54 protein-coding genes, 1 tRNA gene and 1 pseudogene are annotated in these 52698 nt (G+C 36.2%); 21 read left to right on the forward strand and 35 right to left on the reverse strand.

Annotated features, from left to right (window positions below):
* Positions 1–1172 (forward strand): hypothetical protein (locus BZK16_RS14325; protein WP_158076859.1); only part of this gene is annotated, 1172 nt, incomplete at its 5' end.
* Between the two features lie 57 nt (positions 1173–1229).
* Here BZK16_RS14325 and BZK16_RS12055 read toward each other — a convergent pair.
* The 7 genes from BZK16_RS12055 to BZK16_RS12085 form a co-directional block, all read right to left on the reverse strand.
* Positions 1230–2084 (reverse strand): hypothetical protein, encoded by an 855-nt coding sequence (locus BZK16_RS12055; protein ID WP_077929149.1) that lies wholly within the window; start codon positions 2082–2084, stop codon positions 1230–1232.
* Between the two features lie 99 nt (positions 2085–2183).
* Positions 2184–3065 carry a hypothetical protein gene (locus BZK16_RS12060; protein ID WP_077929150.1) on the reverse strand — a complete coding sequence of 294 codons (882 nt, stop codon included), beginning with the start codon at positions 3063–3065 and terminating at the stop codon, positions 2184–2186.
* Positions 3066–3205: 140 nt separating this feature from the next.
* Complete coding sequence (locus tag BZK16_RS12065) at positions 3206–4021, reverse strand: AraC family transcriptional regulator (protein ID WP_077929151.1); 816 nt, start codon at positions 4019–4021, stop codon at positions 3206–3208.
* Positions 4022–4044: 23 nt separating this feature from the next.
* A complete protein-coding gene (locus BZK16_RS12070) occupies positions 4045–4578 on the reverse strand; it encodes a YbhB/YbcL family Raf kinase inhibitor-like protein (protein ID WP_077929152.1) in 534 nt (177 codons plus the stop codon).
* Between the two features lie 184 nt (positions 4579–4762).
* Positions 4763–5608 carry a MetQ/NlpA family ABC transporter substrate-binding protein gene (locus BZK16_RS12075; protein WP_077929153.1) on the reverse strand — a complete coding sequence of 282 codons (846 nt, stop codon included), beginning with the start codon at positions 5606–5608 and terminating at the stop codon, positions 4763–4765.
* Positions 5609–5644: 36 nt separating this feature from the next.
* Positions 5645–6328: a methionine ABC transporter permease gene (locus tag BZK16_RS12080; protein WP_077929154.1), complete on the reverse strand. Its 684-nt coding sequence runs from the start codon at positions 6326–6328 to the stop codon at positions 5645–5647.
* 1 nt (position 6329) lies between these two features.
* Entirely contained in the window at positions 6330–7067 is a 738-nt protein-coding gene (locus BZK16_RS12085) for a methionine ABC transporter ATP-binding protein (RefSeq protein ID WP_077929155.1), read from the reverse strand.
* Between the two features lie 312 nt (positions 7068–7379).
* Between BZK16_RS12085 and BZK16_RS12090 the strand changes: the two genes are divergently transcribed.
* Entirely contained in the window at positions 7380–8453 is a 1074-nt protein-coding gene (locus BZK16_RS12090) for an alpha/beta hydrolase (RefSeq protein ID WP_077929156.1), read from the forward strand.
* 38 nt (positions 8454–8491) lie between these two features.
* On the opposite strand, the gene BZK16_RS12095 is transcribed toward BZK16_RS12090, so the two are convergent.
* Positions 8492–9142, reverse strand: a complete 651-nt coding sequence (locus BZK16_RS12095; RefSeq protein WP_077929157.1) for a helix-turn-helix transcriptional regulator — start codon at positions 9140–9142, stop codon at positions 8492–8494.
* A 55-nt stretch (positions 9143–9197) separates the two neighbouring features.
* Between BZK16_RS12095 and BZK16_RS12100 the strand changes: the two genes are divergently transcribed.
* On the forward strand, positions 9198–10643 hold the full coding sequence (locus BZK16_RS12100; protein WP_077929158.1) for an MFS transporter: 1446 nt from the start codon (positions 9198–9200) through the stop codon (positions 10641–10643).
* Positions 10644–10680: 37 nt separating this feature from the next.
* Here BZK16_RS12100 and BZK16_RS12105 read toward each other — a convergent pair.
* From BZK16_RS12105 to BZK16_RS12115, 3 genes are all read right to left on the reverse strand, one after another.
* A tRNA-Met gene (locus BZK16_RS12105) sits at positions 10681–10757 on the reverse strand.
* Positions 10758–10835: 78 nt separating this feature from the next.
* Complete coding sequence (locus BZK16_RS12110) at positions 10836–12026, reverse strand: MFS transporter (RefSeq protein WP_233145293.1); 1191 nt, start codon at positions 12024–12026, stop codon at positions 10836–10838.
* 79 nt (positions 12027–12105) lie between these two features.
* Positions 12106–13488, reverse strand: coding sequence for a hypothetical protein (locus tag BZK16_RS12115; protein WP_143691179.1), 1383 nt, complete (start codon positions 13486–13488; stop codon positions 12106–12108).
* A 169-nt stretch (positions 13489–13657) separates the two neighbouring features.
* Here BZK16_RS12115 and hisG point away from each other — a divergent pair, with 169 nt between their 5' ends.
* The 8 genes from hisG (at position 13658) to hisIE (ending at position 20154) form a co-directional block, all read left to right on the forward strand.
* Positions 13658–14548 carry an ATP phosphoribosyltransferase gene (gene hisG, locus BZK16_RS12120; protein ID WP_077929160.1) on the forward strand — a complete coding sequence of 297 codons (891 nt, stop codon included), beginning with the start codon at positions 13658–13660 and terminating at the stop codon, positions 14546–14548.
* Positions 14549–14550: 2 nt separating this feature from the next.
* Positions 14551–15843 (forward strand): histidinol dehydrogenase, encoded by a 1293-nt coding sequence (gene hisD / locus BZK16_RS12125; protein WP_077929161.1) that lies wholly within the window; start codon positions 14551–14553, stop codon positions 15841–15843.
* Between the two features lie 9 nt (positions 15844–15852).
* Complete coding sequence (locus BZK16_RS12130) at positions 15853–16638, forward strand: aminotransferase class I/II-fold pyridoxal phosphate-dependent enzyme (protein ID WP_456300699.1); 786 nt, start codon at positions 15853–15855, stop codon at positions 16636–16638.
* Positions 16599–16928: a hypothetical protein gene (locus BZK16_RS14660; RefSeq protein ID WP_233145295.1), complete on the forward strand. Its 330-nt coding sequence runs from the start codon at positions 16599–16601 to the stop codon at positions 16926–16928. Before BZK16_RS12130 ends, BZK16_RS14660 begins: the two co-directional genes overlap by 40 nt.
* A 29-nt stretch (positions 16929–16957) precedes the next feature.
* Positions 16958–18043, forward strand: a complete 1086-nt coding sequence (gene hisB, locus BZK16_RS12135) for a bifunctional histidinol-phosphatase/imidazoleglycerol-phosphate dehydratase HisB (protein WP_077929162.1) — start codon at positions 16958–16960, stop codon at positions 18041–18043.
* Entirely contained in the window at positions 18043–18774 is a 732-nt protein-coding gene (gene hisA, locus BZK16_RS12140) for a 1-(5-phosphoribosyl)-5-[(5-phosphoribosylamino)methylideneamino]imidazole-4-carboxamide isomerase (protein WP_198932462.1), read from the forward strand. Before hisB ends, hisA begins: the two co-directional genes overlap by 1 nt.
* Entirely contained in the window at positions 18759–19532 is a 774-nt protein-coding gene (gene hisF / locus BZK16_RS12145) for an imidazole glycerol phosphate synthase subunit HisF (protein WP_077929164.1), read from the forward strand. Before hisA ends, hisF begins: the two co-directional genes overlap by 16 nt.
* Positions 19525–20154 (forward strand): bifunctional phosphoribosyl-AMP cyclohydrolase/phosphoribosyl-ATP diphosphatase HisIE, encoded by a 630-nt coding sequence (gene hisIE / locus BZK16_RS12150; protein WP_077929165.1) that lies wholly within the window; start codon positions 19525–19527, stop codon positions 20152–20154. Before hisF ends, hisIE begins: the two co-directional genes overlap by 8 nt.
* Before the next feature lie 205 nt (positions 20155–20359).
* On the opposite strand, the gene ychF is transcribed toward hisIE, so the two are convergent.
* The 5 genes from ychF to BZK16_RS12175 all read right to left on the reverse strand — a co-directional run bounded on the left by ychF (position 20360) and on the right by BZK16_RS12175 (position 25713).
* Entirely contained in the window at positions 20360–21451 is a 1092-nt protein-coding gene (gene ychF, locus BZK16_RS12155) for a redox-regulated ATPase YchF (protein WP_077929166.1), read from the reverse strand.
* A gap of 17 nt (positions 21452–21468) precedes the next feature.
* Positions 21469–22038, reverse strand: coding sequence for an aminoacyl-tRNA hydrolase (gene pth, locus BZK16_RS12160; RefSeq protein ID WP_077929167.1), 570 nt, complete (start codon positions 22036–22038; stop codon positions 21469–21471).
* Between the two features lie 6 nt (positions 22039–22044).
* The gene (locus BZK16_RS12165) at positions 22045–22653 is read right to left on the reverse strand and encodes a 50S ribosomal protein L25/general stress protein Ctc (protein ID WP_077929168.1); all 609 of its coding nucleotides are present in this window, start codon (positions 22651–22653) and stop codon (positions 22045–22047) included.
* 80 nt (positions 22654–22733) lie between these two features.
* Positions 22734–24977 carry a DNA topoisomerase IV subunit A gene (gene parC, locus BZK16_RS12170; protein ID WP_077929169.1) on the reverse strand — a complete coding sequence of 748 codons (2244 nt, stop codon included), beginning with the start codon at positions 24975–24977 and terminating at the stop codon, positions 22734–22736.
* 70 nt (positions 24978–25047) lie between these two features.
* Positions 25048–25713, reverse strand: coding sequence for a protein-L-isoaspartate O-methyltransferase family protein (locus tag BZK16_RS12175; RefSeq protein ID WP_233145297.1), 666 nt, complete (start codon positions 25711–25713; stop codon positions 25048–25050).
* A 130-nt stretch (positions 25714–25843) separates the two neighbouring features.
* Between BZK16_RS12175 and glyA the strand changes: the two genes are divergently transcribed.
* Positions 25844–27094 (forward strand): serine hydroxymethyltransferase, encoded by a 1251-nt coding sequence (gene glyA, locus BZK16_RS12180; RefSeq protein ID WP_077929170.1) that lies wholly within the window; start codon positions 25844–25846, stop codon positions 27092–27094.
* Positions 27095–27188: 94 nt separating this feature from the next.
* On the opposite strand, the gene BZK16_RS12185 is transcribed toward glyA, so the two are convergent.
* The gene (locus BZK16_RS12185) at positions 27189–28031 is read right to left on the reverse strand and encodes a hypothetical protein (RefSeq protein ID WP_077929171.1); all 843 of its coding nucleotides are present in this window, start codon (positions 28029–28031) and stop codon (positions 27189–27191) included.
* Positions 28032–28210: 179 nt separating this feature from the next.
* On the opposite strand from BZK16_RS12185, the gene BZK16_RS12190 reads away from it, so the two are divergent.
* Positions 28211–28465: a hypothetical protein gene (locus tag BZK16_RS12190; protein ID WP_077929172.1), complete on the forward strand. Its 255-nt coding sequence runs from the start codon at positions 28211–28213 to the stop codon at positions 28463–28465.
* Positions 28466–28571: 106 nt separating this feature from the next.
* Entirely contained in the window at positions 28572–29519 is a 948-nt protein-coding gene (locus BZK16_RS12195) for an AEC family transporter (RefSeq protein ID WP_077929173.1), read from the forward strand.
* A 49-nt stretch (positions 29520–29568) separates the two neighbouring features.
* On the opposite strand, the gene BZK16_RS12200 is transcribed toward BZK16_RS12195, so the two are convergent.
* The 5 genes from BZK16_RS12200 to BZK16_RS12215 all read right to left on the reverse strand — a co-directional run bounded on the left by BZK16_RS12200 (position 29569) and on the right by BZK16_RS12215 (position 33088).
* Entirely contained in the window at positions 29569–29949 is a 381-nt protein-coding gene (locus BZK16_RS12200; RefSeq protein ID WP_077929174.1) for a RidA family protein, read from the reverse strand.
* A gap of 69 nt (positions 29950–30018) precedes the next feature.
* Positions 30019–30927, reverse strand: a complete 909-nt coding sequence (menA, locus tag BZK16_RS12205) for a 1,4-dihydroxy-2-naphthoate octaprenyltransferase (protein WP_077929175.1) — start codon at positions 30925–30927, stop codon at positions 30019–30021.
* Between the two features lie 186 nt (positions 30928–31113).
* A complete protein-coding gene (locus BZK16_RS12210; protein WP_077929176.1) occupies positions 31114–31656 on the reverse strand; it encodes a protoglobin domain-containing protein in 543 nt (180 codons plus the stop codon).
* Between the two features lie 562 nt (positions 31657–32218).
* Positions 32219–32386, reverse strand: coding sequence for a hypothetical protein (locus BZK16_RS14330; protein WP_158076860.1), 168 nt, complete (start codon positions 32384–32386; stop codon positions 32219–32221).
* A gap of 165 nt (positions 32387–32551) precedes the next feature.
* Positions 32552–33088: a protoglobin domain-containing protein gene (locus tag BZK16_RS12215; protein ID WP_077929177.1), complete on the reverse strand. Its 537-nt coding sequence runs from the start codon at positions 33086–33088 to the stop codon at positions 32552–32554.
* 611 nt (positions 33089–33699) lie between these two features.
* Here BZK16_RS12215 and BZK16_RS12220 point away from each other — a divergent pair.
* From BZK16_RS12220 to BZK16_RS12235, 4 genes are all read left to right on the forward strand, one after another.
* Positions 33700–34815 carry a DEAD/DEAH box helicase gene (locus tag BZK16_RS12220; RefSeq protein ID WP_456300700.1) on the forward strand — a complete coding sequence of 372 codons (1116 nt, stop codon included), beginning with the start codon at positions 33700–33702 and terminating at the stop codon, positions 34813–34815.
* Complete coding sequence (locus BZK16_RS12225) at positions 34809–35639, forward strand: C-terminal helicase domain-containing protein (protein WP_077929178.1); 831 nt, start codon at positions 34809–34811, stop codon at positions 35637–35639. The genes BZK16_RS12220 and BZK16_RS12225 overlap by 7 nt, the downstream gene beginning before the upstream one ends.
* A 99-nt stretch (positions 35640–35738) precedes the next feature.
* Complete coding sequence (locus tag BZK16_RS12230) at positions 35739–36098, forward strand: MliC family protein (RefSeq protein WP_077929179.1); 360 nt, start codon at positions 35739–35741, stop codon at positions 36096–36098.
* A 26-nt stretch (positions 36099–36124) separates the two neighbouring features.
* On the forward strand, positions 36125–36475 hold the full coding sequence (locus BZK16_RS12235; RefSeq protein ID WP_077929180.1) for an MliC family protein: 351 nt from the start codon (positions 36125–36127) through the stop codon (positions 36473–36475).
* Positions 36476–36540: 65 nt separating this feature from the next.
* Here BZK16_RS12235 and mutM read toward each other — a convergent pair whose 3' ends face one another.
* The gene (gene mutM, locus BZK16_RS12240; protein ID WP_077929181.1) at positions 36541–37353 is read right to left on the reverse strand and encodes a bifunctional DNA-formamidopyrimidine glycosylase/DNA-(apurinic or apyrimidinic site) lyase; all 813 of its coding nucleotides are present in this window, start codon (positions 37351–37353) and stop codon (positions 36541–36543) included.
* Between the two features lie 64 nt (positions 37354–37417).
* Between mutM and BZK16_RS12245 the strand changes: the two genes are divergently transcribed.
* Entirely contained in the window at positions 37418–37801 is a 384-nt protein-coding gene (locus tag BZK16_RS12245) for a DUF2069 domain-containing protein (RefSeq protein WP_077929182.1), read from the forward strand.
* Positions 37802–37875: 74 nt separating this feature from the next.
* Here the strand turns inward: BZK16_RS12245 and BZK16_RS12250 are convergent, their stop codons facing one another.
* From BZK16_RS12250 to BZK16_RS12305, 12 genes and pseudogenes are all read right to left on the reverse strand, one after another.
* A complete protein-coding gene (locus BZK16_RS12250; protein WP_077929183.1) occupies positions 37876–38565 on the reverse strand; it encodes a 5'-methylthioadenosine/adenosylhomocysteine nucleosidase in 690 nt (229 codons plus the stop codon).
* Between the two features lie 181 nt (positions 38566–38746).
* Positions 38747–39292: pseudogene (locus BZK16_RS12255) on the reverse strand (amino acid--tRNA ligase-related protein); the annotation flags it as partial.
* Positions 39286–40416, reverse strand: a complete 1131-nt coding sequence (gene lysS, locus BZK16_RS12260; RefSeq protein ID WP_233145300.1) for a lysine--tRNA ligase — start codon at positions 40414–40416, stop codon at positions 39286–39288. The gene lysS and the pseudogene BZK16_RS12255, both read right to left, overlap by 7 nt.
* 33 nt (positions 40417–40449) lie before the next feature.
* A complete protein-coding gene (gene guaB / locus BZK16_RS12265) occupies positions 40450–41907 on the reverse strand; it encodes an IMP dehydrogenase (RefSeq protein WP_077929184.1) in 1458 nt (485 codons plus the stop codon).
* A gap of 75 nt (positions 41908–41982) precedes the next feature.
* Positions 41983–43689 carry a single-stranded-DNA-specific exonuclease RecJ gene (recJ, locus tag BZK16_RS12270; protein ID WP_077929185.1) on the reverse strand — a complete coding sequence of 569 codons (1707 nt, stop codon included), beginning with the start codon at positions 43687–43689 and terminating at the stop codon, positions 41983–41985.
* Positions 43689–44681, reverse strand: a complete 993-nt coding sequence (locus tag BZK16_RS12275) for a hypothetical protein (protein WP_077929186.1) — start codon at positions 44679–44681, stop codon at positions 43689–43691. Before BZK16_RS12275 ends, recJ begins: the two co-directional genes overlap by 1 nt.
* Positions 44682–44731: 50 nt before the next feature.
* Positions 44732–44950 (reverse strand): sulfurtransferase TusA family protein, encoded by a 219-nt coding sequence (locus BZK16_RS12280; RefSeq protein WP_077929187.1) that lies wholly within the window; start codon positions 44948–44950, stop codon positions 44732–44734.
* A 2-nt stretch (positions 44951–44952) separates the two neighbouring features.
* Positions 44953–45408, reverse strand: coding sequence for a ribosomal protein S18-alanine N-acetyltransferase (rimI, locus tag BZK16_RS12285; protein ID WP_077929188.1), 456 nt, complete (start codon positions 45406–45408; stop codon positions 44953–44955).
* A gap of 7 nt (positions 45409–45415) precedes the next feature.
* A complete protein-coding gene (locus tag BZK16_RS12290) occupies positions 45416–46156 on the reverse strand; it encodes a uracil-DNA glycosylase (protein WP_158076861.1) in 741 nt (246 codons plus the stop codon).
* Positions 46146–46988, reverse strand: coding sequence for a CDP-diacylglycerol--serine O-phosphatidyltransferase (pssA, locus tag BZK16_RS12295; protein ID WP_077929190.1), 843 nt, complete (start codon positions 46986–46988; stop codon positions 46146–46148). The genes BZK16_RS12290 and pssA overlap by 11 nt, the downstream gene beginning before the upstream one ends.
* A 531-nt stretch (positions 46989–47519) precedes the next feature.
* Positions 47520–50444, reverse strand: a complete 2925-nt coding sequence (gene recC / locus BZK16_RS12300) for an exodeoxyribonuclease V subunit gamma (RefSeq protein ID WP_077929191.1) — start codon at positions 50442–50444, stop codon at positions 47520–47522.
* The gene (locus tag BZK16_RS12305) at positions 50444–51346 is read right to left on the reverse strand and encodes an exodeoxyribonuclease V subunit gamma (RefSeq protein ID WP_077929192.1); all 903 of its coding nucleotides are present in this window, start codon (positions 51344–51346) and stop codon (positions 50444–50446) included. Before BZK16_RS12305 ends, recC begins: the two co-directional genes overlap by 1 nt.
* Before the next feature lies 1 nt (position 51347).
* Between BZK16_RS12305 and BZK16_RS12310 the strand changes: the two genes are divergently transcribed.
* Entirely contained in the window at positions 51348–51821 is a 474-nt protein-coding gene (locus BZK16_RS12310; protein ID WP_077929193.1) for a low molecular weight protein-tyrosine-phosphatase, read from the forward strand.
* A complete protein-coding gene (locus BZK16_RS12315; protein WP_077929194.1) occupies positions 51818–52480 on the forward strand; it encodes a hypothetical protein in 663 nt (220 codons plus the stop codon). Before BZK16_RS12310 ends, BZK16_RS12315 begins: the two co-directional genes overlap by 4 nt.
* The last annotated feature ends 218 nt before the right edge of the window (positions 52481–52698 follow it).

A 52698-nucleotide genomic window follows, 5' to 3' on the forward strand; every position in this document is an offset into this window, starting at 1 on the left:
TAGATAACAATAAAATAGAAATTAAGTCTGATTTTAACAAAAATCTTTTTAGTATAACTGGTAATAGTCTATACAATTATTCATCATCAAATAATATTCTATTAACTGACAAAGATGGACAAGATTTGATGTCAGCAAAATATTCGTTTGATCAACTAGCTTCGAATAATTGGAGCTTAAATAATACGAATATAAATTATGGCTTTAATCAGAATACAAATGAAAAATGGGAGTTCACTTCAAGTACTGTTACTTCAAATATATCAAATATGACATCTCTGTCAGGGGCTCTAAATATTAATAATTTAACCAGTGATTACAGCGCTATGCTTGAATATAAACAGCAATACTCTGATTATTTCAAGTTAGGTGAGTATTCTGAATCTAATATGTTTAGTTCTTCGTACAACTTTTCATTAGCAAATAACGATGGTAACATTATAACTAATAATGAATGGCTAAGGAGCAGAGGCAATGAAGTATTTACGGCAGAACTTAATTCAAATATAAAATTTGGTGACATAAATTCAGCAAATTTGGATTGGAATGCTTCCTATGTAAACTCAGACGACCTCACAGAAATCAAACTAAACACTAGCGGTACAATAGGGACAAAATCACAAAATAGAGTGAGTGTTGAAAGTACTACAACGTTTAAAAATATATTTGGCAATAATACAAATGGAGAAGTTGGAATAAATTACCAATATTCTAGCGACAAAAAAGATACAGCCAACATTAATGCCAAGCTATCTTCTAACTATTCCCCAAATGAATTTACTGATTTAAAGTTTAGCGCTAATGGTGAGTTACAATTATACCAACCCTCACAAAGTAATATTCACATAAATAGTGAGGCAATATTTAAAAATGTATTTGGTAATAAACATATAACAGCCAACCTAGGTGGTGAGTATACGATAACAAATAAACAAAGCAATTATAATCTTTTTGGCAATTTATCTTATCAAAGAGGTAATTTGAATTCTGATATAGGTGTCACAGTTAATAATAATTCTCAGTCTATTAAATGGGAATTAGGTTATATCGAAGGAAACAAAAATAGCAATGTAAATTTCAATATTTTCACTGAATATGCTAACCCTAGAAACCAATTTAATAATCAAGATAAAGGATTTAGATTTGGAGCGGGTCTAAAAATAGATTTTTAAATTAACTTTTCCCCTAGAACTATCTAGGGGATTAATTTGAATTACAGATTTATATCATTACTTTTCTATGTGTTTAATATAGATATAATTTCCTCTATTATTAAGATCAATAGCAATATAGCCATTATTAGTTATCCCAGAAACAGGAAAAGGAGGAGAAGGTGCATCGGGGCTCAGTCTTCCTATCTCCACCCCTTTCTCATCAGGATATAAAAAAATAGGAACCATTTCATTACTTGCATTGAAATACGTCATTCCTTCCTGAACTTTTAATAACTCAATATTTTTCTTTGCCAACTCAAGAATTGTTGGTTGAGTGGTATTAGGTATTGATTTGGGAATACTATTAACTAATTTTTCAATATTATCAGGCATGATAGAAACAAACAGCTTGTTGTTATCTCCATATACTATAGTTGGTAAATAATCTTGAGATTGAGGAGAAAACGCCCCAGCAATACGTAAATAAATAAAACCAGTAAAGGTCATTCTTGACACCAAATCAATATATTCTTGATCCTTAACTTTAGGAACTTTATCTTCCACAATCGCTCGATTTAGTAATTCTGGAATTCGTGTTTCATATAGCCCTGCAATACTATAATCACTATGAATAGGTATCCAGCGTATATTAACTTTATCTAAATATGCGCGGGTTTTATCATATAGCTCTTTGCTCTTAGCCAACGTTGGAAAATAAAAAACATACATATATTTTCCCTCCTCTTGACTACCTTCTTCAATCCAAGGCATGCTCTCAAGAATACGAAGAGCATTTGCTGCTTCAGATTCTGTTAATATTCCTGTCTTTCCAATGGCTTCATCATCAATATTTGTAGGCCATATTACATCAGCTTGAGTTATTCCTAAGCAAAATGTTATGAGTAGAATAGACTTTATAAAGTTTCTCATAATCTTCCTTTGATTATTAATTCGATATTTTAATTTATTAGAGAATCAAGTGATGTTATAAAATTATTACTATTAGTTGAATAGTTGAATATTAGTTCATTACTTATTTGGTTGGAGTGCTACTTCTTCATCTTTGATATATTTTACATATATATAATTACCACGCCCACTTAAATCTAATGCAATATAACCATTATCTGTAATACCTGAGATAAGATTAGAGGGATCATCTACGCTGAAAGCACCTAAACCTATACCATCTTGGCTAGGATAAAGGAAATATGGTACAAAATCATCACTTTGATTGACATATCTTGCATTTTTCTCAACATTATATAATTTGAATTTTTTCTTTGCTAATTCAGCGATAGAAGGCTTAGCTATTCTCTGTGAAGTTACAGGAATATTACCAATAACATCTTCTACATTATTCGGTGCTATATCTATTGACAATTTATTAGCATCACCATAAATCACTGTTGGAAAATAAGATTTTGCTTCTGGAGAGAAAAAAGTTCCTGCTCGTAAATAAACAAAGCCAGTAAATGTCATACTAGATAATAAGTTTACATATTCTTGATCTTTAATGTCAGGAATAATATTGCTTTGAAATGCATTTGCTAATGCTACTGGAGTGCGTGTTTCATATAACCCATCCACACTATTCTCTCCATGTATTATTGGTATCCAACGAATATTCACTTGATCTAGGTAAGGTCGTGTTTTGCTGTAAAGCTCTTGACTTGCTGTAGATGTAGGAGTGTAAAGTACGTACATGTACTTTCCTTCACCTTTCTGAATACCTTCCTCAATCCATGGCATACTTTCTAATACACCCAATATATTTTTAGAATGGTTTTCAGTTAATACACCGATTTTCCCTATCATTTTATCATCTGTCTTTTCAGGCCAAATGACTTCAGCATGCGCCACACCTAAATACATTAAAAGTAATAACATAGATTTATTCAAATACTTCATTATTTTCCTTTCTTATCATCTTTAAAGCTAAGTAATATCAGTATTGTAAATGAAATAATTATAAAACACACTGTAAATAGGCAAGCTATTTGTACCCCTATTGTTCTATCTTAAATAATTTAAGTTCTTTAATGAAAATATTATTTATAGTTATTCTTCATTTCACTTGGTAAAAATCCAAAGCGTTGCCTAAAATAATAAGCAAATCGGGAACCTGATTCATAGCCTGCTTCTTGTGCGATATCTTCAATATTCCAATGGGTTGTTTGCAATAAAGTTAAGCCATAACTTGTGCGTACATTTTGTATGAGTTGGCTCACACTCGTATTTTCATTAGCAAGATGCCTACGCATTGTGCTTTCGCCTAAATGAAAATACTGTGCGATCTCTTTGGCTTGCCATTTTTGGTTCGGTGCTTGAGAGATTAATTGTGTGATTTTTTGAGATAACGTTAAGTTTTCAGCACTCGAAAATACAATGTCCATTTGCTCTAGCCAAATCAAGATCTCCACAAATTTATGATTCACTAGATCAGGATGATCAATGGTGGTGAGTTGATGAGATATCTGTAGAAAACTCTCTTTAAACGATTCAGGAATATTCTTTAAGATTTGAACATCCTCTAAATATGCTGAATGAAGGCTTTCTCGCATCTTTTCATAATATTTTAATGGCTTTGATTCCCACGTAAAATAACATGCCAAATAGCTATCATCTTCAGGATTTAAATTAATAATATCCAATGTTGTACCCGCAGGAATCACCAATATTTCACCTGCATGAATCGTAGATTTTTGATGATCAATTTCGATGATTTTAGTGCCTTGCAACACTAAAATCACCATAGGATTTAGACAGAAAATTTGGGTTAGAGGTTGTTCATAGCGTTGAAAAATTGTCGCACAAGTGCCGATATCTTCAAATATTAATAATTGCTTTGAACTCTCCAAACTCACTGCATTCTCCTTAATTATTTTATTTATCGGCCAAAAGTATACGTCATCGTTGCTTTGCCAATCGTGTGATGATTTGCCATAAAGCCAATAAACGCAGGCGATGCAGCTTCTGATTCTGGAATATTATCAATATCTAACGCATATAACGTAAATTGATAATGATGTGTTCTTCCTTCTGGTGGACAAGCGCCACCAAAAGTATTGATACCATAATCATTGCGAATGCTCCAAGAACCTTTTGGCATCAACTCTACAGAACTACCAGCATTTTCAATAATACCTGTTGTTGCAGGTGGAATATTCGCAACCACCCAATGCCACCAGCCCGATCCTGATGGTGCATCTGGATCATACATAGTCAAAATAAAGCTTTTAGTATCTTTGGGCGCGTTTTTCCATTCCAATGCAGGTGAAATATTTCCCCCCTGACAACCAAACTGATTAAACATGTGCTTATTTGTCAATCCATTGGCTTCAAGATCTGGGCTTGAAAGCGTAAAATCCTGCGCATTTGCACAACCCAACATAGCAGATAAAACCAATACTAATTTTCTCATAAAATTACTGATCCTTAGTGAATAATAAGGCATCTAGTTTCACTGAAATATGGGTGATTCACCATGCAGAATCAATCTAGTTTAATACAAATTCGCTCACTTGAATTAATTTACACAATAAAAAAGGAATCACAATAGTGATTCCTTTTAATATTGCTAAATATTGGTTAATAAATTACTTCGCTTATTCACCCCAAATTGCTGGTAATTTAAAGCCTGGAAATTTTTGATCAACGTATGCTTTGAATTCATCTGAATTATAAGCATCTGTCATATCTTTTAACCATACAGCATCTTTATCTTTTGGCTTCACAGCACTCCAGTTTACATAAGCAAAGCTTGGCTCTTGGAACAATGCTTCTGTTGGTTTGATACCAGCATCAATTGCGTAGTTTCCATTGATCACAGCGAAATCTACATCAGCACGAGCACGCGGTAATTGCGCTGCTTCTAATTCAATGATCTCGATGTTTTTAGGATTTTCAACGATATCTTTTTTCAAAGCCAATAAAGGATTTACGCCTTCTTTCAATTTAATCCAACCCAATTCATCCAACATCACTAATGCACGCGCATTGTTACTTGGGTCATTTGCAACAGCAACTGTACTACCATCTTTCACATCATCCAAGTTAGTTAATTTACCTGTGTAAATGCCCAATGGTGCTGTTGGCACTTGGAAAACTTCGATCAAATCCAATTTATGTTGATCTTTGAATAGATCAAAATAAGGCTTATGTTGGAATACGTTGATGTCTAAGTCGCCATCCGCCAATGCAATGTTCGGGCGTACATAATCAGTGAATTCCACCAATTTAACTGTATAGCCTTTTTTCTCCAATTGTGGACGCACGGAATCACGCACCATATCTGCAAACATGCCAGGCGTTGTGCCAATTGTAATCTCTTTCTTTTCTACAGGTTTATCTGATGCTGTTGTTGCCGCATCGTTGCCTTGACCACAACCTGCCAATACTAAGCTCAATGCCAATGCGCTTACTGTTAATGCTTTTGACCATAATTTTTTCATGCTAAAACTCCTCAACTATCCCAACAATTTATAAAACTAACGTTTATCTAATTTTCTAGCAATGCTATTGCCAATGGATTGCATCAAGATCACTAGAATGGATAAAACTGCCACAATGAAAACAATGAATTCAGTTTGGAAACGGTAATAACCATAACGAATGGCTAAATCACCCAAACCACCGCCACCAATCATCCCAGCTGCTGCGCTGTACGATAAAACACTGATGGCTAAAACTGTAATACTTGAAACCATGCTCGAACGGCACTCTGATAACAACACTTTAAAAATAATCGTGAATGGCTTTGCGCCCACAGATTCAGCAGCTTCAATCATGCCACGCGGCACTTCACGCAAGTTTTGTTCAACTAAACGAGAAAAGTAAAATACCGCTGAAACTGTTAATACAAATGATGCTGCAACTGGCCCAATAGATTTACCAATGATCACTTTCGTTAATGGAATCAAAGCAATCATTAAAATCACAAACGGAAATGCACGCATAAAGTTCACGCTCGCATTCAATACATGATGGACAGCAGGATTAGCAAATAATTGATTCTTCCCTGTTAAAAATAGGTAAATTCCTAAAACTGTACCGAGCAAAACACCTAAAACTGTTGAAATGCCAACCATCACAAATGTTTGCCAAAACGCTAATAAAATCTCATCTTGAATTGCTAAAATATTTTGTACTGCTTCATTGAATCTTTCTAACATCTTAATCTTCTCTCACCAACTCTTGACCAATCGCTGATTGCGCATGGATTTTGTTATCCTGCACTTCCACAATTTCCACAATTTCTCCATGATTTAACAATGCAGCACGATGGCATAAATTGCGAATCACGCTCATTTCATGCGTCACAATCACAATCGTGACATTGAAGCGCTCGTTGATCTCTTTTAGGCAACTTAATACACTGCGAGTTGTTGAAGGATCTAATGCGCTTGTTGGCTCATCTGCGAGGATCACAGAAGGATTCGATGCTAAAGCACGCGCAATCCCAACACGTTGCTTTTGTCCGCCTGATAATTGTGAGGGATAATGATTAATGCGATCGCTTAAATGCACGATTTCCAAGCATTCAGCCACGCGTTTTTCAATATCTTGTTTGCTCCAACCTGCGATTTCCAATGGAAATGCAATATTTTGCGCAACTGTACGATTGGATAATAAATTGAACTGTTGAAACACCATGCCAATTTTTTGGCGCGCTAAGCGCAAATCATCTTTAGATAGCTTTGTGAGATCTTGATCACCCACTTGAACAGAGCCTTGATCAGGTCTTTCTAATAAATTAATTAAACGCAATAATGTTGATTTTCCAGCACCTGAATAACCCATTAAGCCAAAAATCTCGCCCTTTTCAATACGCAATGTTGTTGGGCGAACAGCACCGAACCAAGTGTTATCTTGATTTTGATATTGCTTGGCAATGTTATCCAAGAAAATCATACAAACAAACTCCTAACCAAAAATTAAGCCCGATGTGATCAACACAACGGGCTTAACAGGAATAAGTTTGATGCATGATTAACTTCAAAATATGAATAACGATGACATCCACTGTTTAGCTGTTTTTCGCCCGCAATCTGTGTCAAATCGGCGCTATTAAAAAATAGTTTTTTAATTAAACTCCTTTTAGCTCTATTGGTCAATCATTTTTTCAAATTAATTTCTATTTAAACGTAAATTACACATTGCCGTTATAAATAATAATGATTATCATTATCGTTTTATTATTTACCCAATGACAGGATATTTTTCATGTTTAAGAAAGCTTCTTTATGGTTGGCACTTGGTTTAGTTGCAGCACAAATCTCTACTCATGCTTTAGCAAATCAAGCAATTTCTATTGGTGAAATACAAACCATAAATTCATCTATTCTGAATGAAAATAGAGAAATTCAAATCTATTTACCGCCATCTTATGAAAAATATCCTAATCAAGATTATCCTGTGATCTACCTTTTGGACGGAGAAAATAACTTCCATTACTTCACAGGATTCGTGCAAAAATTATCTAAAGTGCCTTATCCTTCTATGCCCGAAATGATTGTGGTTGGCATTGTGAATACTGAACGCTCACGTGATTTAACACCAACGGCACAGCGATTTGATTCTGAAGCTAACGATAATAAGCGCATCGAAGGCACAACTGGCGGCAATATGGCTTTCTTCCAATTTTTAGAAACAGAAGTGATGCCAGATATTGAGAAAAAATATCGTACCAACGGTTTAAATATTTTTGTGGGTCACTCTTTTGGCGGAATCACAGCATTGAATCATATGCTCAATGGTACAAAAGAGATGCAAGCTTACATCGTGCATGATCCTAGCATTTGGTGGGATGATGAAGTGATGTTAAAACGTTTCCAAGAGGTTAAAGGCAAAGATTTTAATCATAAAAAACTCTTTATGACACAAGTGGGTGACAGCGAAAGTAAAGGACATTTAACAGGCCATTACAACGGCATTCAAAAATTGGATATGTATCTCAAAGAAAAGCCATTCAAAAATTTAAGCTATCAATACGCACAATATGCAGGTGAGGATCACGGTTCTGTGCCATTGAAAGGCAATTTAGATGGCTTACGTTATGTATTTGATGGCATTCAAGTGAATATGAAAGCCATCCCTGAAAATCCAAATTTAGTGAAAGAGCAATATGCAAAATTGAGCCAAAATCTTGGCTTTGAAATTCAACCAAGCGAACCTTATTTGGAAACAGTTTTGAATTACTTAAAGCACTCTGATGACAAAAAAGTTTCTGAACAATTCCAAAATTACATTATCTCTATTTATCCAAAAGGTAATGTTGCTAGCTCAATAAACAAGTAATCTTAGTCATAAAAAAGCCCTGACTTTCAGGGCTTTTTTTAAAACTTAATTCTATAAACACAGCGTTGCCCTGCTTCTAATAAATATTGCTCACGCTGAATAGAAACATCCTTGCCTAAAATAGATTGGAATAATTGCAATTCCGAACGACAAAACTTTTGGCAGACTTTGGCAGCAGAGCAAATTGGGCAATGCTCTTCAATTAAAAGATAATCATCGCCATCTTTTTCTAAATGCGCCATATAGCCTTCGTTAAAACGCATTTCTGTGAGTTTTTTCAATCGCCCCACAACAGTATCAGCTCGGCAATAATTTTCGTATTGCTGTAATACCTTATGTTCGCGTTCATTAATAAGCTTGCTTAATCCTTCTTCTCCAAAAACTTCTTTGACAGAATCAATGAGTTGAATAGTTAATTGTGCATGGCTATCAGGAAAATAGCGATTGCCTTCTTGTGTAATGATCCATTGCTGTTTTGGTCTTCCTACTTGAATTTCGTCATTCTTTTCACCATCAATCAATCCCATTTTGAATAATTTTTGCACGTGTTGGCGAGCTGCTTCTCCACTCATAGATAAGTGTTCAGCAATTGATGTTGTACCAATTGGTGCATTTTTCTTGATACAAAAAAGCACCTTATGCAATGCACTCGATAAACCATTATCCAAGTTTTTACTTGTATTATTCATACTTCCCAATGTATTATCCAATCGAATACTTGGATAATAAACAGGAATCCTAAAAATGTCTAGTGAACAACCTTTACAAACAGCAGAAACCAGTGCTTCTTGGGCTGATCTTTTTAGCAATGGTAACGCCCTCAGAACCCTCACTTTAGTCGGCGGTGTGGCACTTTATGCCATCAATATGTACATCGTTACAACCATTCTTCCTAACATCGTCAATGACATTGGCGGTTTAGAATTTTTCTCGTGGAATACAACGTTATTCATCGTGACTTCCATCATTGGCTCCACAATGACCAATAAATTAGTCATAAATTTAGGGCCAAAACGTGCTTATTTATTAGCATTGTTACTATTTGCCGTTGGCTCAATTGGTTGTGCCATCGCATTCAACATGCCATTTTTATTATTAGGCCGTGCATTCCAAGGTTTAGGTGGCGGTATTATGTTTGCACTCGGCTATACGCTGATTCGCATTGTATTTGAGCAACATTTGTGGACAAGAGCTACTGCATTGGTATCTGCAATGTGGGGATTATCCACACTATTTGGCCCAACTATTGGTGGATTCTTTGCACAAGGTGGACATTGGCGCTGGGCTTTTTGGTCGTTATTGCCATTCATCGCTATATTAGCAGTTATTGTAAATAGCCAAATCACGCAGAAAATCACAGAGCAAGACAGTGAGCAACCAAAAATTCCTTTCTATTCACTAAGTTTACTCATTCTATCTGTCATTTTTATCTCATTATCTAGCTTAAAAGAAGAAATTGTATGGACGAGCATTTGCTTAATTCTAGGCTTAATTACATTAGTTTGGATGATTAAAGTAGATAAAAATTCTAGCAATAAACTATTACCAACTGGCGCTTATAACCTGAGCACAACATTATGTAGAACATATTTAGTAATGGTGTTATTGATGATAGCAATGACAACAGAGATATTTGTGCCCTATTTTCTACAAATCATTCATGGGATGAAACCATTAAGTGCTGGCTATATGACAGCAATTATGGCAGCAGGCTGGACAATTTCAGCCCTACCAAGTGCCGCTAAACTTGGGCAAACTCGCAGAATGCTCATGATGACTGGCCCATTTGTTGTAACATGCTCGCTAATCGTTTTAGCCTTTACAATGTCTAATAATATTTATACAGAGGTTTTACTGTTCATTATTTATGGTTTTGCATTATTTGGCATTGGTTTTGGTATTGGTTTAATTTGGCCACATTTATTAAATTTAGTATTTATGTCAGCGCCAAAGGGAGAAGAAACATTAACGTCCGCATCCATCACAACAGTGCAATTATATGCAACTGCATTAGCGGCAGCTTTTGCAGGATTAGTTGCTAACCAAGCAGGATTAGTGAGAATCGGCGGTGTGATTGGTGCGCAAGTGGCATCGAATTGGCTATTTGCTCTATTTTCAATTGCACCAGTATTGGCAATATTTTTGGTGATCAAGATTTTGAAATTGCCGATGTTTCAGGTTAATCACTAACAAAAAAGCCTTTGCTTTCGCAAAGGCTTTTTTAATATGGTGGACATAGGTGGAATCGAACCACCGACCCCAGCATTATGAGTGCTGTGCTCTAACCAGCTGAGCTACATGTCCGTACTATGTTGAGGGATGCGATTATAAAGACATTTCATAGCATCGTCAATACTCATTTTGCACCAAAAATTAGCATTACTATATAGATTCTGATTCTTTGGTTGGCAACAACCATGTTAACAGACCTAAAATTGGTAAAAATGATGTACATACAAACACAGTTTGCAAACTTGTTTGATCAGCAAGCCAGCCCAAGAAAACAGCACCAATCCCACTCATACCAAACATTAAGCCAAAGAAGATTCCCGCAATCATTCCCACATTCCCCGGCACTAATTCTTGGGCAAATACCACAATCGCTGAAAATGCTGATGCCAATATTAAACCGATAAAAACTGATGCGATGATTACGCCAATGAAAGGTAAATGTGGCAAAGCTAACGTGAATGGTAATGCGCCAATCATGGAGAACCAAATCACTTTTCTTCTCCCAATTTTATCGCCAATTGGTCCACCAATGAATGTACCAATTGCAATGGATGCCATAAATATAAAGACTAAAATTACCGCGTTTGAGCGCTCTACATGGAACTTTTCAATCAAATAAAAACTAAAGTAATTCGTGAAATTCGACATATAAAAATATTTAGCGAAAATCAAAACTGCTAAGATTAATAATGCCCATAATGTGCGAGTTTTACCGTAAGGAAAAGTTACTTCTTTAGTTTGCCCTTTCGGCTTTGCTTTTTGATGCTGGCTTCCCCAGCGCCCTAAATAAGCCAATAACCCAACAGCTAAAATACCAACACCTGCAAACCAAAATACATTCTTTTGATTAGCATATTTCACAATAATAATCCCTGCAATCAATGGTCCTAATGATGAACCCAAATTTCCACCCACTTGGAATATGGATTGGGCTAAACCATATCTTCCGCCTGATGCAATTCGTGTTAAACGCACAGCTTCAGGATGGAAAATTGAAGAGCCAACACCCATCATCGCAGCCGCAATTAATAAATGAGTATAATTGGTTGCAAAGCCCAATAATACAACGCCACTCGATGTAGCTAACATTCCAAAAGGTAATAAATAAGGCTTAGGCTTTCGATCCGTAAAAAAGCCAATCCCTGGCTGTAAAATGGATGCTGTCATTTGATACACCAAGCTGATTAAGCCAATTTGGGCAAATTCTAGCGCAAAATTCACTTGTAATAATGGATAAATCGCCATCAACATCGACTGAATTAAATCATTACTTAAATGCGCCATTCCAATCATTAATAATATTGGGAAAGCAGTTTTTATCGGGCTTTGTGGCTGTATCACGACAATATCCTAAAATATTTTTGGATATTCATTTAAGCAGATATTATATTAATTGCATACGATAAATTTTCTCAATCTGCTATGGCAGTTTCACTTGTAGAATTTTAGGTTCAGCATCATCATTCATTGTTCTACGAATTGGTGCAGGCAAATGTTTATATTGCACACCAGATAATGAAATTGAGCGCTCATCAGGATTCCATATAAATGGCTTTTGAGTAATGGGATCAATCGCTAAATCGCCCTGAGATTTTAGAAACTCAGCAATATCTTTCTCTTGGATTTGATTTTTCATCATCAAATATTTCAGATAAACCATATTGTGATAATTTCGCTGAGTATCATTTCGCTCTAAATAGCCTGATTGCCACATTGGATGTCGACAATCCATCACCAACAAATTATTGGTAACATCGTGACATAATTTATTCACCAATTTTTGCGTTGCTGAATCATAAGGATTGGATTGATACAACGCTTCCATCTGGCTCTTTTTCAAATAATAATCATTGAGTTCTGCAATAGATAAATCTCCTATTGCCAATATCGGTTCAAATAAAACAAAAGCTAATCCTGATTCATGCTTCAAAGCCAATAATGTTGCTTGATGAATGTGCTTTGTATAATCTTGCCCCAAGATCATCAATGCCAAAAATTCAGGATGATGCAATAGTTGCTCAGAATATTTGCTATTCAATAATGCATCCAAATATTGATCCATAATCTGTTGCATTGCACCTGCAATCATCACATCAATTAAATTACTTTTCTGTTCCAAATAAACCATTTGATTGATTCGTCTTTGCAATAAAGATAAGACTTCAATGCCTTGATCAGCTTTCCCTCCTGAAATCAAAATCACTGAATTAGCCAATTGCATCTTCAGAATATTCAAAAGATAATTATATGCAGGCAACGGCATCACTATATATCCTTCACGAGGAAAAAATAGCGTATGTGCAACAGGATAATGGCTGAAAATATCATCATAACGCTGAATCAATGCATCATTATTTTTTAATAATTGCTGAATATTAGATTGATTTTGGATGGTTTTTTCTATGCAATTTGCATCGTTATATTCAAAACATAATGGATTCGTTCTGACGAAGTTTGCTGAATCTTCCCATTGCAATAAGCCTTGTAAATAATCTAGTTTCTTTAATTCTAAAGCTATCTGACTAATCTCTTCACTCGATAACATATCTGCTTCAGGTAATGCTTCAAAAATCGCTGCATAATCTTTGGCAAAAGCTGTTTTAGTTACATTGTAATAATCATCTTTTGCATAAGTCGCACCTAGCAAAGCTATAAAGCGATTATTTTCTAGTAAATTAGCATCCAATGGCTTTGGCGTGATCAATTCTTTAACTTCAGGCAAAAGCTCAACTTGCTCTTCCGCCACCGAAAAAGACGTTAACCCAAAAATAATTAATGATGCACAAATAAGAGATTTTTTCATAGTTTATTTATTATTAAACAATTAATTAGCGATATTATAAAACTTCGATTATAGCTTATCCCAATAAAATATTTGCAATTCCTCACACAAAAGAGCTTGCATAATAATTTTTCAAGCGTACTATCATGATAGTACAGTATTAAGATGATTCGAAAATCAAAGGAAGATTATGCAACCCCGTTTAAAAATTGCGATCCAAAAATCTGGTCGCCTGAGTCAAGAATCAGAAGCATTATTCAAACAATGTGGCTTAAAAATGATCATACAAAAAGATAAGCTCATTGTTCATGTGGAAAATATGCCAATTGATATTCTTCGCGTTCGTGATGATGATATTCCTGGCTTAGTATTTGATGGCGTTGTGGATTTAGGCATCATTGGGCAAAACGTTTTAGAAGAAGAAAGCTTAAGTCGCCAAGGAAAAATGGATAATGAATACATCACATTGAAAGAATTACCTTTTGGTGGTTGCCGTTTATCTCTCGCGATTCCTAAAGAAATGCCGTATGAATCAGTGCAATCTTTAAAAGATACACGCATCGCAACATCATATCCTTATCTTTTAAAACGCTTTTTAGATAGTAAAAATGTGCCATTCAAAACATCTATGCTGAACGGTTCAGTGGAGGTTGCACCGCGCGCAGGTTTATCTGATGCAATTTGTGATCTCGTTTCTACAGGTGCAACATTGGAAGCTAATGGCTTACGTGAAGTGGATGTGATTTATCGTTCTAAAGCAGTGATCATTCAATCCACAAATGCAATGGATGATACCAAGCAAGCATTGATTAATAAATTAATGACTCGCATTCAAGGTGTAACACAAGCGACTGAATCTAAATACATTATGCTCCATGCACCTAAAGATCGTTTAGATGAGATCTGTAGCTTATTGCCAGGTGCGGAAATGCCAACTATTTTACCACTCGGTAACGACCAAACACGTGTAGCAATGCATATGGTGAGCACAGAGTCTTTATTCTGGGAAACCATGGAAGCCCTAAAAGCCAAAGGCGCCAGTTCAATTTTAGTTTTACCTATTGAAAAAATGATGGAGTAACAATGCGTACCGTAGTTTGGAAAGATTTATCCGCCGAAGAGCAATCACAAGTTTTACAGCGCCCTGTTCAAATGAGCGCACAGAGTTTAGAAGATAATGTTCGTGCCATTGGCAATGCGATTCAACAAGAAGGCGATGCAGCCTTGATCCACTTCACTGAGAAATTTGATAAAACACTGCTAACAGATCTTGTTTTACCACAATCAGCATTTGCAAAAGCTGAACAAAATTTATCAGATGAGTTTAAAAAAGCCATTCAAAATGCTTATAACAACATCGCTAAATTCCACGAAGCACAGAAACCTGAGCCGATTTCGATTGAAACACAAAAAGGTGTTTTATGTGAAGTATTGACACGCCCGATTGAAAAAGTTGGTTTATACATTCCAGGTGGCACAGCGCCATTATTTTCCACTGTACTAATGCTCGCTATTCCTGCAAAAATCGCAGGTTGCAAACGCATTGTATTGGCTTCTCCACCAACAATTGCGGATGAAATCATCTATGCAGCAAAATTGTGTGGTATTGATACGATTTATACAATTGGTGGTGCACAAGCTGTATTTGCATTAGGTTTAGGCACAGAAAAAGTTGAAAAAGTGGATAAAATTTTTGGCCCTGGTAATAGCTATGTGACAGAAGCAAAGCGCCAAGTAAGCCAAATGATGAACGGTGCAGCGATTGATATGCCTGCTGGCCCTTCTGAAGTTTTAGTAATTGCTGATGAAAATGCAAATCCTGACTTTGTGGCTTCTGATTTATTATCTCAAGCTGAACATGGTACAGATTCACAAGTAATCTTAGTGACAACATCACAAGCAATGGCTGATAAAGTGAATAACTCTTTAGATTATTGGCTCAACCAATTATCCCGCAAAGATACAGCAATTGAATCCTTAAAGCACAGCACAACCATTATTGTGCACTCATTGGCTGATGCCGTAAAAGTCAGCAATCTATATGCACCTGAACACTTAATCATCCAAACAGATGATGCGCGTAGTTTGCTCAATGATATTCAGCACGCAGGTTCAGTATTTTTAGGCAAATATTCTGCTGAATCTATGGGTGATTATGCATCTGGCACAAACCACGTATTGCCAACTTATGGCTATGCAAAAACAGTTTCAAGTTTAGGTTTAGCTGATTTCAGTAAACGTATGACAGTTCAAGAAATTTCTAAAGATGGTTTAAAAGATTTGGGTCCTGTGGTATCTCTATTAGCAGAAAAAGAATTATTAGATGCCCACAAATTAGCAGTAGATATTAGGCTCAAAACCATCCAAGGAGAATAAAAGATGTCGATGACAGATAAAGAAAAGCGCTCTATTCAAAACTTAGTGCCATATACAGTGGCGCCAAGAGATCAGGATAACCAAGCAATCTATTTGGATGCCAATGAAAATCCTTATCCTCGTGAATATCGCTTATCCAATAAATACTTTAACCGTTATCCTGAGCCACAACCCAAAGCACTGTTAGAAAGCTATGCAAAATATGTAGGTGTTCAACCTGAGAATCTATTAGTTTCTTTAGGTGGCGATGAAGGCATTAAACTCATCATCGAAGCATTCTGTAATGATGAAGATGCGATTTTATTTTCACCACCAACATTTGGCATGTACGCAATTGATTCTTATGTTGTGGGCTCTAAAGTTTTAGAAGCACCATTAACAGCGGATTTCCAAGTGGATGTACCAAAGTTTTTATCAGCGGCACAAAATGCTAAAGTGGTATTCATCTGCTCTCCAAATAACCCAACAGGTAATTTGATGAAAGTGACTGACATTGAAGCTGTATTGAATGGCGTGAGTAAACAAACCATTGTTGTGTTGGATGAAGCTTATATTGAATTTTCTGATCGTGAAAGCTTTGCTACACGCTTAGCTGAATTCCCAAATCTAGCCATCATTCGTACATTATCAAAGGCTTTTGGTGTTGCAGGAATTCGCTGTGGCTTTACAATTGCCAATGCGGATTTAATTCAATCATTACAAAAAGTGATTGACCCTTATCCAATGCCAATTCCTGTTGTGGAAANACTTATCCAATGCCAATGCCTGTTGTGGAAATTGCTGAACAAACATTGAGTCAAGAAGGCATTGAATACATGCGTACAGCGGTTAAACAAATTAACCAAAACAAAGCTGCATTCATCACTGCACTTTCATCTTTACCATTGGTGAAAAAAATTCATCCAAGTGATGCAAACTTCATCTTAGTTGAAATGACAGATGCAGAAAAAGTTCATGAATATCTCAAATCTGAACATATTTATGTGAAAAAGCAATCTGGACAATTGAGTCACTGCATGCGCATCAGTATCGGTACAGAACAAGAAATGCGTCGCGTCATTCAAGCACTCAGCAATTATCGTTAATCATTTTATTAATATTATCGGATCGTATCATGCAAAATATTTTATTCATCGATAGAGATGGCACGCTCATTGATGAGCCAAAAACAGATTTTCAAATTGATTCATTAGAGAAATTAATTTTTGAACCTAAAGTGATTCCTGCATTATTAGCTTTACAAGCCACGGGTTATCGTTTTGTGATGGTGAGCAACCAAGATGGTTTGGGCACAGAATCTTATCCTCATAAAGATTTTGATATCCCTCATAATAAAATGATGGAGCACTTTGCATTGCAAGGTATTACTTTTGATGATGTATTGATTTGCCCGCATTTTGAAAGCCAAAACTGCGAATGCCGCAAGCCTAAATTAGGTTTAGTGCAGGAATATATCGATACACAGCGCTTTAACCCTGAAAATAGCTATGTGATTGGCGATCGTGAAACAGATGTCACTTTAGCAAAAAATATGGGTATTCCATCACTTCAATACCATCCTGAAAAATTGAATTGGCCATTAATTGTCGAAAAATTAGTGCCAGTGAAACAAGCCATAAAATATGAACCACGCACAGGATATATCGAGCGTATTACTAAAGAAACAGATATCAAAGTTTCAGTATTTTTGGATGAAACAGGCTCTAATACAATCAACACTGGCCTGCCATTTTTTGATCACATGCTGGATCAAATTGCGACACATGGTGGTTTTAAAATGATTGTGGAAGTGAAAGGTGACATTGAAATTGATGATCATCACACAGTGGAAGATACTGCAATTGCACTCGGTGAAGCGCTTCGTGCAGCATTGGGTGATAAACGTGGCATTGCGCGTTTTGGTTTTGTTTTACCCATGGACGAATGCAAAGCTTCTTGTACTTTAGATCTCTCTGGCCGTCCTCATTTAGAGTTCGATGCAAAATTTAAACGCGATATGATTGGAACTTTTAGCACAGAAATGGTAGAACATTTCTTCAAGTCTTTAGTTTATTCTTTACGTTGTACGTTGCATTTAAAAGTGAAGGGACAAAATACCCATCACAAAATTGAATCTCTGTTTAAGGTGTTTGGCAGAACACTTCGCCAAGCGGTTAAAGTTGAAGGTACTGAGTTACCGAGTTCTAAAGGGCTACTATGATAATAATTCCTGCGTTAGATTTAATGAATGGTCAAATTGTAAGATTGCAACAAGGTGATTACGATAAACAAACCAAATTCACCGCTTCTCCCATTGAACAATTTGAAGAATATGTAGCACAAGGTGCAAAATATCTTCATCTCGTGGATTTAGATGGCGCAAAAGATCCCGCACAGCGCCAATTATTCACCATTAAACATATCGTAGAAGGCGTAAAAGCTCCCATCCAAGTAGGCGGTGGCATTCGCACAAAAGAAGATGTCCAAAAATTATTAGACATTGGCGTTGAGCGAGTTGTTGTTGGCTCTACAGCCGTTCAAAACCCTGAAGAAGTTAAATCTTGGTTCGATGAATTTGGTGCAGATAGTTTTGTTCTAGCTTTAGATATTCGCATTGAAAATGACAAAAAACTTATCGCCATCAGCGGTTGGCTAGAAACCACAGATCAAACTTTAGAAAGCGTCATTGAAAGCTTCCAAGAAGTTGGTTTGGAACATGTTCTATGTACAGATATCTCTAAAGATGGCATGCTTCAAGGTTCCAATGTCAAATTATATAAAGAGCTTGTGAAAACATATCCTGACATCAATTTCCAAGCTTCAGGCGGTATTGGTGGTTTAGAAGATTTGGAAGAATTGAACAAATCAGATGTTTACGGCGTAATTGTTGGCCGAGCTTTATTAGAAAATAAATTCACCACGAAGGAGGCAATCACATGCTTGCAAAAATAGTCGCATGCTTAGATGTAAAAGATGGCGTTGTTGTGAAAGGCACACAATTCAAAAACCATGAAATCATGGGTGATATTGTTGAATTGGCCAAGCGTTACAATGAAGAAGGTGCCGATGAAATCGTGATTTACGATATTGCAGCATCCACAAGAGATGCATTAGTGGATAAATCTTGGATCCGTAGCGTTGCAGATGTGATAGATGTCCCTCTTTGTGTGGCTGGTGGTATTAAATCCATTGAAGATGCTGAAGTTGTGTTTGCCAATGGCGCACAGAAAATCTCAATCAATTCTCCTGCATTGGCTAATCCTGATTTAATCAATCAATTGTCAGAAAAGTTTGGTAAAGAGAAAATCGTTGTGGGTATTGATTCATATTTTGATGAAGCTAAAAATGATTACTTTGTCTATGCATTGACAGGTGATCCTGATAAAACTAAAGCGACAGAATGGCGCACAGAAGATTGGATTAAAGAAGTGGAAAAACGTGGTGCAAGTGAAGTTGTACTTAACATGATGAATCAAGATGGTGTTCGTCAAGGTTATGATTTGGTGCAACTCAAAAAAATGGCGAGCATTACCACTTTGCCAATCGTAGCATCTGGTGGTGCTGGCACAGCTGAGCACTTTTTAGATGCTTATACAATTGGCGATGCCAAAGGCACATTGGGTGCATCCGCATTCCATAAAAAACTCGTACACATTGGTGAACTCAAAGCATTTTTAAAAAATAATCAAATTGAGGTGCTTAATGCCTAGCGGTGAAGTATCAAAATTAATTGATCACGTTGATTGGGATAAAATTGCTGGGCAATTACCTGTCATTATCCAAAACTATATTACTGCTGAAGTTTTGATGTTTGGTGTGATGACTAAAGAAGCTTTACAAAAAACATTGGATGACAATATTGTCACTTTCTATTCGCGCACAAAACAGCGCTTATGGACGAAAGGTGAAACTTCTGGTGATTATTTGAAAGCTGTAGATTATGCTTTGGATTGTGATTTAGATACATTGCTCATCACAGTGATTCCTAAAGGCAATACTTGCCATTTAGGCACCAAAAGCTGTTTTAGCCGTATCTCTTCTGATTTACCTTGGGTTTTTTTGAGCCATTTAGAAGAGATGTTAGATGAGCGCAAAACGGCCGACCCTGAAACTTCTTATACTGCATCATTATATGCTGTGGGTAAAAAGCGTATTGCTCAAAAAGTGGGGGAAGAAGGCGTTGAAGTTGCCTTAGCTGCGATGTCAGAAGATAAAGAAGAAATTTTAAATGAAGCGGCTGACTTGATCTACCACACAACTGTGTTATTGCATGACCAAGATTTATCTTGGGCTGAGGTTTTAGAAGTTCTCAAAAAACGCCACCAAGGATAATCCCCCCTTAATCACTCATTTCAATTTCCTCACCGCAGGTGAGGAAATTATTTAGTTTAAAACTATAAATGTTGTGTAATTAATTAGAAAACCAATAAAAAATCCCGCTGAATTTAAAACTCAGTGGGATTTTTATTTAATACTAAAAAGCTATCAATTTGATCTTTCCCCTCAGGATAGGTCAGTTATACTTTTCAAATAATGACTATACGTTGAATCTAAAGTGCATAACATCACCATCTTGCACGATATATTCTTTACCTTCTAAACGCATTTTACCTTTTTCTTTCGCGCCAGCTTCGCCTTTCAATGCAACGTAATCATCATATGCTATGACTTCTGCACGAATGAAGCCTTTTTCGAAATCTGTGTGAATCACACCAGCAGCTTGTGGTGCTGTTGAACCTTTTTTGATTGTCCAAGCACGTACTTCTTTAACACCCGCAGTGAAGTATGTCTCTAAGTTCAATAAAGAGTAACCTGCACGAATCACACGATTCAAACCTGGTTCTTCAAAGCCCATTTCAGATAAGAAATCTGCTTTATCTTCATCGTCTAACTCAGCAATTTCTGATTCAATCGCTGCACAAATTGGCACAACAAATGAGCCTTCTGCTGCTGCGTATTCTTCAACACGTGCTAACAATGGGTTATTTTCAAAGCCATCTTCATTCACATTCGCAATGTACATGACAGGTTTAATCGTCAAAAACTGTAGATCACGAACCAATAATTTTTCTTCATCTTCCAATTTCACTGAGCGAACGCTTTTGCCTTCATCCAATACTGGAATAATTTTTTTCAACACAGCCACTTGTGCTTGTGCTTCTTTGTTACCACTTTTAGCAACTTTTTCTACACGATGTAGAAATTTTTCAGCAGATGCTAAGTCAGCCAATGCCAATTCAGTATTGATCACTTCAATATCATCAATCGGATCAATTTTACCTGATACGTGGATAATGTCATCATTTTCAAAGCAACGTACAACATGTGCAATCGCATCTGTTTCACGGATGTTAGCCAAAAACTGATTACCTAAACCTTCACCTTGTGATGCGCCTTTAACTAAGCCTGCGATGTCCACAAAGTCTACAAATGTTTGCTGTACTCTTTCAGGCTTAACAATATCAACCAATGGTTGAATGCGTTGATCTGGTACATTGACACGGCCAACATTTGGTTCAATTGTACAGAATGGATAGTTTGCAGCATCAATGCCTGCATTCGTCAATGCATTGAAAAGTGTTGATTTACCAACATTAGGAAGCCCTACAATACCACATTGAATTGCCATAAATTATTCCTTTAAAGTTACTTCTTGCGATGTAATTCATTCATGACTGGTTCAAAATCACCAGCAACCATTGAAGAAAGATATCGTCTTGCATCCCAAATGGAATCATCCATTAATTTTTGATCCGCACCCGATGCTTTCTTGAGCACATAATTGGCAACCAATTTGGCATCACCAGGATGACCAATGCCAATTCTTAAGCGATTAAAGTTATTGGAGCCTAAACAAGATGCAATGCTTTTTAAGCCATTATGTCCGCCATGTCCACCACCTTGCTTGAGCTTTACAGCACCTGGTGGCATATCTAATTCATCATGAACCACTAAAATTTCTTCTGGGAGAATTTTATAAAAGTGTGCCAAGGCTAAAACAGACTCACCACTTTTGTTCATGTATGTTTCTGGCTTCAATAAATAAACTTTACGACCATCTTGAATCAATTCCCCGACTTGGCCTTTAAACTTACTTTGATATGCCAATGGAGAACTTGCGATCTCATCAATAAACCAAAAACCCGCATTGTGGCGGGTTTCGATATATTCGGGACCAGGATTACCCAGCCCGACAATTAATTTTAGCGCTGTCATTGACTATTACGCTTCTTCTGTAGCCTCTGCAGCAGCTTCAGTAGTTTCTTCAGCTACGCGTGGAGCTACGATACCAGCTACTTGATCTTCAGCGTGAGTTAAGATTTCAACGCCTTTTGGTGCTTTGATGTCAGCTACAGTGATGTGCGCGCCAACTTCTAAAGCAGCGATGTCAACTTCGATTGCATGTGGCAAATCTTTTGGTAAACATTCAACTTCAATCGCTGTTAAAGCGTGAGTTAAGATACCGCCAGCTTTTACGCCTACTGCAGTTTCAGCATTCAACAACACAACTGGAACAGCTGATTTCAATTTTTCACCAGCTTTAACACGTAAGAAGTCCAAGTGAGTGATCAATGGTTTGAATGGGTGACGTTGTACATCACGCAAAATTGCACTTTCAGCTTTACCATCAATTTCAACAGTTACGATGCTTGAGTAAACATCTTCGTGACGGAATTGTGTTAAAACTTCATTGTGGTTCAAAGTGATGCTTACTGCATCTTTATCTGCGCCATATACTACTGCTGGGATAACACCTTCACGACGTAGGCGGCGGCTCGCTCCTTTCCCTAAATCTGTACGAAGAGTTCCCTTAAATACGAATTCACTCATTTGTTACTCCAAAAATTTTCTAGTTATAAAAAGTTTTCAACCGCGACCAGTCAAAAACACAAGCGCCACATTATAGCAATTTAATTGCTCACTGCAATCTCTAATTTCGTGATTTTTGTGCCTTTTTTCACTTCTTTCCCGCGTTTACCGCGTTCATCCATGAATTGCTGCCAATCATGCGGCTTCAAAGTAACCTTTGAACGACCAAAATAGAGATTAATCACATCTTCAGCGCCGATCATATATAAACCCACCAACGCATCTTCTTGATTTTTAAATGCAGCGCCAGGAATACCAATGATCTGATTACCTTTACCTTTTGCTAATTCAGGCAATGCAGATAGCTCAATCACCAATAATCGCCCTTTTTCTGTATAAGCAACCAAGTAAGGCTTATGCTCTAAATCCACTTTTTGTGGCTCGAACATTTTTGCATCACCCAAATTTACAATGGCCTTACCAGCCTTTTGACGGCTCAATAGCTCGCTATAAGGCACGATGAAACCATAACCATTATTAGCGGCCACTAAATACTTACTATCATCTTGATCACAAATTAAATAGTTCACATGTGTAGATGCTGACAACGTGAATCGGCTACTCAATGCTTCGCCCATTGTTCTTGCAGATGGCAATGTATGTGCAGCTAAACTATAGGCACGACCATCATTATCAAAGAATACAGTTTGCTGATTGTTTCGCCCTAGCACAGAGCAGAGATATTCATCACCTGTACGATAATTCAATTGTGTTGGATCAATCTCGTGGCCTTTTGCTGCACGCACCCAACCCATTTTAGATAATACAACTGTGATGCCTTCATTGGAAACCAATTCAATTTCATCAATAGCTTCAGCTTGTGCACGCTCAACAACTTTAGTTCTTCTCACATCGCCATGTGTTTTTTGATCTTCTTTGATCTCTTTTTTAATCAAAGCTCTTAATTTTGCTGGTTCATTCAACAACTGAAGCAATTCATCGCGTTTTTTCTGTAATTCATCTTTTTCAGCTTGGAGCTTGATCTCTTCAAGCTTTCCTAAATGACGCAATTTTGTTTCCAAAATAGCATTGGCTTGGATCTCTGAAAGCTTAAATGCACTCATCAACACGTCTTTTGGCTCATCTTCAAAGCGAATGATGCGAATCACTTCATCGAGATTCAAATAAGCAATCATTAATGCTTCTAGAATATGCAAGCGTGCTTCTACTTTGCTCAATTGATGCGTTAAACGACGCGTCACAGTTTCTGTTCTGAACTGAATCCATTCTGTGAGAATTTGATGTAAATTCTTAACTTGTGGACGATTATCCAAACCAATCATGTTCAAATTCACACGCACAGATTTTTCCAAATCTGTTGTTGCAAATAAGTGATCCATCACACGATCATGTTCCACACGATTGGATTTTGGAATCAACACAATGCGCACAGGATTTTCATAATCCGATTCATCACGAATATCATCAATCATCGGCAACTTCTTCGATTGAATCTGATTAGCAATATCAATCTGAATCTTTTCACCTGAAATTTGGTAAGGCAACTCTGTGATCACAATATTGCCATTTTCAATGAAATATTTTGCACGTAAACGAATCGAGCCAGTGCCTTGTGTATAAAGCTTCACCAACTCTTCTTTCGTATTAACGATTTCACCGCCTGTAGGGAAATCTGGTGCAGGCACATATTGCATCAATGCTTCTAATGTTAAATTAGGTTGATCAATCAATGCACATGTTGCATTCGCAATTTCCGTTAAGTTATGTGGCGGAATATCCGTCGCCATGCCCACAGCAATCCCTGTACCGCCATTCAATAGAATATTCGGTAATCTTGCAGGCAATCGCACAGGTTCATCTAATGAACCATCAAAGTTTGGCTGCCAATCTACAGTTGCTTCATTGGTTTCTTTCAATAAAACATCAGCATATTTAGATAACTTAGATTCTGTATAACGCATCGCCGCGAACGATTTTGGATTATCCAATGAACCAAAGTTCCCTTGTCCATCCACTAAAGGATAACGATAAGAGAAAGGCTGAGCCATCAAAACCAATGCTTCATAACATGCACTATCACCATGCGGATGGTATTTACCGATCACGTCACCCACAGTTCTTGCGGATTTCTTATGCTTAGAAATGGATGATAAACCCAATTCGCTCATCGCATAAATAATGCGACGTTGAACAGGTTTCAAGCCATCACCAACATGTGGCAATGCACGATCCATAATCACATACATGGAATAGTTTAGATAAGCTTCTTCAGCAAACTCCGCCATTGGGCGAACTTCAAAATTCTGTTGCATAAATTGCGTCATAGTTCGTTATTTATAAAAAATAGAATCCCATTCTGCTACAAAACAGAATGGGATTCTTGTTATCGTTCATTTAAAATACAAATTGTGGTTTGTCTTCAAAGCCGTGCAAACGTTCTAATTCGATTTCAAAGCGTGATTCTTGACGAATTTCATTCAATTGATTCTTAATCACTGTGCCACTTGTCACAGTTTGATCTTGCATACCAATGAATGCGAATAAACGACCACCCGCAGTTAAAGCATCCACCAATTTTTGAGGAGCTTCTAAAACTGAACCAGTCATAATGATTGCGTCATAACTATTTTTTTCTACTGCAAAATCTTTTACATCCGCAGTAATAAATGTCACATCACTGATATTTAATTTGTCGATATTCTTTTGCGCCATTGCAGTGTAATCAGGATTGATATCAATCGCCGTCACTTTTGCACCCAAATGAGCGGCTAGAGCTGCTAAAAACCCACTGCCTGAACCAATGAGTAAAACATTATCTGTTGGCTCCAATTCGATTTCTTGTAGAATTCTGCCTTCCATTGCTGGCGTTAACATTAAATCTTTGCCTTGCAATGGTAATCTTACTTCTGAAAAAGCCAATGTTTTGTGTTCTTCCGCTACAAAATCATCACGATTGATAACATCAAATGCGTTTAGTACTCTTTGATTCAATACATTCCATGGACGAATTTGCTGCTCTATCATATTAAAACGCATATGATCTTTATTATTCATCGTCATAATCACGCCTTCCTCTTTATGGGTAAAATAATCTAATTTCTTTAAATATCAGTAGAGTTGTTGAATGAAATCTCTTTACACTCTACAATAACTGTCGCCTTTGCTTGGGTTATTCTATAGGAAAATCATCATGTTTGAAAATCTCGCGTTACACTCATTTGATCCTGAACTCTTTGAAGCTGTAAAAAAAGAGGCGGAACGTCAAGAAGATCACGTTGAATTGATCGCTTCTGAAAACTATTGTTCTCCATTAGTGATGGAATTACAAGGTTCTGTCTTAACTAACAAATATGCTGAAGGCTATCCAAATAAACGCTACTACGGTGGCTGTGAATTTGTTGACATCGCAGAAAGCTTAGCAATCGAACGCGCTAAAAAATTATTTGGTGCTGATTATGCAAACGTACAACCTCATTCAGGTTCACAAGCGAACGGTGCTGTTTATTTAGCATTGGTTGAACCAGGTGATACAGTTTTAGGCATGAGCTTGGATCACGGTGGTCACTTGACTCATGGTGCTAAAGTAAACTTCTCTGGCCGTACATATAATGCTGTTCAATACGGCGTGAATGAAGATGGTTTGATCGATTATGATGAAGTTGAAAAATTAGCATTAGAACACAAGCCAAAAATGATCGTAGCAGGTTTCTCTGCTTACTCTCAATTGTTGGATTTCAAACGTTTCCGTGAAATCGCTGACAAAGTAGGCGCATATTTATTCGTAGATATGGCTCACGTTGCAGGTTTAGTAGCTGCTGGTTTATATCCTAACCCAATGGAATATGCTGACGTTGTAACAACAACAACGCACAAAACATTGCGTGGCCCTCGTGGTGGTATTATTTTAGCTAGATCAAATCCTGATTTAGAGAAAAAATTGAACTCAGCAATCTTCCCTGGCATTCAAGGTGGTCCTTTAATGCACGTGATCGCAGCTAAAGCTGTGGCGCTTTTGGAAGCAATGCAACCTGAGTTTGTTGAATACCAAACACAAGTTTTAAAGAATGCTAAAGCAATGGTTAAAGTATTCCAATCACGTGGTTTTGATATCGTTTCTAACGGTACAGAAGATCACTTGTTCTTGGTAAGCTTAGTTAAACATGGCATTACTGGTAAAGCTGCGGATGCTGCATTAGGCAAAGCAAACATCACAGTAAACAAAAACACTGTACCAAATGATCCACAATCTCCATTCGTAACTTCAGGTATCCGCGTTGGTACACCTGCAATCACAACTCGTGGTTTCAAAGAAGGCGAATCTGAATTATTGGCTAACTGGATGTGTGACATCATGGAAAACTTGGATGATGAAGCATTAGCTGCACGCGTTGCTGACAATGTAACTGCATTGTGCCGCAAGTTCCCTGTTTACAAAAAATAATTCATTATTTTGTAATCACTGAATAACAAAAGCCCTGATTTTCAGGGCTTTTTAATCACTCAGCATCTTGGATTATTAAGACAACTAGGCCGAATCATCTTCCTAGGTGTTTTTCCCGATCAATTGTTCCATAACTCCAAATCTCATCAACAATCAGTTCACCCTCTTTATTCCACTCTTTTCGCCAACCTTTCCAAAAACGCCCCACATTCATTTCATCCAATGATTGTTGGCCATTTTCATACCATGTTTTTGTGATCGCAGCTTCTCTTCCTGAAGAAAAACCTTCAGATCTGAATAATTTCATCTGCCCATTTGGATACCATTCTGTTCGATCAACAAAATCAGTCTCAGGGTTATATTTGATTTCACTGCTGATAGAACCATCTTCATACCAACCCTTTACCCAGTTATTTTTACGATCATTAGGACCTTTTTCTGATACATAAGTTTGGTATATTAAATTTCCATCACGATCCCACCGATGCTCTTCTTCTTTATAACCAGGTCCGCTATATATTGTGCCTTGCTTAGTATTTTTTTCATTGTCATAAAAAGATATATAAGAAATTTTTCGACCATCTTTATATATACTTTCTACACTTTTCTGACCACTTTTATACCAAATAAAAGAATCTCCCTCTCTCTTACCATCTACCAATGTATAGAAAACTCTGCTACCGTCTTTTCTCACTTCATTAATTTCTTCAATCTTGGCAGTGCCAGCTTCAATACGCTGCCGACGCTCTTCAGCTTCTTTATTTTGCTGTGCCCTCATTTCAGCCATTTCTCTTGGTGCATCGACCATCATTTGAATCATTGCCTCATAAGATTCTTTTCTTAATCTATTTTGTTCAGCTTGATGATTTTGATACCAAAAATAACCACCAATACCTAACACAGTGATAATTGCTAATCCAATCAATCCTTTTTTCATTATTTTCTCTTTGATTTGTTTTCAAGAAATACAATCTAATTTAATAAAATTTCATTACTATAAGTCATTATTAAAATAATATTTAAATAAATAACTGCAATAATTATCTCTATTCAAAGAATAAACTTTGGTCTACAATTCTCCGATCATAATTCACTCTGAATATCTAAAGGCAGACTATGAAAAAGGAACAAATTCTATTAATCGTTGGTGCAATTTTATTAGTGATTGGCGTTGTGTTGAGCATGATGAATGGCGGTGCTGATAATGCAGCAATCGCCCAGCAAGCGACCAATGCACAAGAAGCTGCTTTAGCAATCTCTGCTAACAATCAAAAAGATATCATCATAAATGCGATCAGCATGTTTTTGATTGGTTTTGGTGGTGTTTTAATCGCTGTGCCTGCATTAAAATTTTTGAAAAAGAAAAACTAATTTCACATTCAAAACTACAGAAAAATATAGTTAGTTGGACAGCAACTTATCAGCATAACTAGTGCTATAGTACATAGCATAATTAGAATAGTTTCTGGGCTGTCCAATGATCTTCTTTACTACTTTAACTTCTGTTTCCGTCATGGGTGCCATGATGATTGTCGGTGTATTATTGCGCCGTGCTTATGGTTTAACCCCTGAAACGCAACGCTTAGTTGTTGCATTAATCGTCAATATTGGATTACCTTCCATCGTTTTATCGAGCGTTTTCAATTCACATCTTGATTCCGCAATGATGAAGCAAATCCTCACAATGTTCGCCTTATCTGTCATCTTAAATACATTAGGCATTGTCATTGTTCGCTATATTGCCCTGAAAAAATTTAAAACTGAAGATAAAAAAGCCAGCGAAATTGCCATCACTGCAACATTAGGCAATACAGCTTTTATCGGTATTCCACTCTGTTATGTTTTATTAGGTGCACAAGGCGCATTATTAGCAGCGATCTTTGATGCGGGTTTAGACTTTGTTATCTGGACAGTTTGCGTATTTCTATTACAGCGCGAAAAAGGCTTCCGACTGAGAAACCTTGCAGCTATGATCAATATTCCTTTAATGGCAATTGTGATCGCTTTGACGCTAGGCGCCATTCAATTTGAAGCATATGACATCATCAAACAACTCACCAAATCATTAGCTGCAATCGCAAGTCCATTAGGAATGATTTATATTGGTTTATTGATCCCTGATTTATGGAAAGTCATCAATAAGATTGATTTAAAAAGTGTCACATTAGGGGTTATTTTTAAAATCATTGTTTTTCCAATCATTGCATTTTTAGTCGTCATACTATTACCGATCGATTCAATGGTCACTAAAGTCATTTTGATTCAAGCCACAATGCCAACATTTACATTAGCATCTGTATTATTCCAAAGATATAACGCTGATATTAATTTTAGTATCGCAATGACATTGATCTCTGTTATGGCTTCACTGATTACAATTCCATGTATGCTGTATTTACTTCATCTCGTTGGTGTTGGCTTATAAACAAAAAGCGCTCAAAAGAGCGCTTTTTAGTATTCATAGATATAAAAAATTAAGGCTTTTTAACAATCACTTCAATTTCAACATCTGCACCCAATGGCAATTCTAATACTGCAACACAAGTGCGTGCTGGAAATGGTGCTGCAAACTTAGTTGCATACACAGCATTCATTTCAGCAAAGTATTTCATCGCTGTTAGATAAACAGTCACTTTAACCACATCATCCATTGTTACGCCAACTTCATCCATAACATGCTGAATATTTTCAAAACATTTTTCTGTTTGAGCAGCAATTTCACGATTAGTTTCTGTCACTTGCACTGCGTTTTTAGCAGTTTGACCTGAAAAATAATAGAAATCACCTGCATCAATTGCATGTGAATATGGGCCAGATGATGAAACATTCGGTGCTGTAAAAGCTTTTCTTGCCATTTTGGTTAACTCCTTTGGGTAAACAACCTAAGTTTTAAGTATAGCACTTAAACAATGATTACAGAGCCATCATGTCATACTTAAAATAATTGCTAAACTCAATAATAGGGCAGTAGATAAATTTAATCTCACCATAGGAATTAACAGTGCTCCCATAAATTTATTATCAATACTCAACTCATAAACTTGTCGCAAATATAAAGGAATCAGCACAATGAAAATCCATAAAGATGTTAGTGGTAAATAACTCACAACAAAAATTATTAATACACCCAAAGATGTCAGCAATAAACTAATTTGGTAGGACTTCGCCCATGATAATCCCATCATCACAACTAATGTTCGCTTCCCTGCTTTTTCATCCTGCTCGTGATCACGCATATTATTAATATTCAAAACACCCATAGATAAAAAACCACTAGAGATAGCAGGTAGAATGAGCCAAGCGCCAAATTCATTGGTCTGTAAATAATAACTACCAATAACGCCCACAAATCCAAAGAACATTAAAACAGATAAATCACCCAAACCAATATATCCATAAGGTTTTTTACCGACAGTATAAGTCACTGCTGCAACGATGGATAAAGCACCTAAACCAATGAAGAAATATAACTGCTCTGTGCTTTTAGTGGAAATGAATAAGAGACATAAACCAGATAATATCGAAACACATATTGTTAAACAAAGCACGATCCTTAATTGCCCTAATGTGATCAAGCCATGATGAATGCCACGAAGCGGACCTAATCGTTCAAATGTATCTGTTTGTTTAGCAAAATCACCATAATCATTAGCAAGATTAGAAGTAATCTGTAATAAAAGAGCCGTTAATAATGTTAAGAGAAAAATTTGAAAATCGAATTGCCCTTGCCAATAAGCCAAAGCATTGGCAATCAAAATTGTTGCGGCTGCTAAAGGCAGTGTTTGTAATCGAAAACTACTCAGCCAAGCTTTACAGTATTGACGCTTATTCATTATATTGTCTCAATTTCCATTGATCATTTATTTATACATGGATTTGTTCTTATTATCTATATTGCCCATAAAAATAATAAATGTGCTAGATAATAATTTCACGGCCATGAGTTTGAGTAAAGCAATAAAAAAGCCAATACTTAATGACTGGCTTTTTATTATTAATGCACATAAATAGCCATACTTTTAGCTCATTAATTTATGTAATAGTTTTTTAGAAATACCTGTGAACTCTAATAAACCATCATAATAGCTGCCATCAATGACAAAGTGATTAATGTCTAAAATTTTCAAAACAGATGCGATTAAATCCACTTGAGTACATCCAATAGTCTCTGCATCTTCTGATGTAATAAACTTAGGGAATTCTGAGCGTAAAAAACTCATACTTGCAGAAACGAACAAGGGTGGAATTTCTAAACGCGCATGAATACGCCCAATATTCCACAAGGACTGAATATACTCTTCAGTAAAATGTACAGAAAATAGACCTTTCATCCATTGAATATGTGTTGCTTTCAAACCATCAATGCGACCTTCCAAATAAACAGCTGTAATAGGATTGCCTTGTAATTGTTGATAAAAGTTTTCTGTCAGCTCAGGCAACCTAGGTTCAATCAAGGGCTGTAATTTATGTAAGCGATCAATATCTGCTTGCGAAAAATGACTCACATCCAATAAAACATCTAACTCTGCATTTTTGATACCAAAACTATTTTTGACAGACACGATTCGTCCTCCATACATGCACAATTTTATTATTAATTTAATCTCTTTTATTTTTATACTAATACAACATATATTTATAATTAAAAATTGGTTTTATATTCACCAATCATTAAATAATCGGAATTAAAAATAACATATTATTTAATAATATTAAATAAATAGCGCATTTAATGCACTGAGAAAAATAATAATATTTCAAAAATGCTTTAATAAATTATATTCGTTGAATATTCATCTAGAAGCCTTATTGCCTAAGGCAAGAGATTGGGAACTTGAAACTATTTGGGCATATATTCATCAATATTAATGAACAGTTAAGGCTTAATCTCACTTATACCTTGAATAAGGATCTTTTTTACGCATGCCAATTAAGCCTTTATCACACCATAGATTTTCTTCATACGCCTTTAGAATATTGGCATCAGTGCATTTAAAAAACTTTTAGTTACGGTACTCTTGAATCAGTTTATCCAGATAATCTCAATTTGTTACCTTAGTTAATGTCATAAATGCATTAAAATTTTCTTCTCTTTCAATGATGACAATAGAAGAATAGCACGATTCATCCCCCTGGTCCACAATGATTTTCTAAAATATCATCTTGAATATAAACTAATACTTTCTCCATTTGATCATGACTGCCATCAAATTCTAATGGATGAACAAATTTTGATGGCAATCCAAATGCTAACACAGGCAATAACAAGAAAGTAAATATAATAATTCTCATAGTTTTTCCTTGAACAATCTTATTTTTCTACTAGTTCAAGCTTAGTAAACTTTTTTAGGTGCTAAGAGAATTTAATACGATTATAAAAATAATCAATCAATTACACATAATATGATAGTAAAGCCAATCTATTGAATATGGCTTTACTGATCAACAAAAACTATACTATCCCATTAATCTTTGTAATAATTTTTTGGAAATTCCTGTCACTTCTAATAAGCGATCATTATAACTGCTATCAATGACAAACTGATTAATATCCAAAATCTTCAATACAGAAGCAATAAGATCAGCTCTATTTTTTCCTAAACCATCAGCAATTTCCTTAGAAATGATGCTAGGTATTTCTGAGCGCAAGAAGCTCATACTTGCCGCCACAAATAAAGGTGCAATGTGTAATTTTGCATGGACTCGCCCAATATTCCAAAGAAATGCCACATACTCTTCATTGAATTCTCTAGTAAATAGATCTTTCATCCACTGCAAATGTGTCGCTTTTAAAGCTTCTAATCGTCCTTCCAAAAATACAGCAGTTGTTTCATTATTTTGTAGATGAACATAAAATCGTTCTGTTAATGCTGGTAATCTTGTTTCAATCACACTCTGTAATTGTCGCAATCTATCTATATCCTCATTTGTGAAATTATTAATGTCTAATAAAACATCTAAATCTTCATTTGTAATGCCAAAGCTATTTTTCATAAGTCAGTCCAAACCTTCACAAAATATTTCAAAAAAATTCTTTGAATTTTCNTGTTTCAATCACACTCTGTAATTGTCGCAATCTATCTATATCCTCATTTGTGAAATTATTAATGTCTAATAAAACATCTAAATCTTCATTTGTAATGCCAAAGCTATTTTTCATAAGTCAGTCCAAACCTTCACAAAATATTTCAAAAAAATTCTTTGAATTTTCAATCAATATATAAACAAAAACATTGAATGAATTTCGCGCAGATTTTAAATTTTAAATGTGTCAGTTTTATGACAATGGCTATATACCTTAGTTAATACATAAAGACTTTGATGTAAACACAAGATATAGATATATATTTTTAATTAATTCTATCGCTGGCTATCATATTTAAAAAAATTCTGTATAATCCACAAGCTTCATCGAATTCTAGGGTCTACTGCATATATCTATATTTGCCTCACTCTCGCGAACTACATCTTCGCCACGTAGTATTCCATGAACACTTCCTTTATTACTTATTTAAGGTGCCTCAATTGGATTTGAGGTAGATATATTATTTATGCTTTTTTCAGACTTAGATCTAAACCCAATTTTATTAAATGCATTGAGTGCAATGGGATATGAATCCCCAACAGCAGTACAAGAACAAGTTTTACCAATCGCGTTAACAGGTGCTGACTTAATGGTGAGCAGCCAAACAGGTAGTGGTAAAACTGCTGCATTCTTGTTACCAGTTTTAAACATTTTGTTGGATATTCCAGTAGAAAACACATCTAGCCGTAAAGGTGAGCGCCGTGGAAAAGATAATATCAAGCCTAAAGCTTTGGTATTGTGTCCTACACGTGAATTAGCACAACAAGTTGCTAAAGAAGCAATCAACTTAAAAGGCAATGCAAGAGGTATTCGCATCGCAACAGTTGTTGGTGGTATGCCTTATGGTCAACAAATTCGCGAATTAGAAAATGTAACAATCTTAGTAGCGACTCCAGGTCGTTTATTAGATTTATACAAACAAAGAGTTGTGGATTTATCAGAAGTAGAATTCTTCGTAGCTGACGAAGCGGATCGTATGTTAGATCTTGGCTTTGCTGAAGATTTAGAAATGATCCACAAAGCTTGTAAGAATTGTGAACAAAATTTGATGTTCTCAGCAACTTTCCCGAAAAACATTATGCGTTTAGCAGAAGAAATGATGGAAAATCCTGAGAGGATTGAATTATCTTCAAAAAGTGTTTTGAATACAAACATTACACAACAAGTTAACTTTGCTGATAACAAAGAACATCAAAGAGAATTATTGATGCATTGGTTAAATCAACCTAATGTAGATCAAGCGATTGTATTTACTGCAACACAGATCGAAAGTGAAGAAATTGCAGATATGTTAGAAGATGAAGATTTCTCTGTAACATATTTACATGGTGGTATTCCACAAAAAGTTCGTATGCGCCGTTTAGAAACTTTACGTAAAGGCCGTACTAAAATTTTAGTAGCAACTGACGTTGCTGCACGTGGTATTGATATTGCAACAATCACTCACGTTATCAACATTGGCTTACCTATGAAAGCTGAAGACTATGTTCACCGTATTGGTCGTACTGGCCGTGCTGGTCGTACTGGTGATGCTGTAAGCATTGTAAACGTACGTGATCATCGTCGTGTACGCGATATTTCTGATTATNATTTACTGCAACACAGATCGAAAGTGAAGAAATTGCAGATATGTTAGAAGATGAAGATTTCTCTGTAACATATTTACATGGTGGTATTCCACAAAAAGTTCGTATGCGCCGTTTAGAAACTTTACGTAAAGGCCGTACTAAAATTTTAGTAGCAACTGACGTTGCTGCACGTGGTATTGATATTGCAACAATCACTCACGTTATCAACATTGGCTTACCTATGAAAGCTGAAGACTATGTTCACCGTATTGGTCGTACTGGCCGTGCTGGTCGTACTGGTGATGCTGTAAGCATTGTAAACGTACGTGATCATCGTCGTGTACGCGATATTTCTGATTATACCTCTAACAAAATTGAAGTATTAACTGTTGAAGGTTTAGAACCAACGTTAAACCCTGCTGATTTCACTGGTAGCAAAGCTAAAAAAGGTGGACGTGGTCGCGGTGGCCGTAATGGCAATGGTGGCGCTAGATCTGGCGGTGGTAAGCGTTTTGAACGTAGCGGCGGCCGTAACGATAGAAATGATCGTGGTGATCGTGATTCAAGATCAGAAAAGCCAAGAAGTGAACGTAAATCATCTTCAGAATTTTTCGATAAGCCCAAAGGTGAAAGCCGTGATTCTCGTAGCTCAGAAAAGCAACGTTTCACAGCTGAACGCAAATCAGATAAACCAAGATTTGAACGCTCTGAGAAATCAGAAAGAACTGACAGAACTGCTCGCTCTGACAAACCAAGAGGCGAACGTTCAGAGCGCCCAGCACGTTCTGACAGCCCAAGATCAGACCGTCCAAGAACTGAGAGATCAGGTGACCGCCCTGCACGTTCAGATCGCCCACAGAAATCTTTCTCAAGAAGAACACGTTCTGAATAACAAATCATCGATGATTTAAAAATAAAAACTCGCCCAAATGGCGAGTTTTTTTATGTATCATATATCTGCTTCACTAATTGTAAACTCAGGAGAGAAAAAATGAAGACAATCGTAAAAATTGCAGCAATTTCGACAATGGCTTTAGGATTAAGCTTAACTGCATATGCGAAACAAAAAAATTCTTTAAGTGAGTACGAAGTAACCAATACAGCTCAATTTAAATGCGCACAAGATACAATCACAATCGACTTCATTAATAAAAAACAAAACAATGCAGCACTCGTCACGATGGCAGGTGATACAGTGCCAAATCTTTTAGTGAATGTCATGGCTGCAAGTGGTGAAAAATACGTGGGTGGCATTTATGAACTTTGGATTCAAGGTGACAATGCAATGCTGACAAATTTAATGAATGATCCAGAAAATGCAGCAGACTGCCAAATCATTCCTGCAAAATAAACCAATCATCTTCTCAGGAGCAAAGAATGAATAAACTGATCAAAACTTTAGCGATCACAGCTACAGTAATAGGATTGAGTGCTTGTGCAAGCAATACACCTAAAACAGGATTAGAAGGTTACAAAGAAACATCAGTGACAACTTATCAATGTGGTAATGATAAAGTTACAGCTAAATTCTTAAGCGATGAATTTAATAGCATTGCATTAGTAACTGTTAATAATGAATCACCTGCCCTATTATCCAATTCATTAGCTGCAAGCGGCGCTAAATATCAAGGTGGTATTTATGAATTATGGACAAAAGGCAACAATGCAACCTTTAAAAATTTATTAAAAGCACCCAACAGAAATGTTCAGTGCAAAACTGTTAGCTAATCATCAGTCAATTTAAATAAAAAAGGATTATGACAACATAATCCTTTTTTATTATCATTTTATTTTTATCGCTTTTGACAAATTGGACAAAAATATGTCGATCGCTGAGCGATAATAATTTTTTGAATCTCAATACCACAATTCACGCATTCAGCCTTGTCTCGACCATAAACTGATAATGAATGTGCAAAGTAACCATGCGTGCCATCAGGTTGAACGAAATCTTTTAAAGTTGTTCCACCTTCACCAATTGCTCGACTCAAAACTGTTTTAATTGATTCAACCAATAATTTTTGCTCTTTTGGTTTTAGATCTTGCGTTGGTTTCTCAGGATGAATTCCACTCATAAAAAGCGCTTCATTGGCATAAATATTCCCAACACCCACAACAAATTTTTGATCCATGATGAATGACTTAATGGGCTGCTTTTTATTTTGAATAATCTTTTTAAAATAAGCATCATTAAAATCTTGGCTCAATGGCTCTGGCGCTAACTTTGTAATATAAGCTGGAATTTCATAACCACGATAAATCTGTACAAAGCCAAAACGGCGCGGATCGTGATAACGGAGCTCTTTGCCATTGGATAATTTAAACACAATATGATCATGTTTTTTACGTGGCTCATCAGGTTCGCTCACACGTAAACTACCTGACATTCCTAGATGAATCACCAAATAAAACCCATCCGAATGAATCATGAGATACTTCGCTCTGCGCGTGACATCTGTAATGACAGCACCTTCCATCAACGTCAAAGCATCACTTACAGGATAACGCAAAGAACGATGATGAATATCAATTCGACTAATGGATTGATCAATCACATATGGCGTAATGCCCTGCTTGGTAATCTCAACTTCTGGTAATTCTGGCATATCAATCCCGATTATGATGAAAACATGGTAAAATTTATCTTATTGTACTCATTATGGATCATATATGCATCACCCAATCTTACCGCTTTCTCGTATTCTGACTTTGGTTGGTTACGGTTTATTGATGATCATATTAATTCTTGGCATTGTTCTCAAAAAAATCTACATTAACATGCCTGAAGGATTACTATTGATTACGTTAGTTGTGCCATTGCTTTTTCCATTGCGCGGGTTATTACAAGCAAAACGCTATACACATGCTTGGGGAAGCTTTTTATCTTGCTGGTATTTAGTGATTGGCGTGGATGTTTGGCCTGAAAATCCTGCTCTATCAGCTGTTATTTTATTATGCACAACTGTTTGGTTCACTGGCATGGTTTTATTTGCACGCTTCTCGCCTTTCGATTGGAAAGAAATTCCAAGTGAACGCTTTAAAAAATCTAAATAATTTTCATCAATAGTACACAACAAAAAAGGTTGGCATTGCCAACCTTTTTTACTACGTATTTTTAACTCAATATATTAAACTAACTTCAAATACTCTTCCGCAATCAATGCTGAATTTGCACTCGCTTTCGCTAAATATGTTTCAAAGTCCATATCATTGCCTTCATTGTGTGTCACATCACTCAATGAGCGTAATACGATCCAAGGTGTTTGATTGCGCTCACATGCACATGCAATCGCCGTTGCTTCCATATCAACTGCAATAGCATCCACAAACTTATCTTGAATACGCTTAAATGCATCAGAATCTTTAGTGACAAACTGATCACCTGAAACAATTAAACCTAAATGGTATGGAAAATTTAGTGATTTCAATACATTTTCAATGCCTGATAAATCAGAATGACCATTTTCAAAAATGAAGCGTGAATCAGTGATCGTGTTTGGTCCAATATCAAAATCGTGATACTGCAATTTATTAGCAACTACCACATCACCAACTGTTTGCCCAACTTTTGTACCACCAGCGCTACCAATATTGATCACTTCTGTTGGCTTAAACTCTTTCAGCAAAATCGCCGCAGTATAAGCAGCATTTGCTTTACCAATGCCTGATTTTGCCACAACAATATTCTGTCCGCCCAATTGGCCTTGGTGAATTTCTACACCGTCAACTTCACCTTTAACAACCAATGCCATGCGAGCAACCAATGCACTCACTTCTTCATCCATTGCACCAATAATGACTTTAACTGAATTTGCCATAATTTATCCTTTCAAAAAATTTTAATCTTATAGCCCAATCAGCCTAATATAATTCCCAACCTTACTCCCTACGAGAATAAAGTTTATATTGCATAAGCTTTTAAAACGATTAAGCTGATCTCTCTATTATAAACAATACCTGAAAAAAAAAGCTTTAGTTTTCACTAAAGCTTTTCTTGAATTATTCTGCTTTATTTCGCATATGTGGGAATAATAACACGTCTCGGATGGATGCTGCATCTGCAAAAATCATCACCAAACGGTCGATCCCGATACCTTCACCTGCTGTTGGTGGCAATCCATATTCCAATGCAGTGATAAAGTCTTTATCCAAATGCATTGCTTCGTCATCACCAGAATCTTTCTCAGCCACTTGAGCCATGAAACGTTGATATTGATCTTCAGCATCATTCAATTCCGAATAACCATTACCTACTTCACGACCGCCAATGAAATACTCAAAGCGATCTGTAATCATTGGATTTTCATCGTTCTTACGTGCCAATGGTGAAACTTCTGAAGGATATGCTGTAATGAATGTTGGTTGCATCAAATTCTCTTCAACCTTTTCATCAAACACTTCCATCAAGATTTTACCCCAACCATCAGAATCTTTGTATTTAATGTGAATAGAATCAGCCAAAGCTGCAACACCTTCACGTGTATCTAAATCAAAGTTTTTCGCTTCTGGGTAATGATGAATGATAGATTCTTGAACCGTCATACGAACNCAAACACTTCCATCAAGATTTTACCCCAACCATCAGAATCTTTGTATTTAATGTGAATAGAATCAGCCAAAGCTGCAACACCTTCACGTGTATCTAAATCAAAGTTTTTCGCTTCTGGGTAATGATGAATGATAGATTCTTGAACCGTCATACGAACTGCTGGTTGGCTGAAATCTAAAGTTAAACCTTGATAAGGCACACTTGTTGAACCCACAACTTCTTTTGCTAAAGTTGCCATTAGTTCATCAGTGAAATCCATCATATCTTTATAATCAGCATACGCCCAATACCATTCAACCATTGTGAATTCTGGATTATGGCGAGTTGAAACACCTTCGTTTCTGAAGTTACGATTCACTTCATAAACTTTTTCCATACCGCCCACAACCAAGCGTTTGAGATAAAGTTCAGGCGCAATACGCAAATAGAACTCCATATCCAACGCATTATGATGCGTGATGAAAGGTTTTGCATTCGCACCACCAGGAATTGAATGCATCATTGGTGTTTCAACTTCTTCAAAACCTTTATCATCAAAGAAATTACGAATTGTACGCATGATTTTTGTACGCTTACGGAATACTTCGCGTGCTTCCATATTCATAATCAAGTCAACATAACGTTGGCGATAACGCGCTTCAATATCCGTTAAACCATGGAACTTATCTGGTAATGGACGCAATGATTTAGTCAATAAATCAATTTCAGAAACACGAACCGTCAATTCACCTTTATCAGAGCGCGATACAACACCTGAAATACCGATAATGTCACCGATATCCCAATGAGTAAATTCTTCGAATTTCTCTGCACCAATTAGTCCTGTATTCAAGAATAATTGAACATCGCCAGTCTGATCACGAAGAACAACAAAACCACCCTTACCGAACAAACGCTTCGACATGATTCGACCAGCCATCTTCACATGGATATTCTCGGCAGTTAATGCTTCCTTATCCATATTTTCTGTACGTTTTAACAAATCTTTCGCATGTGTATCTTTACGGAATTGATTTGGGAATGCAACATCCTTAGCCTTTCGAATATTCGCTAATTTTTCACGACGTTCGGTAATCAAATGGCTTTCGTTTACTTCTTCGGTTTTAATATCTTGACTCATAATTCTTTGACATAAAAGTTAATAAAAATAGGATCAGCTTGAATAGTTAGGTGCTTCTTTAGTAATTGTTACATCATGTACATGAGACTCACGCATACCTGCATTTGTAATTTGTACAAATTTTGGCTTAACGTTCATATCAGTAATTGTAGCGCAACCAACATAGCCCATACCTGCACGAATACCACCCATCAATTGGTGAACGATTGGAACCAAAGAGCCTTTATAAGCAACACGGCCTTCAATACCTTCTGGAACTAATTTATCTGATGCTGTGCCGTCTTGGAAGTAACGATCAGAAGAACCTGCACCCATTGCCCCCAATGAACCCATACCACGGTATGATTTATAAGCACGACCTTGATAGAATTCAATTTCGCCAGGTGCCTCATCAGTACCCGCTAATAAACCACCCACCATGATGCATGATGCACCAGCTGCTAATGCTTTAACCATATCACCTGAATAGCGAATACCGCCATCAGCGATGACTGGAATGCCACGATCTTTCAATGCTGCTGCAACGTTTGCAATCGCACTTACTTGTGGAACACCAATACCTGCAACGATACGAGTTGTACAGATTGAACCAGGGCCGATACCTACTTTAACAGCATCTGCACCAGCATCTACCAATGCAATTGCAGCTTCAGCAGTTGCAATGTTACCTGCGATGACTTGTAAGTTTGGATAAGTTTGTTTAACCCAACGTACACGATCAATAACACCTTTTGAATGGCCATGTGCTGTATCAACGATGATTACATCAACACCAGCGGCAGCTAATGCTTCGATGCGCTCTTCTGTACCAGCACCTGCACCCACTGCTGCACCAACGATCAATTGTTCGTTAGCATCCACACATGCGTTTGGTAATGATTGTGAACGTGAGATATCTTTAACTGTTACTAAGCCACATAATTCATTTGCATCATTAACAATAACTAAACGCTCAACGCGGTGTTCACGTAGCAAGTTAACGATTTCATCACGGCTTGCATGTTCTTTAACAGTGATTAAACGTTCACGTGGCGTCATCACTTCTTTAATACGGATAGACAAGTTATCGTGGAAACGAACATCACGGTTAGTGATGATGCCCACAACCTTACCTGCATCAATAACAGGCGCACTTGAAATTTCAAATGTGCTGAACATGTGGCGTAATTCAGCCAATGTCATATCTGGTGTTACGGTAACAGGATCAGAAATGATACCATTTTCGAATTTTTTAACTTTACGAACTTCAGCTGCCTGCTCTTCGATCGTTAAGTTTTTATGGATAATACCGATACCACCTTGTTGCGCCATAGCAATTGCTAAACGGCTTTCCGTTACTGTATCCATTGCAGCTGATAATAGTGGAATATTTAAGCTGATTGATTTCGTTAGTTGAGTCTTTAAAGATACTTCTTTAGGTAGAACTTCTGAATAATCTGGAACGAGTAATACGTCATCGAAAGTTAGTGCTTGCTCAATAATGCGCAACATATGTTTGATCCCTCTAGAGATTGGTTTGCCAAAAAAGATTGGCTCGGGATTTTAACACAAAATAGCCAGCTTTGGCTATTTGCTTTCAATTTCTATATGATCTATTAATAATTGGAGTGATCGTCGACCTCTCCATTCATTCACATCCAACTTATAAATACAGCGCACTTGCTCGGTACCTTCACGCCAATCCTTTGCTTTAAAGAAGGCAATACCACTGATCGTAAAATTAGATTCGGGATGCTTTAATTCAAGTTTTAAATGTGTGTTTTGCAAAATCTTGGCATCCACTACATTAAAAGTATTATCAAAAGCAGGTTCAGGGAATGTTTGTCCCCAAGGCATTGCTGTTCGTAATACTTCTGCATTATTAATTGTAAAATCTTCGATGGATAATGCACCATCTGTATAAATCATCTTGGGATCAACATATTGAATCAATGCTTCTACTCGCTGATTTAAAGCCATCTGAAACTGACTAAATTCTGATTTCCTCAGTGTTAATCCCGCAGCCATCGCATGACCACCAAATTGCAAAATCATATTAGGATATTCTTTGGCAATGCTATCCAATAAATCTCGCAAGTGGATACCAGTAATTGAACGGCCTGAACCTTTTAATAAATCATCATTCTCTTCTGCAAAAATAAAAGTAGGCTTATTGAATCGCTCTTTCACACGCGAAGCCACAATACCAATCACACCTTGATGCCAAGAAGGATCATATAAAGCAATGCCATCAGGCAACTCATCATCTTTCAATATGACTTTTGCAAGAATCTGCTCTGTTTCTTGCGTCATTGAACGCTCAATGGCTTTGCGCTCTTGGTTAAAATCATATAAACGCTGAGCATAATATCTTGCGCGATCTTCTGAATCTGTGAGTAAACATTCAATGCCCACACGCATATCATCCAATCGCCCTGCCGCATTCAATAAGGGTGAAATGCTAAAACCAAGATCTGTTGTGGAAAGCTCTACCTGATTTTTGCTAGAAACTTCCAACAGCGCTTGAATGCCTGCAACTGTGCGACCACGACGAATTCTTTCAATGCCTTGTTGCACCAAACAACGATTATTGCGATCTAAAGGGACTAAATCTGCAATGGTACCTAAAGCAACTAAATCCAGATAATCAGCCAAATTTGGCGGGGTTTGCGCTGTAAAATAACCTTGATTGATCAATTCACGACGAACAGCTAACAATGTGTAAAATGCAACGCCAACGCCACACAATGCACTACTTTCAAACTCACTATTTTTGAGATTAGGATTCACAATAGCATCTGCTACAGGCAAAATATCGCCTGGTAGATGGTGATCTGTCACCACAACATTGATGCCATACTCTTTCGCTTTAGCAATCGCATCAATACTAGAGATACCATTATCCACTGTGATGATTAAATCAGGTTGATTGTCTAAAATAGAATCCAATAAAGAAACAGTTAAGCCATAACCATCCAACATTCGATTGGGAATTCGATAAGCTGTATGTTCTGCGCCAAATAGCTTTAAAACTCGCATCATTAATGCTGTGGAAGTTGCACCATCCACATCATAATCACCCACAATCAATATTTTTTTCTGAGTAGTAATTGCATTAGCAATGATAACCGCAGCATTTTCACAACCTTGCAGAGATGATGGTGATAGAAGATCTTTTAAACTAAAAGAACAATCGGACAAGGAATTTAATTGGCGGCGCTGAAGCACACGATTTAACAAAGATGATGAGCTTAGCTCTACATCTGAGTTTTGTGCTCTCTCAATGATGATCATTATGATAAATAACTATAAGTAAATTTAGGGCGCAGTAAGACAAATTTGAATTTTTTGTTATACAAATATTTTTCACCATTAACTGTGTCAATGATGACATTAGTGATCAATCCTTGATCAACTGCTGTTAATGCTGGTGCCAATAACATATTGGCAATTTGAGATCTTGAATCTAACCAGCCCAATAAATCGTTGTCAGAAACTTTGCTGATCAAGCGATCATCCACTACACAAATATTAGGATGATTGTGAACCATCTGAGAAAAATCAGCAGTAGAATTGCGTAATGGGAAGAAAGACATGCCTGCGCTATTGCCAACGCCACGCACAATTGCATTGTCAGAGAAAATCGCTGAATACTCTATGTCTGATTTAAATTCATGCTTTTCACCATTGCCCCATGGCCAGAAATCCACAATAGGATCATATTTTTGGCGCAATCTTAAACGATTGTAAGAATATGTTTTTAACCATTCATGAGCATGATTAAATTGTTCTTGCCAATAAGCAGCATCAGGTCCATTTAAACCATAACTTGCAGGCTCTATATCTTTTGGGCGAGCACGCCAAATCGGTGTAGATGTCACATTGTTATATTTCTTCAATGAAATAAACCAATCACCTTGCGCTGTCACAATGGAATCTTCTGCAAATGCAAAATCATTGGCAAAATCTTCAGCCATCTTTTGCACCATATGACCACGAAGGCTTGTCACACCGATTTTTGTTAATAATGATAGTTTAAACCAGTTGTTTGAACGCATACGAATGCCACTAGCATTCAAACCACAACGCGCCCACGCAATATTATCAGGTAATTGAAGATACTCAGTTAATGCATCTCTCAACGTAAAATGATTCGTTTTATGAGCTGTAGATGAATGCAAGAATCTATCATAAATAGGTTCTAATGGCGTAGATGCTATTTCACTTTCCCACGACTTGGGTAACTGATTCGTCAAACAAGGAATAATAAATAAAACCGTACTCATTAGCTCACAACACCACACTTCATTAAAATAAAATTACTCGATCACTACATTTATTTCTTCTTAATCAAGAAGAAATATTGTCCATCTTCCATCCAAAATTGAATCAACTCATTAGAAGTTTTACTCAAAAATGCTTTAAAATCAATCTCTGAATGAGGATCTGTTGTCACAACTTGGATTTCATCACCCTCATTCATCTTCTGTAATGCCTGTTTTGTTTTCAAAATAGGCATAGGACATTGTAAGTTTTTTAAATCTAAAATTTCCATAATCACCCATTCATCAACATACATGCCATGATAATGGCATGTTCACGGCCATTTTTCGTAGGGTAGTAATTCTTTCGTAGATCTATTTCATGAAAACCTTCTGATTCATATAAGGCGAAAGCATTACGATTAGATTCTCTCACTTCCAAAAAGATAGAAATAATACCCTTTTTGCTCAATTCAGTTTTAACATACTGTAACAGTTTTCTGCCCAATCCTTTGCCTTGATGCTCAGGATCAACAGTAATGTTCAAGACAGTTGCTTCGTCTAGTACAACCATCATAAATACATAAGCAACTATTTTATCATAGTACGTTATTTTAATTTTATACTCGTTACCTTCCATCATAGAAGCCATAATCTTCTCGCTCCATGGTATCGGATAAGCTTTTTTCTCAATGCTATATATTTCTTTGAAATCACTTGGGATAATTTCTATAAACTTAATGTTCTCCATTATAACCTCATTTCATCATTTTTTTTATATCATTCCACACTTTTCTTTTTTCTTCGGGGAACTTCAACAGTTGATAAGGGTTATAACTCACATACACAGAAACAGCTTTATCTAAAATATTTAAATGTGCAGATTGGTTTCTTACAGCATCAAATGATTGTGTTGCCTTCAATAAATATTTAGCAACATTACGCCCTAAAAGTAAAACTTTCTGTGGTTGAATCTCATTCAATTCATTCATTAAATGCTGATGGCATTGTGCTTCTTCTGCTTCTGTAATGAATAATTGATACGGCGCACATTTCACATAAGGCGTGATATAAACATCCTCCATTCGATAACCAATGGATTTTAAGATATTCTCAAATAACTTGCCTGCTTCTTCAGCAAAAAGTTCACCTGCCACATCTTCATTAAAAGTTGGGGCCTCTGTAATGACCACAATTTTAGCGGCTGGTGATCCTTTCCCTGTAATCACCTGCGTACGCCCATTATGCAATTTACAAGCTGTGCAATTTTCGACTGATGTCACAGCCTGAGCATGCAATGCAGTCGCAATATTGGAGACAGATTGAATTTCCTGAGGATGATCATCCATCATTGGCATAATCGCTGATGCTGTAATTGATTCAGTCGCAGGTAAAACCTCTTCATAAATGAGAGGTTCCACAGTTTCTGAAACTTCCTGCCCGCGCACTTGCCAAACAGGAATTTTCAATAATCTTAAATACTCTAAATTATGATTCATGGCGCTCATCATGACGCTCCGAGCGTTTTGCTTGTAATGCTAACATGCGTTTTTTACGTGCTTGTCTACGATACACATATTGAATTGGCGCTGACAAACCATAGATGAATGCAGTTAAAAATAGCACGATGGATGGTGATGCAATCAACATGCCTGCATAAATCACCACGATAATTAATACTGTAAATTTAACTTTCTTAATTTCTAACGTTTTAAAACTATAAAATAAGAAATTCGAGACCATCATTAAACCAGCATACAACGTAATAATAACCATTAAACCTGTTAAATCATGGCCTGTATATGAAAGATCAACACCAAATGCTGCACCAATTTTCTTAATACCGATTTCACCTGCCCAAACTGCACCCGCTACAATGGCAGCAGCCGTAGGACTTGGTAACCCAACAAAATAACGTTTATCAACAGAGCCAATTTGCACATTAAAACGCGCTAAACGTAATGCAGCACAAGCTAAATAAACGAATGATGCAAACCAACCAATCCCTAACACTTTAGAAACTTCACCTAAACCTTGGAAGGACCACATATAAACTAAAATTGCAGGCGCTGCACCAAATGCAACCATATCTGCTAATGAGTCATACTGCTCACCAAAACTACTTTGTGTATTTGTCCAACGTGCAACACGGCCATCCATACCATCTAAAACCATAGATACAAAGATGAGTACTGCAGCAGATGCATAACGTCCTTCTAATGCTAATAAGATAGAGCTAAAACCCGTCATCAAAGAGGCCGTAGTAAAAAGGTTCGGCAAAATGTAGATGGCATTCTTTGAAAGATTACTTTTAATCTTTTTATTATTCATTAAAATCGCCTCATTATGGAAAACTTGTATTATACATCCTTGATTAATTGAATCTATAGGCAAAGGCAACATTCATCCATAGAGATATTTTCTAAAATGAGCATTATCTTCTGCCTTTCATAGTGACTACCAACGCCCTAAATTTTAGAGAATTTAGCATTCATATCACCAATGATTTAATGTCGAAATTCTCTTCATCCATGTGCTCAATGAGTCAGCGAATATTACATTGTCATGATACCCATCAATTCTTAATCATATTAAACAAAACAAATCCATTGATTGCAAAAATTAACAAAATAATGAACTGTTCAAAAATTTATTTGAACATTATATTTAATAATTGATATGTTTTAGGCAGAATCTTCAATTCATTTTTTACATGTTATACCGGTCAACCCACTCATTTAAACCTATGAACAAGTCCACATAACCTGTGGATAATTATGTGCATTACTCAGATAAAATAAATATAACGCATTCATTTAAATGTAAAAATAACTTCTGATCATTTTTTTCTCTTTACGAGCCTTATTTCAGCTCTTTTGGCTTAGTAAATGCTATTAGCTCAACATACTGCAAATAAAAATATAGATAGCCAATCACTTCTTTTTCTGTCACCGAATTAATGAAACGATCAATCAATAATGAGCTCTGCCCCATTAAATTATCTAATACTCTATCCATGATCTCAGACTTAAATTCATCGTGATCCTCCAAGTATTTTTGCACCACTTCAGGTTGATAATCATGATAAGCATCAACAATAAAATTTATGTGCTTTTGTAGTAACTTTTTATCCTTCACACGTAAAGTACTTTCAGATGCCAACATAAATGGCGACATCAAATTCTCTTGATAACCCTTTAATAATTTACGTAATATTGATTCAGCACTATCAATATCCATTGGTTCAATCATCGTTTCAGAGACTTTTTTATTATCATAAAAGAAAATCTTTGTGGTAATGCTTTGCTGTAATATCAATGTATTCAAAATATGTGTGATGGTTGCATCAAATTGTCGCTTTAAATTCCATTTGCCTGCAAATACTAAACATTGTTGAACTTCATTTGTGCCAACAATCGTGCCATCTATAACAATATCATTCAATGTAAGTTGCACTTGTTGTTCAACGCCGTACTGACAATGGTTGGCTTTCGCTGACAAAACCATTCTCACAATTGGCTCAATAAATGTATGCCAATCCAACTTAGCAAAAGCAAACTTAGGTAGCTTTCCTTCTGCTTTATATTGATGAAACAGTTCATGCCTTGCATAATCATGTAATAAATCATCAGGGATATCATTATAAAACAGCTCTTCAATCAGTTGAATCCGCGCTTGATAAGTTTCCAATGCATCTCGTTCAGATAAAGCAAAGACTTCATCATCTTCAATTTCTCGAATAGCTTGTTGATAAAAATTAATACCAAAATGCTGGATACTAAAAGATTTCAAAGGATCTTTATAAGCATCAATCAACTGTTTTGTGGATAAATGATGAATACCTAAATCAGATGCATGATATTCAACATCATCCAATTTTTTAGATGTTGGTAGCCATGATTGCTGGAATGAATGAATTTTACTATTGGACCGAAATAGAGATGCACTGAAAGGTGACAACGGATGATGAATTGTCAATTGTTGAGCAACAGATCGTTGTGATTCTATTTCAGCTAATTCATCTAAATAATGCTGAAGTTCATTCACAAAAAGTGATGGGAACATTTCACTATTATTATGAATATTTTTACCAATATAACTGATGTACAACTGAGATTTAGCAGACAATATCGCTTCTAAGAATAGATAACGCTCATCATTCACAGTGGAACGATCACCACGTGCAGGATGCATTTGCATCAAATCATATTCAGGATATTGCTTACGATGCGGGAAACTATCCTGATTCATGCCCACCATACAGACAATTTTGAAAGGAATAGAGCGCATTGGAATGAATGTACAGAAATTCACAGAACCTGTTAAAAATCGAGATTCTGGTCTAAATGAAGATAAATGCTCATTCAAATGGCGCTGAATCAAATGAATCGAAATTGGTTGATTAAATTCAATGTTCGCACCTTCATCCAAGAAGTTGTTCCAAATGGATTGCAAATGCTGCAAACGATATTGAGTTGCGTCACTATCAACATAAAATGTTGCCCAAATTTCGGGTAAAATTGTACGCCATTCATCCAATGAATATGTCTGTGACAATTGTTGTTTCAAATGAATCAAAGCATCCACAAAATCTACTAAATGCCCTAATGTAATTGCTTCACCACCTTGAATGTATGGAAAAGCCAATACGCCATCAATTTCGACAGATTCATTGAAACTATAACCCAATAATAAACGCTTCAATCCCCATAACCACGTATTTGCAAACTCTTCTCGAACATTCAATTCCGATAGATGCTGTTGATCAATACCAAACTTGATTTGGCTATTTTCAACCCACTTACGAATGAGATCACGATCACTTTGCACAATATTGAAACGTTCTGCTATTTCAGGGATTTTCAGTAATGTTAATAGTTCTGAAATTGTAAAATGGCTTTCAGGCATGGACAACAATAATAAAAATGCTTCTAAAATTGGTTCATGCTTGCCTAATGTAAAGTCTGAAATTGTAAATGGAATTTTAGCATCCTGAGAAACAGGTGAACCAAATACAGCTTCAATCATTGGGCGATAGCGATCGATATCCGAAACCATCACAATGATATCTTTTGGTTCTAGCGTTGCATCTTCATTAAAAGAATGAAGCAACTGATCATACAAACCTTCTACTTCCCTACGTTCACTATAGTGTGCATGAAAACTGATGCTTTGATCATCATTCTCTACTGAATATTTAGGCTGGTCTTGATTAACAGCTGACAGATTAAAAACTTCACGCTGTACATAACCTAATAAACCTTTGGTTTCAGGTTCGCTAAACGCTTCAATTTCACGAATATCATCATACTGAGATAACAAATGAATAAAGTCTCGCCCAATTTTTCCAAAACTTGCCAATAATGGATTGCCATGAAATTCTAACCATTGCTCAACTGTATCTAATTCAGCATCTAAACCATATTCATCTATATTCGGAGAGAAAATTTCTTCACGTGCTTCGGATGATTCAAAAATAATACGTTGAGTATTACGATTACGGTATTGCGTTAAATCTCCCCAGTAAAACTGAGAAGGATTGGTGAAAAACATATGTACATCAATGTGCTTGCTCAATGTATGCAGCAGATCAATGAACAATGGTGGTAAAGTTGAAATGCCAATCACAAATAATCGTGTAGGAATTTTAGGGTTTTGATAACGTTCAGCAGGCAAAGATTCCAATAGATCCATAATATTGGCTAAATAATATCGTGGAATGACCTTTTGATAGATCTCTTGCCAGATTTTCTGCTGCCATAACTCATCCACAGAATCATTAAACATCAATTGATTTTTCTGCCATGCTTCAAACCAATCTGGCCGATAAGCNGAGTATTACGATTACGGTATTGCGTTAAATCTCCCCAGTAAAACTGAGAAGGATTGGTGAAAAACATATGTACATCAATGTGCTTGCTCAATGTATGCAGCAGATCAATGAACAATGGTGGTAAAGTTGAAATGCCAATCACAAATAATCGTGTAGGAATTTTAGGGTTTTGATAACGTTCAGCAGGCAAAGATTCCAATAGATCCATAATATTGGCTAAATAATATCGTGGAATGACCTTTTGATAGATCTCTTGCCAGATTTTCTGCTGCCATAACTCATCCACAGAATCATTAAACATCAATTGATTTTTCTGCCATGCTTCAAACCAATCTGGCCGATAAGCTAAATATTTATCCAATAATCCTGCTATTTCTTCTGCTAATGCCATGACTCGAACATCATTATGTTCTGTATGATCTGTCGATAAATAACGCTCTAGAATTTCTAAATCTGTCAAAGATGAGTTTTTTAAAACATCAAAAACCGCCCAAGTTAACGTTAAACGAGAAATTCTTAAATTAGTCTTTGCTCGTTCTTCATCTGTCAATAAATTCTCAATCATCGTAACGATTTGGTTAATGGGGAACTCTAATTTGGTATTGGCAAAAATATTATGCTCTTCTGCTAATGCACTCTTTAACCAGTTCGTCATCCCACTACTATGAATAATAAAATATTCAGGCAATAAAGGATTTTCTAGCGGATTTTGTTGAATCAAATAACTTGCCATATATTGCAAGGAATCTAAATGATTAGAGTGATAAATAGTAAAAGCCATAGCCACTTCTTTTAATGATAATATAAACCCATTGTAAGCTAAATTATGCATTAAATGGTTATTAATAGGATTCATTATGGTTAAAATTTTATTCGTGTGCTTAGGTAATATTTGTCGCTCTCCAATGGCTGAAGCATTATTCAGAGAAAAAGTAAAAACCAAAGGGTTAGAAGATAAAATTATGATTGCATCTGCTGCGACAGGCGATTGGAATCTTGGCAAACCGCCACATCAAGGCACACAAGAAATTTTAAATGAAAAGGGCATTTCTACAAAAGGCATGATTGCTACAAGAATCTGTGGCGATGATTTTGAAGCTTATGATTATATCTTGGGCATGGATAACAATAATATTCTTGATCTCAAAGCATTGCCACCTACGGATCAATATGATTCTAAAATTCATTTATTCTTAGAGCCTTTAAATAACCCTGAACATTCAGAAGTTCCCGACCCATATTACACAGGTAATTTTGAATTAACTTATGATTTAGTGAATCAAGGCTGTGATTATTGGCTCAATTATATAATAGAAGAATACCATTTATGACTATAACAAAAAAGATTATCATAGCTACAATGGCTATCAGCATTATGGCTTGCAGTAGCATTGATCCTAAATACCAAGAATTTCCAAGCTACCAAAATAGTGATGGAGATAATTATGCAACACTGATTATACCTTCTACACCGAAAGAAGCTATTTCTTATGCTCTCTATCAATATGATAATAATAGTGTAATATCCAAAGAAAATTTAGCAACTAGTCAAAATTACCAGCTATTGACTACACATAATTATAAAAAAATAATAGAGAACAAGAATCGTTCATACTATTTATATAATAATTCTACTATACCTATCAAAGAGGATATAGAAACTCACTCATTGAGAACTAGGCTAAGTAAATATCCTCAAACCATATTCAAAAATCCTTATACACCTAATAATTTAATTTATTTAACGACGATGTATCCAAATCAGGATAAACAAGTATTTAAGATTCCAGCTAATCAGCCATTCCTACTCATAGCTGTAAATAATAAATCAAATGATCGTAGTGAAAACGCAGAATGCTCAAAATTAATATATCCAAAAGCAAAAGAAACCTATCAAGCTTTATATAAGGAAAGTACAGCTAGAGTCGTCATCATTCTCCCTGGCCCATCATTTACTTTTTGTAATTTAACACTGAATTCAGATATCTAATAGATAGCCAGCTCGCTTTTAAACATTCCTAACTATTGATCTTCTCGTCTGTGATCAGAAGATCAAAGCATATTAACTAATATGTTGATTAAACTGATTCGACAATACTATTTTTATTTTCAGAGTTATTTTTCTTATACACGCATAACAAAAAGCCCACTCATTGAGTGGGCTATTCGCTTATTAGACCCTGGAGATGACCTACTTTCACATGGGGA

Origin of the sequence: Wohlfahrtiimonas populi (genome assembly GCF_002006795.1) — a bacterium.
GTDB classification, from domain to species: domain Bacteria; phylum Pseudomonadota; class Gammaproteobacteria; order Cardiobacteriales; family Wohlfahrtiimonadaceae; genus Wohlfahrtiimonas; species Wohlfahrtiimonas populi.

Excerpts from the sequence above, each read along its gene's own strand:
- BZK16_RS12055 (WP_077929149.1), bottom strand. The coding sequence starts at position 2,084 with ATGAGAAACTTTATAAAGTCTATTCTACTCATAACATTTTGCTTAGGA.
- BZK16_RS12060 (WP_077929150.1), bottom strand. The coding sequence starts at position 3,065 with ATGAAGTATTTGAATAAATCTATGTTATTACTTTTAATGTATTTAGGT.
- BZK16_RS12070 (WP_077929152.1), bottom strand. The coding sequence starts at position 4,578 with ATGAGAAAATTAGTATTGGTTTTATCTGCTATGTTGGGTTGTGCAAAT.
- BZK16_RS12075 (WP_077929153.1), bottom strand. The coding sequence starts at position 5,608 with ATGAAAAAATTATGGTCAAAAGCATTAACAGTAAGCGCATTGGCATTG.
- BZK16_RS12080 (WP_077929154.1), bottom strand. The coding sequence starts at position 6,328 with ATGTTAGAAAGATTCAATGAAGCAGTACAAAATATTTTAGCAATTCAA.
- BZK16_RS12085 (WP_077929155.1), bottom strand. The coding sequence starts at position 7,067 with ATGATTTTCTTGGATAACATTGCCAAGCAATATCAAAATCAAGATAAC.
- BZK16_RS12090 (WP_077929156.1), top strand. The coding sequence starts at position 7,380 with ATGTTTAAGAAAGCTTCTTTATGGTTGGCACTTGGTTTAGTTGCAGCA.
- BZK16_RS12095 (WP_077929157.1), bottom strand. The coding sequence starts at position 9,142 with ATGAATAATACAAGTAAAAACTTGGATAATGGTTTATCGAGTGCATTG.
- BZK16_RS12100 (WP_077929158.1), top strand. The coding sequence starts at position 9,198 with ATGTCTAGTGAACAACCTTTACAAACAGCAGAAACCAGTGCTTCTTGG.
- BZK16_RS12115 (WP_143691179.1), bottom strand. The coding sequence starts at position 13,488 with ATGAAAAAATCTCTTATTTGTGCATCATTAATTATTTTTGGGTTAACG.
- hisG (WP_077929160.1), top strand. The coding sequence starts at position 13,658 with ATGCAACCCCGTTTAAAAATTGCGATCCAAAAATCTGGTCGCCTGAGT.
- hisD (WP_077929161.1), top strand. The coding sequence starts at position 14,551 with ATGCGTACCGTAGTTTGGAAAGATTTATCCGCCGAAGAGCAATCACAA.
- BZK16_RS14660 (WP_233145295.1), top strand. The coding sequence starts at position 16,599 with ATGCCAATGCCTGTTGTGGAAATTGCTGAACAAACATTGAGTCAAGAA.
- hisB (WP_077929162.1), top strand. The coding sequence starts at position 16,958 with ATGCAAAATATTTTATTCATCGATAGAGATGGCACGCTCATTGATGAG.
- hisF (WP_077929164.1), top strand. The coding sequence starts at position 18,759 with ATGCTTGCAAAAATAGTCGCATGCTTAGATGTAAAAGATGGCGTTGTT.
- hisIE (WP_077929165.1), top strand. The coding sequence starts at position 19,525 with ATGCCTAGCGGTGAAGTATCAAAATTAATTGATCACGTTGATTGGGAT.
- ychF (WP_077929166.1), bottom strand. The coding sequence starts at position 21,451 with ATGGCAATTCAATGTGGTATTGTAGGGCTTCCTAATGTTGGTAAATCA.
- pth (WP_077929167.1), bottom strand. The coding sequence starts at position 22,038 with ATGACAGCGCTAAAATTAATTGTCGGGCTGGGTAATCCTGGTCCCGAA.
- BZK16_RS12165 (WP_077929168.1), bottom strand. The coding sequence starts at position 22,653 with ATGAGTGAATTCGTATTTAAGGGAACTCTTCGTACAGATTTAGGGAAA.
- parC (WP_077929169.1), bottom strand. The coding sequence starts at position 24,977 with ATGACGCAATTTATGCAACAGAATTTTGAAGTTCGCCCAATGGCGGAG.
- BZK16_RS12175 (WP_233145297.1), bottom strand. The coding sequence starts at position 25,713 with ATGACGATGAATAATAAAGATCATATGCGTTTTAATATGATAGAGCAG.
- glyA (WP_077929170.1), top strand. The coding sequence starts at position 25,844 with ATGTTTGAAAATCTCGCGTTACACTCATTTGATCCTGAACTCTTTGAA.
- BZK16_RS12185 (WP_077929171.1), bottom strand. The coding sequence starts at position 28,031 with ATGAAAAAAGGATTGATTGGATTAGCAATTATCACTGTGTTAGGTATT.
- BZK16_RS12190 (WP_077929172.1), top strand. The coding sequence starts at position 28,211 with ATGAAAAAGGAACAAATTCTATTAATCGTTGGTGCAATTTTATTAGTG.
- BZK16_RS12195 (WP_077929173.1), top strand. The coding sequence starts at position 28,572 with ATGATCTTCTTTACTACTTTAACTTCTGTTTCCGTCATGGGTGCCATG.
- BZK16_RS12200 (WP_077929174.1), bottom strand. The coding sequence starts at position 29,949 with ATGGCAAGAAAAGCTTTTACAGCACCGAATGTTTCATCATCTGGCCCA.
- menA (WP_077929175.1), bottom strand. The coding sequence starts at position 30,927 with ATGAATAAGCGTCAATACTGTAAAGCTTGGCTGAGTAGTTTTCGATTA.
- BZK16_RS14330 (WP_158076860.1), bottom strand. The coding sequence starts at position 32,386 with ATGAGAATTATTATATTTACTTTCTTGTTATTGCCTGTGTTAGCATTT.
- BZK16_RS12215 (WP_077929177.1), bottom strand. The coding sequence starts at position 33,088 with ATGAAAAATAGCTTTGGCATTACAAATGAAGATTTAGATGTTTTATTA.
- BZK16_RS12225 (WP_077929178.1), top strand. The coding sequence starts at position 34,809 with ATGTTAGAAGATGAAGATTTCTCTGTAACATATTTACATGGTGGTATT.
- BZK16_RS12230 (WP_077929179.1), top strand. The coding sequence starts at position 35,739 with ATGAAGACAATCGTAAAAATTGCAGCAATTTCGACAATGGCTTTAGGA.
- BZK16_RS12235 (WP_077929180.1), top strand. The coding sequence starts at position 36,125 with ATGAATAAACTGATCAAAACTTTAGCGATCACAGCTACAGTAATAGGA.
- mutM (WP_077929181.1), bottom strand. The coding sequence starts at position 37,353 with ATGCCAGAATTACCAGAAGTTGAGATTACCAAGCAGGGCATTACGCCA.
- BZK16_RS12245 (WP_077929182.1), top strand. The coding sequence starts at position 37,418 with ATGCATCACCCAATCTTACCGCTTTCTCGTATTCTGACTTTGGTTGGT.
- BZK16_RS12250 (WP_077929183.1), bottom strand. The coding sequence starts at position 38,565 with ATGGCAAATTCAGTTAAAGTCATTATTGGTGCAATGGATGAAGAAGTG.
- guaB (WP_077929184.1), bottom strand. The coding sequence starts at position 41,907 with ATGTTGCGCATTATTGAGCAAGCACTAACTTTCGATGACGTATTACTC.
- recJ (WP_077929185.1), bottom strand. The coding sequence starts at position 43,689 with ATGATCATCATTGAGAGAGCACAAAACTCAGATGTAGAGCTAAGCTCA.
- BZK16_RS12275 (WP_077929186.1), bottom strand. The coding sequence starts at position 44,681 with ATGAGTACGGTTTTATTTATTATTCCTTGTTTGACGAATCAGTTACCC.
- BZK16_RS12280 (WP_077929187.1), bottom strand. The coding sequence starts at position 44,950 with ATGGAAATTTTAGATTTAAAAAACTTACAATGTCCTATGCCTATTTTG.
- rimI (WP_077929188.1), bottom strand. The coding sequence starts at position 45,408 with ATGGAGAACATTAAGTTTATAGAAATTATCCCAAGTGATTTCAAAGAA.
- BZK16_RS12290 (WP_158076861.1), bottom strand. The coding sequence starts at position 46,156 with ATGAATCATAATTTAGAGTATTTAAGATTATTGAAAATTCCTGTTTGG.
- pssA (WP_077929190.1), bottom strand. The coding sequence starts at position 46,988 with ATGAATAATAAAAAGATTAAAAGTAATCTTTCAAAGAATGCCATCTAC.
- recC (WP_077929191.1), bottom strand. The coding sequence starts at position 50,444 with ATGTTTAATGATTCTGTGGATGAGTTATGGCAGCAGAAAATCTGGCAA.
- BZK16_RS12310 (WP_077929193.1), top strand. The coding sequence starts at position 51,348 with ATGGTTAAAATTTTATTCGTGTGCTTAGGTAATATTTGTCGCTCTCCA.
- BZK16_RS12315 (WP_077929194.1), top strand. The coding sequence starts at position 51,818 with ATGACTATAACAAAAAAGATTATCATAGCTACAATGGCTATCAGCATT.